General features: G+C 42.6%; 50 protein-coding genes, 12 tRNA genes and 1 pseudogene (2 of these 63 running past the window's edge). 19 read left to right on the plus strand and 44 right to left on the minus strand.

Features of this window, described 5'->3' with window-relative positions:
* A protein-coding gene (locus A7985_RS15735; protein WP_065791402.1) for a bifunctional acetate--CoA ligase family protein/GNAT family N-acetyltransferase crosses the window boundary here: on the plus strand, nt 1-2,263 show its 3' portion. 425 nt of this gene lie to the left of the window's left edge; the window shows 2,263 of its 2,688 coding nt (coding positions 426-2,688); its start codon lies off the left edge, out of view; it ends in the stop codon at nt 2,261-2,263.
* 19 nt (nt 2,264-2,282) lie between these two features.
* Nucleotides 2,283-3,230 carry an ion transporter gene (locus A7985_RS15740; protein WP_065791403.1) on the plus strand — a complete coding sequence of 316 codons (948 nt, stop codon included), beginning with the start codon at nt 2,283-2,285 and terminating at the stop codon, nt 3,228-3,230.
* On the opposite strand, the gene A7985_RS15745 is transcribed toward A7985_RS15740, so the two are convergent.
* The 3 genes from A7985_RS15745 to A7985_RS15755 are packed head-to-tail and all read right to left on the minus strand — an operon-like array spanning nt 3,227 to nt 8,312.
* Nucleotides 3,227-7,681: an EAL domain-containing protein gene (locus A7985_RS15745; RefSeq protein WP_081310603.1), complete on the minus strand. Its 4,455-nt coding sequence runs from the start codon at nt 7,679-7,681 to the stop codon at nt 3,227-3,229. The genes A7985_RS15740 and A7985_RS15745 overlap by 4 nt on opposite strands.
* Nucleotides 7,678-8,106, minus strand: coding sequence for a GNAT family N-acetyltransferase (locus A7985_RS15750; protein ID WP_065791404.1), 429 nt, complete (start codon nt 8,104-8,106; stop codon nt 7,678-7,680). The genes A7985_RS15745 and A7985_RS15750 overlap by 4 nt, the downstream gene beginning before the upstream one ends.
* Nucleotides 8,107-8,108: 2 nt before the next feature.
* The gene (locus A7985_RS15755; RefSeq protein ID WP_065791405.1) at nt 8,109-8,312 is read right to left on the minus strand and encodes a DUF3283 family protein; all 204 of its coding nucleotides are present in this window, start codon (nt 8,310-8,312) and stop codon (nt 8,109-8,111) included.
* 163 nt (nt 8,313-8,475) lie between these two features.
* On the opposite strand from A7985_RS15755, the gene A7985_RS15760 reads away from it, so the two are divergent.
* A complete protein-coding gene (locus A7985_RS15760) occupies nt 8,476-9,156 on the plus strand; it encodes a transporter substrate-binding domain-containing protein (protein WP_081310604.1) in 681 nt (226 codons plus the stop codon).
* Here A7985_RS15760 and A7985_RS15765 read toward each other — a convergent pair.
* Nucleotides 9,140-9,403 carry a DUF1289 domain-containing protein gene (locus tag A7985_RS15765; protein ID WP_065791407.1) on the minus strand — a complete coding sequence of 88 codons (264 nt, stop codon included), beginning with the start codon at nt 9,401-9,403 and terminating at the stop codon, nt 9,140-9,142. The two genes, A7985_RS15760 and A7985_RS15765, sit on opposite strands and share 17 nt — an antisense overlap.
* Nucleotides 9,404-10,268: 865 nt before the next feature.
* Here A7985_RS15765 and A7985_RS15770 point away from each other — a divergent pair.
* Both A7985_RS15770 and A7985_RS15775 read left to right on the plus strand, forming a co-directional pair.
* Nucleotides 10,269-10,586 carry a hypothetical protein gene (locus tag A7985_RS15770; RefSeq protein WP_063381980.1) on the plus strand — a complete coding sequence of 106 codons (318 nt, stop codon included), beginning with the start codon at nt 10,269-10,271 and terminating at the stop codon, nt 10,584-10,586.
* Nucleotides 10,587-10,620: 34 nt separating this feature from the next.
* Nucleotides 10,621-11,412, plus strand: coding sequence for a hypothetical protein (locus A7985_RS15775; RefSeq protein WP_065791408.1), 792 nt, complete (start codon nt 10,621-10,623; stop codon nt 11,410-11,412).
* A gap of 486 nt (nt 11,413-11,898) precedes the next feature.
* On the opposite strand, the gene A7985_RS15780 is transcribed toward A7985_RS15775, so the two are convergent.
* The 10 genes from A7985_RS15780 to A7985_RS15825 form a co-directional block, all read right to left on the minus strand.
* Nucleotides 11,899-11,974: transfer RNA gene (locus A7985_RS15780), tRNA-Thr, on the minus strand.
* Nucleotides 11,975-11,986: 12 nt separating this feature from the next.
* Nucleotides 11,987-12,062, minus strand: a tRNA-Phe gene (locus tag A7985_RS15785).
* A gap of 32 nt (nt 12,063-12,094) precedes the next feature.
* Nucleotides 12,095-12,170, minus strand: a tRNA-Thr gene (locus A7985_RS15790).
* A 12-nt stretch (nt 12,171-12,182) separates the two neighbouring features.
* Nucleotides 12,183-12,258: transfer RNA gene (locus A7985_RS15795), tRNA-Phe, on the minus strand.
* A gap of 165 nt (nt 12,259-12,423) precedes the next feature.
* A tRNA-Thr gene (locus A7985_RS15800) sits at nt 12,424-12,499 on the minus strand.
* Nucleotides 12,500-12,511: 12 nt separating this feature from the next.
* Nucleotides 12,512-12,587 (minus strand) — tRNA-Phe (locus A7985_RS15805).
* 106 nt (nt 12,588-12,693) lie between these two features.
* Nucleotides 12,694-12,769: transfer RNA gene (locus A7985_RS15810), tRNA-Thr, on the minus strand.
* An 11-nt stretch (nt 12,770-12,780) separates the two neighbouring features.
* Nucleotides 12,781-12,856 (minus strand) — tRNA-Phe (locus tag A7985_RS15815).
* Nucleotides 12,857-12,936: 80 nt separating this feature from the next.
* Nucleotides 12,937-13,012 (minus strand) — tRNA-Thr (locus A7985_RS15820).
* Nucleotides 13,013-13,023: 11 nt separating this feature from the next.
* Nucleotides 13,024-13,099, minus strand: a tRNA-Phe gene (locus A7985_RS15825).
* Nucleotides 13,100-13,355: 256 nt separating this feature from the next.
* Here A7985_RS15825 and A7985_RS15830 point away from each other — a divergent pair.
* Nucleotides 13,356-16,406: a hybrid sensor histidine kinase/response regulator gene (locus A7985_RS15830; RefSeq protein ID WP_065791409.1), complete on the plus strand. Its 3,051-nt coding sequence runs from the start codon at nt 13,356-13,358 to the stop codon at nt 16,404-16,406.
* Nucleotides 16,407-16,464: 58 nt separating this feature from the next.
* On the opposite strand, the gene A7985_RS15835 is transcribed toward A7985_RS15830, so the two are convergent.
* The 4 genes from A7985_RS15835 to A7985_RS15850 form a co-directional block, all read right to left on the minus strand.
* Nucleotides 16,465-16,644 (minus strand): hypothetical protein, encoded by a 180-nt coding sequence (locus tag A7985_RS15835; RefSeq protein ID WP_065791410.1) that lies wholly within the window; start codon nt 16,642-16,644, stop codon nt 16,465-16,467.
* A gap of 147 nt (nt 16,645-16,791) precedes the next feature.
* Nucleotides 16,792-17,922, minus strand: a complete 1,131-nt coding sequence (locus A7985_RS15840) for a sodium ion-translocating decarboxylase subunit beta (RefSeq protein WP_065791411.1) — start codon at nt 17,920-17,922, stop codon at nt 16,792-16,794.
* An 11-nt stretch (nt 17,923-17,933) separates the two neighbouring features.
* On the minus strand, nt 17,934-19,718 hold the full coding sequence (gene oadA, locus A7985_RS15845) for a sodium-extruding oxaloacetate decarboxylase subunit alpha (protein ID WP_065791412.1): 1,785 nt from the start codon (nt 19,716-19,718) through the stop codon (nt 17,934-17,936).
* A gap of 10 nt (nt 19,719-19,728) precedes the next feature.
* A complete protein-coding gene (locus A7985_RS15850; protein WP_065791413.1) occupies nt 19,729-19,974 on the minus strand; it encodes an OadG family protein in 246 nt (81 codons plus the stop codon).
* A 517-nt stretch (nt 19,975-20,491) separates the two neighbouring features.
* On the opposite strand from A7985_RS15850, the gene A7985_RS15855 reads away from it, so the two are divergent.
* Nucleotides 20,492-20,956 carry a YcxB family protein gene (locus tag A7985_RS15855; RefSeq protein ID WP_065791414.1) on the plus strand — a complete coding sequence of 155 codons (465 nt, stop codon included), beginning with the start codon at nt 20,492-20,494 and terminating at the stop codon, nt 20,954-20,956.
* A gap of 55 nt (nt 20,957-21,011) precedes the next feature.
* On the opposite strand, the gene csrA is transcribed toward A7985_RS15855, so the two are convergent.
* From csrA to A7985_RS15885, 6 genes are all read right to left on the minus strand, one after another.
* On the minus strand, nt 21,012-21,203 hold the full coding sequence (csrA, locus tag A7985_RS15860) for a carbon storage regulator CsrA (protein ID WP_063370778.1): 192 nt from the start codon (nt 21,201-21,203) through the stop codon (nt 21,012-21,014).
* 90 nt (nt 21,204-21,293) lie between these two features.
* Nucleotides 21,294-22,514 (minus strand): aspartate kinase, encoded by a 1,221-nt coding sequence (locus A7985_RS15865; RefSeq protein WP_065791415.1) that lies wholly within the window; start codon nt 22,512-22,514, stop codon nt 21,294-21,296.
* Between the two features lie 3 nt (nt 22,515-22,517).
* Nucleotides 22,518-25,121 carry an alanine--tRNA ligase gene (gene alaS, locus A7985_RS15870; RefSeq protein ID WP_065791416.1) on the minus strand — a complete coding sequence of 868 codons (2,604 nt, stop codon included), beginning with the start codon at nt 25,119-25,121 and terminating at the stop codon, nt 22,518-22,520.
* 58 nt (nt 25,122-25,179) lie between these two features.
* The gene (locus A7985_RS15875; RefSeq protein ID WP_065791417.1) at nt 25,180-25,641 is read right to left on the minus strand and encodes a regulatory protein RecX; all 462 of its coding nucleotides are present in this window, start codon (nt 25,639-25,641) and stop codon (nt 25,180-25,182) included.
* Entirely contained in the window at nt 25,641-26,468 is an 828-nt protein-coding gene (locus A7985_RS15880) for a BPSS1780 family membrane protein (protein WP_065791418.1), read from the minus strand. Before A7985_RS15880 ends, A7985_RS15875 begins: the two co-directional genes overlap by 1 nt.
* A gap of 180 nt (nt 26,469-26,648) precedes the next feature.
* Nucleotides 26,649-27,281 (minus strand): GTP cyclohydrolase II, encoded by a 633-nt coding sequence (locus A7985_RS15885; protein ID WP_065791419.1) that lies wholly within the window; start codon nt 27,279-27,281, stop codon nt 26,649-26,651.
* A gap of 174 nt (nt 27,282-27,455) precedes the next feature.
* Here A7985_RS15885 and A7985_RS15890 point away from each other — a divergent pair, with 174 nt between their 5' ends.
* The 3 genes from A7985_RS15890 (at nt 27,456) to A7985_RS15900 (ending at nt 30,656) form a co-directional block, all read left to right on the plus strand.
* Nucleotides 27,456-28,673, plus strand: coding sequence for a hypothetical protein (locus A7985_RS15890; RefSeq protein ID WP_065791420.1), 1,218 nt, complete (start codon nt 27,456-27,458; stop codon nt 28,671-28,673).
* Nucleotides 28,673-29,107, plus strand: a complete 435-nt coding sequence (locus A7985_RS15895; RefSeq protein WP_081310605.1) for a hypothetical protein — start codon at nt 28,673-28,675, stop codon at nt 29,105-29,107. The genes A7985_RS15890 and A7985_RS15895 overlap by 1 nt, the downstream gene beginning before the upstream one ends.
* A gap of 124 nt (nt 29,108-29,231) precedes the next feature.
* On the plus strand, nt 29,232-30,656 hold the full coding sequence (locus tag A7985_RS15900; protein WP_256096780.1) for a sensor domain-containing diguanylate cyclase: 1,425 nt from the start codon (nt 29,232-29,234) through the stop codon (nt 30,654-30,656).
* Here the strand turns inward: A7985_RS15900 and A7985_RS15905 are convergent.
* Nucleotides 30,653-31,159 (minus strand): DUF3087 domain-containing protein, encoded by a 507-nt coding sequence (locus A7985_RS15905; protein WP_065791422.1) that lies wholly within the window; start codon nt 31,157-31,159, stop codon nt 30,653-30,655. The two genes, A7985_RS15900 and A7985_RS15905, sit on opposite strands and share 4 nt — an antisense overlap.
* A gap of 117 nt (nt 31,160-31,276) precedes the next feature.
* Here A7985_RS15905 and A7985_RS15910 point away from each other — a divergent pair, with 117 nt between their 5' ends.
* The 3 genes from A7985_RS15910 to A7985_RS15920 all read left to right on the plus strand — a co-directional run bounded on the left by A7985_RS15910 (nt 31,277) and on the right by A7985_RS15920 (nt 33,101).
* A complete protein-coding gene (locus A7985_RS15910; RefSeq protein ID WP_256096781.1) occupies nt 31,277-31,927 on the plus strand; it encodes an energy transducer TonB in 651 nt (216 codons plus the stop codon).
* A 92-nt stretch (nt 31,928-32,019) separates the two neighbouring features.
* Nucleotides 32,020-32,571: a sigma-70 family RNA polymerase sigma factor gene (locus A7985_RS15915; RefSeq protein ID WP_065791564.1), complete on the plus strand. Its 552-nt coding sequence runs from the start codon at nt 32,020-32,022 to the stop codon at nt 32,569-32,571.
* A gap of 2 nt (nt 32,572-32,573) precedes the next feature.
* A complete protein-coding gene (locus A7985_RS15920; protein WP_065791423.1) occupies nt 32,574-33,101 on the plus strand; it encodes a hypothetical protein in 528 nt (175 codons plus the stop codon).
* 76 nt (nt 33,102-33,177) lie between these two features.
* On the opposite strand, the gene A7985_RS15925 is transcribed toward A7985_RS15920, so the two are convergent.
* The gene (locus tag A7985_RS15925; RefSeq protein ID WP_065791424.1) at nt 33,178-34,554 is read right to left on the minus strand and encodes a Na+/H+ antiporter NhaC family protein; all 1,377 of its coding nucleotides are present in this window, start codon (nt 34,552-34,554) and stop codon (nt 33,178-33,180) included.
* 300 nt (nt 34,555-34,854) lie between these two features.
* On the opposite strand from A7985_RS15925, the gene A7985_RS15930 reads away from it, so the two are divergent.
* A complete protein-coding gene (locus tag A7985_RS15930) occupies nt 34,855-35,703 on the plus strand; it encodes a MurR/RpiR family transcriptional regulator (protein WP_065791425.1) in 849 nt (282 codons plus the stop codon).
* Nucleotides 35,704-35,715: 12 nt separating this feature from the next.
* Here A7985_RS15930 and A7985_RS15935 read toward each other — a convergent pair whose 3' ends face one another.
* The 9 genes and pseudogenes from A7985_RS15935 to xerD all read right to left on the minus strand — a co-directional run bounded on the left by A7985_RS15935 (nt 35,716) and on the right by xerD (nt 44,839).
* Nucleotides 35,716-36,933 carry an exo-beta-N-acetylmuramidase NamZ family protein gene (locus A7985_RS15935; RefSeq protein WP_370671170.1) on the minus strand — a complete coding sequence of 406 codons (1,218 nt, stop codon included), beginning with the start codon at nt 36,931-36,933 and terminating at the stop codon, nt 35,716-35,718.
* A gap of 751 nt (nt 36,934-37,684) precedes the next feature.
* Nucleotides 37,685-37,760 (minus strand) — tRNA-Arg (locus A7985_RS15940).
* A 24-nt stretch (nt 37,761-37,784) separates the two neighbouring features.
* Nucleotides 37,785-37,877 (minus strand) — tRNA-Ser (locus tag A7985_RS15945).
* A gap of 120 nt (nt 37,878-37,997) precedes the next feature.
* Nucleotides 37,998-38,177: a hypothetical protein gene (locus A7985_RS15950; protein ID WP_065791426.1), complete on the minus strand. Its 180-nt coding sequence runs from the start codon at nt 38,175-38,177 to the stop codon at nt 37,998-38,000.
* A 249-nt stretch (nt 38,178-38,426) separates the two neighbouring features.
* Entirely contained in the window at nt 38,427-39,968 is a 1,542-nt protein-coding gene (gene lysS, locus A7985_RS15955; protein WP_065791427.1) for a lysine--tRNA ligase, read from the minus strand.
* A 27-nt stretch (nt 39,969-39,995) separates the two neighbouring features.
* A protein-coding gene (prfB, locus tag A7985_RS15960) for a peptide chain release factor 2 (RefSeq protein ID WP_141685386.1) occupies nt 39,996-41,094 on the minus strand; the annotation gives its coding sequence in 2 pieces (ribosomal slippage) (nt 39,996-41,018 and nt 41,020-41,094; 1,098 coding nt in all).
* 201 nt (nt 41,095-41,295) lie between these two features.
* Entirely contained in the window at nt 41,296-43,029 is a 1,734-nt protein-coding gene (gene recJ / locus A7985_RS15965) for a single-stranded-DNA-specific exonuclease RecJ (protein WP_065791428.1), read from the minus strand.
* Between the two features lie 130 nt (nt 43,030-43,159).
* Nucleotides 43,160-43,890 (minus strand): annotated as a pseudogene (dsbC, locus tag A7985_RS15970) (bifunctional protein-disulfide isomerase/oxidoreductase DsbC).
* Between the two features lie 64 nt (nt 43,891-43,954).
* Complete coding sequence (gene xerD, locus A7985_RS15975) at nt 43,955-44,839, minus strand: site-specific tyrosine recombinase XerD (RefSeq protein WP_065791566.1); 885 nt, start codon at nt 44,837-44,839, stop codon at nt 43,955-43,957.
* Nucleotides 44,840-44,958: 119 nt separating this feature from the next.
* Between xerD and fldB the strand changes: the two genes are divergently transcribed.
* Nucleotides 44,959-45,480 (plus strand): flavodoxin FldB, encoded by a 522-nt coding sequence (gene fldB / locus A7985_RS15980; protein ID WP_065791429.1) that lies wholly within the window; start codon nt 44,959-44,961, stop codon nt 45,478-45,480.
* Between the two features lie 64 nt (nt 45,481-45,544).
* Here the strand turns inward: fldB and A7985_RS15985 are convergent, their stop codons facing one another.
* Both A7985_RS15985 and A7985_RS15990 read right to left on the minus strand, forming a co-directional pair.
* Nucleotides 45,545-46,054 (minus strand): hypothetical protein, encoded by a 510-nt coding sequence (locus A7985_RS15985; RefSeq protein WP_256096782.1) that lies wholly within the window; start codon nt 46,052-46,054, stop codon nt 45,545-45,547.
* A 52-nt stretch (nt 46,055-46,106) separates the two neighbouring features.
* Nucleotides 46,107-46,805: a tRNA1(Val) (adenine(37)-N6)-methyltransferase gene (locus A7985_RS15990; protein WP_065791430.1), complete on the minus strand. Its 699-nt coding sequence runs from the start codon at nt 46,803-46,805 to the stop codon at nt 46,107-46,109.
* Between the two features lie 67 nt (nt 46,806-46,872).
* Here A7985_RS15990 and srmB point away from each other — a divergent pair, with 67 nt between their 5' ends.
* On the plus strand, nt 46,873-48,105 hold the full coding sequence (gene srmB, locus A7985_RS15995; RefSeq protein WP_065791431.1) for an ATP-dependent RNA helicase SrmB: 1,233 nt from the start codon (nt 46,873-46,875) through the stop codon (nt 48,103-48,105).
* Between the two features lie 542 nt (nt 48,106-48,647).
* Nucleotides 48,648-49,442, plus strand: coding sequence for a hypothetical protein (locus tag A7985_RS16000; RefSeq protein ID WP_065791432.1), 795 nt, complete (start codon nt 48,648-48,650; stop codon nt 49,440-49,442).
* On the opposite strand, the gene A7985_RS16005 is transcribed toward A7985_RS16000, so the two are convergent.
* Nucleotides 49,399-50,574: an MFS transporter gene (locus tag A7985_RS16005; RefSeq protein ID WP_065791433.1), complete on the minus strand. Its 1,176-nt coding sequence runs from the start codon at nt 50,572-50,574 to the stop codon at nt 49,399-49,401. The genes A7985_RS16000 and A7985_RS16005 overlap by 44 nt on opposite strands.
* Nucleotides 50,575-50,831: 257 nt before the next feature.
* Entirely contained in the window at nt 50,832-51,611 is a 780-nt protein-coding gene (gene yaaA / locus A7985_RS16010) for a peroxide stress protein YaaA (protein ID WP_065791434.1), read from the minus strand.
* Between the two features lie 289 nt (nt 51,612-51,900).
* On the opposite strand from yaaA, the gene tal reads away from it, so the two are divergent.
* Together tal and A7985_RS16020 are read left to right on the plus strand one after the other, a co-directional pair.
* Nucleotides 51,901-52,851: a transaldolase gene (tal, locus tag A7985_RS16015; protein WP_065791435.1), complete on the plus strand. Its 951-nt coding sequence runs from the start codon at nt 51,901-51,903 to the stop codon at nt 52,849-52,851.
* A gap of 463 nt (nt 52,852-53,314) precedes the next feature.
* Nucleotides 53,315-53,506 (plus strand): DUF3545 family protein, encoded by a 192-nt coding sequence (locus A7985_RS16020; RefSeq protein WP_063373173.1) that lies wholly within the window; start codon nt 53,315-53,317, stop codon nt 53,504-53,506.
* Between the two features lie 85 nt (nt 53,507-53,591).
* On the opposite strand, the gene ung is transcribed toward A7985_RS16020, so the two are convergent.
* The 5 genes in view from ung to cobU are tightly spaced (at most 9 nt apart) and all read right to left on the minus strand, a layout consistent with a single transcriptional unit that may run on beyond the window.
* The gene (gene ung, locus A7985_RS16025; protein WP_065791436.1) at nt 53,592-54,251 is read right to left on the minus strand and encodes a uracil-DNA glycosylase; all 660 of its coding nucleotides are present in this window, start codon (nt 54,249-54,251) and stop codon (nt 53,592-53,594) included.
* Entirely contained in the window at nt 54,248-55,102 is an 855-nt protein-coding gene (locus A7985_RS16030) for a cobalamin-binding protein (protein ID WP_065791437.1), read from the minus strand. Before A7985_RS16030 ends, ung begins: the two co-directional genes overlap by 4 nt.
* A complete protein-coding gene (gene cobO, locus A7985_RS26275; RefSeq protein ID WP_065791438.1) occupies nt 55,102-55,701 on the minus strand; it encodes a cob(I)yrinic acid a,c-diamide adenosyltransferase in 600 nt (199 codons plus the stop codon). The genes A7985_RS16030 and cobO overlap by 1 nt, the downstream gene beginning before the upstream one ends.
* Before the next feature lie 9 nt (nt 55,702-55,710).
* On the minus strand, nt 55,711-57,180 hold the full coding sequence (locus A7985_RS16040) for a cobyric acid synthase (RefSeq protein ID WP_065791439.1): 1,470 nt from the start codon (nt 57,178-57,180) through the stop codon (nt 55,711-55,713).
* Nucleotides 57,177-57,671, minus strand: partial view of a bifunctional adenosylcobinamide kinase/adenosylcobinamide-phosphate guanylyltransferase gene (cobU, locus tag A7985_RS16045; RefSeq protein WP_065791440.1) — the 3' portion only. It continues 48 nt past the right edge of the window; 495 of the gene's 543 nt are visible here — the last part of the coding sequence; the start codon falls outside the window, past its right edge; the stop codon is at nt 57,177-57,179. Before cobU ends, A7985_RS16040 begins: the two co-directional genes overlap by 4 nt.

Below are 57,671 nucleotides of genomic sequence, written 5' to 3' on the forward strand. Positions count from 1 at the left end.
CTCTCACACTGTAGCCAAACCCGGAAAACTCGCATTTGTTTCACAATCTGCCGCGGTGTGTTCAACAATCCTGGATTGGGCTCAAAATAAACATATTGGGTTTTCTCACTTTGTTTCCGTTGGCGATTGTGTTGACATTGACTTTGATGAGCTACTAGATTATCTGGCCAGAGATGCGAAAACCTCTGCAATATTGCTCTACATTGATAATATAAAAGATGTCAGGCGATTTATATCTGCCGCACGAGCTGCCGCTTTCAATAAGCCGGTTATCGCCATAAAAACTGGACGGACATTGGCTGGTGCACAAGCGGCGTACAACCACACTGGCGGTAAGACTTCCGACGATGCAGTCTATGATGCAATGTTCCAACGGGCAGGTATGTTACGCGTAAACGACTTACGTGAACTGTTTGCTGCAACCCAAACCTTAGCGCTGCATCCTAAGCTTCTAAAAGTTGAACACTTAACCATTCTAACTAATGGTGGTGGTCCTGGTATTATGGCGGTAGATACGCTTTTGATGCGCTCAGGTAAACTGGCAACGCTCAGTGAACACACGATTACAGCGCTCAATAAAATCGTGCCGCAATCTTCGCAAACAGACAACCCCGTTGATATTTTTGGCGATTCATCACCACAGCGATATCAACAAGCACTCGAAATTCTTTTAAAGGCTGATGAAGTAAAAAACTTGCTTATCATCCATACACCGTCTGCACTGGCACCGAGTAGCGCCTATGCCAAGATTATTGCTCAAACCTTAGAAAAAATTCCTAAGATGGCACGCCCTTTTGTCATGACCAATTTTATGGGGGAGGATGCTGCGCGCTCTGCTAGAGATATTTGCGTGCTAAGCCACATCCCCACTTACCGTACACCTGAAGGCGCGGTGAGTGCTTTCATGCATTTGATCACTTACAGAAGAAACCAAAAACACCTGACACAAACACCAGAATCAATCATTCAAGATGATTTAATTAATAGTGCAGCGGCCAAACAACACATATTGGAGTATTTAGACTCTGGGCACCGATATCTATCAACACATTCATCCCGTCAGATCTTATCATGCTATGGTATTGAGTGTATCGAGACAGAAGTCGCCCTAACACCCAGCGATGCAAGAGAACAAGCCGACAAAATCGGTTACCCGGTTGCCCTAAAACTCATAAGCCCGGCGATCCCATCCAAGTCCGAAGTCGGTGGTGTCGTTTTAAACTTAAATGATGGCAATGAGGTTGAGCAGACAGCATTTGCCATGTTACTGCGCATAAAAAAGACCTACCCAGAAGCTCAAATTGAAGGCTTTTCACTACAGAAAATGGCCTCAAGAGCTGGCACGCAAGAGCTCAGAATTGCCATTAAAACCGAGCCTGATGTTGGACCGGTGATCCTCTTGGGTGAAGCCGGAACCGGCTTAAACTTTTCTCAGGCAGCCGTTGCTCTGCCTCCTTTGAACATGAACCTAGCCAAGTACCTTATTGCAGCAGCGCATGATAAGGGCGTTTTAAAAGAACGTACCTTACCCGATAAAGTTGACAAATATCGCCTCTGTGCGCTACTCACTAGGGTGTCACAGATGATTGTTGAGCAGCCTGACATATGCGCCCTTGAGCTAAACCCTATCTTAGCTAGTTCAGGGCAGTTTCTGGTTTTAGACGCTCAGATCACGCTCTCTTCTTATACCCCTCTGGCTGGTAGAAAGCGCTTGGCCATCAAGCCTTATCCGAAAGAATTAGAACGCAGTATTACCCTCAAAAATGGTCATCAAGCAATGTTGAGACCCATCAAACCAGAAGATGAGCGCAGCCATCAAGAGTTTGATCAGTCTCTTAGCCAAGAGGACCGATATAGAAGATTTTTTGGCCAATTGCCTCAATTTACCCATGAGCAGTTAGCCAAAATGACGCAAATTGACTACGACCGAGAAATGGCTTTCATTGTCAGTGAACGTCATAAAAGTACTTATCGCACCTTAGGCGTATCGCGAGTTTTAATGGATCCGGACAACATTAGTGCTGAGTTTTCGGTCATTGTCCGCTCTGACAGCCAAGGGTTAGGACTTGGAAAATTGCTGATGAACGCAGCAATAGAGTATTGTAGAGACAAAGGCGTTGGGACAATTGAAGGGATCACATTACCAGAGAATTCGGGCATGATCAGTCTCGCAAAACACCTGGGCTTTAATGTAAGGCGAGACTTTGAAGAGGGCGCGACCATTATGACTCTGCCCTTACATGAAAATACTGAACATAAGTAACTAATGTGAATAGCGAACAATGAGTTTGACTCTAAGACAAAAAACCGCAGCTATTTTAGAAGGCAGTGGTCGATACAGAAAAGTGGCTCACGCCTTGGATATATTTCTAATTGCCCTGATCATATTCAATGTCATCGCCATTGTACTGGAATCAGTGCCAGCCTTGGCACAGCAATATCATCGATTGTTTTTTTATATTGAAGTCATTTCCGTCGGTATTTTTTGTATTGAATACTTGCTGCGGCTATGGTGCTGCGTCGACAAAGTAAACTATCGAGATAAAAACAAAAGCCACCTTGCCATTCGGTTAAGATATGTAAGATCCCCACTGGCGGTGATCGATCTAATTGCTATTTTACCCACCTTGTTGATGGTATTTTTTACCTTCGATCTACGCTTTTTACGTGTGGTCAGGCTGATGAGAATTTTCAAACTCACACGCTACTCACGTGCGATGCAGTTACTCCTCGCAGCATTTAAAGAAGAGGCGAGCTCTTTGATGGCCGCGTTTTTTATTATGTCATTGGTGCTGATAGTGGCCTCTTGTGGTATTTACCTTATTGAACATGACGTCCAGCCCGAAAAATTTGGTTCAATCCCTGCGGCAATGTGGTGGGCCATGGCAACACTTACCACGGTAGGCTATGGGGACGTTGTACCAATTACCCCTTTAGGTCGCTTCTTTGGTGGCGTAATCACTTTATTAAGTATGGGGATGGTGGCAATTCCAACAGGTTTACTTGCGTCTAGCTTTGCAGATCAATTACGTAAACGACGAGACGCATTCAATGAGGCAATTTTGCATGCGCTGGTGGATGGGAAACTCGAGGAGAGCGAAATTGAGCACTTAGAAGCACTGAGGATCCAACTCGGGCTTAGTGCCAGTGAGGCAAATCAAGCGATAAAGCTAATGACATCACAGCGCGCGCAAAATATGTATTGCCGCCACTGTGGTCAAAAGCTTTAATCACGAAACATTTCTTGCCAGGCGTTTTCCATTTGGTGTGCTATCAAATCACCGGGCAATGGTGGACTGAATAGGTAACCTTGAAAGCGCTCGCAGCCAAGCATTCTTAAAAATTTTAATTGCTCTGTGCTCTCAACGCCTTCAGCGATACAAAACTTACCTAAACTGTGTGCCAATGACAGGGTTGAATGGATAATGGTTTCATGATCTTTATCGACACCAATATCAGAGATAAAACTGCGATCTATCTTTAACGCATCCACTGGAAATTGCTTTAAATACGTCAATGAAGAGTACCCTGTTCCAAAATCGTCCATATATAAACGGCAGCCCAGAGCGCGCAATGCATTCATCGTATCTATTGCATGCTCTGCATCCGCCATCATTACCGACTCGGTGATTTCAAACACTAAACATCTGCCCGGAACATTGGATTTTGAAAGTGCTTGTCTGATCCTTGCTATTAGTTCATCGTACTCAAAGTCCAACGCTGAGAGATTAATCGACAAATACAGATCTGGCCAAGATAAATGCCAAACTTTCAGCTCGATAAGCGCGCGCTCTAAAGTTTGCAGTAATAACTTGGTAATTAGGCCAGTCTTTTCAGCCGCATTGGCAAACTCTTGAGCACTAAAAGCCGGATCTTCGGGCCATCGTAATAAAACTTCAAACCCCTCTATTTCCCCTTTTGTGCCATTGAGAATAGGTTGGTAATAGTTACAGAACAATTCATCATTGTAAGCAGTATTCAAACGACGTTCGATTTCAATGGTTCTTTTGGCCTGCTGATTAATATCATGGTGATAGAACTGATAACCGCTTACCAACGACTTTTTAGCATGGCTCAGCGCTATTTCCGCGGCTTGATTTAATTCAAAGGCATCGCTGGCATCATCTGGGTACAATGCAATCCCAACGTAAACCTGTAAATGAACACGCTGATCATGTACATCGACCCCTTCTTGAAAACGTTCCATCAAGCAATGGATATAGCGTGTCACAGCGTCCACATTGTCTAAGTGTTCCATCAAGATAAAGAAATCTCGCTCATGACCAATGGCCAAGCTGTCAACCTCTCTAAAGCAACACTGTAAGGTTTGTGCCACTCTTTGAATGACACTCGCGACAAACTCATTGCCAAAGGTGTCAGCTAATCGTTGTAGTCTACCGAACTTAATCGCCAATATCGCCATCGACTGTTCAGCATCTTTCGCTTGCTCTAAGGCATGCTGTACTCGATCCATAAATAGCACTTTGTTTGGTAGCTTTGTCAAAGAGTCATAATTTGCTAATTGATATAGCTCCTTTTCTGTGCGCTTTTGTTTGCTTATATCTGTAAGCACAATAATATAGTTTTGGCCAAGAGTGGCTGTCACTTTAACAAGTACATGCCTTACTTCGCCACTCGGTAACCTCAGTGCTTCTTCCGCACTGTGGTATTCACCTTCATTTAATTCGCTCATCGCACGGAGATAATGCATCCGAACATGACGCTCAAGACCCAAACTCACGCTGGTACTAGACGTCGGGTTGGCGGGGACTGTGAAAGCCTCTTGCAGGGCTTTATTACATGCCAGAATCCGAAAGCGCTTATCAAAAATCATAACCCAGTCGCGCGTTTGCTCGAACGCTTCACCAAATAAGGAAGCACGCTCTTCAAATACGCGCTCACGGGTTAGGTTGGTATACGTTCCTGCTACACGCATTGGCACGGCTTCACGCCACGCCATTACCTTGCCGTAGTCTTTGTACCAACGCCACTGCCCCACTCTGTTACGCAATCGATAGGTACAATCAATGTATCCTTTTGCCGTCGATACAAACTCTAGCCATTCAATTCTGAATAATGCACGATCTTGGGGGTGTATTAACTCCAAGTAATCATCCAGATTGATATAATCCGTTTTATACCCGAGCTCATTAACAAGTCGTGGTTGATAAACTAAATTCGAGCCCGACTGCCAGTCCCAAACCCCTGAGTTACTTCCTTCTAGGGCCATTTTTAGACGTGTTTCACTGTTGCGCGTCTCTTTGTGTGCAGCCATCAACAACTGTGCCACGCGGTTTTTACGATGCACCCACAATGCAAACAGCGCGCTTGCCAAAATTAAATAACAAGCCAATGCCATAGGGGAGCGCCAAAACGGGTATTTAACCCGTATGTTTAACTCTGCAGGCTGCGTGTAATCACCAGTTAGGGGATCTTTTGCCCATACTTTTAAGCGGTGATTGCCAGGATTCAGTTTTGGAAAAACGACACGATTGCTGTTGCGACTTAAAATACGTTGCTCCCCTGACAACTGATATTCATAGACAATGCGCTCTTGGGCTGTAAATGCCATCGCCGAAAAGGATACTTCTAAGCCAATATCGTCATGATCTAACTCAATGGATGAAAACGATTTGAGCCCAACAGGTTTCAAATCTCGAGACATTAAATCAACATTGGTGATGTTGACACGCGTTAACAGGGGCTTACTGGGACGATTGACTTCTGGGTCAAATATCGTGATCCCTTGAAGTGAACCATACGCGATTTTGCCATCTTGCAACTTAACAGAGGAGCCACTATTGAACTCATTGCTCATCAGGCCATCGTTAATCGTGAACCCTTGAAGGTGGAAATTATCCGGGTCTAAGCGCCATATACCTTGGTGCGAAGACATCCAGATCATGCCAGCTTCATCTTGCTGCATTTCGTATAATAAAAAGTTTGTTACAGACAACGAGTCTGCAGGTAAAGGCAGTTCTTTGTATCCATCAGCTGTTAACCGTACCAACCCATGTGTCGCAAAAGACAACCACAGCACATTATTTTTGTCGATTGTGTAGCTTAGTAGATCGACCGCGGATTGCTTATGAGCTTTAGGAACTTGGTAGATTTGGGTCAGTGTGTCTGAGCTGTGATCATAGCGAAATAATCGCCCTTCACTATAAAATATCGGTTGCTTAGGGTGGCTTGATAAAGGAGGAAAGAAACCATAACTTAAGAAAGGATCAAACTGTTCGAATTGCGCGCCTAGCGACTCTAGCCGCCCCTTTTCAATATCAAATAAGTAAAACCCTGAATTACCATCTACAAAATAAAGTAACCCAGGTTCAACTAAAGCTGCTCCTTTGACAAAACCGGCAAGCACTTCGGTGGCATTTTTATCTTGTGCGCTAGGCCGATAAATCTGCTCCGTTTGTGGCTCAAACACAAATAACCCGCGATTGCTAATCAGCCACAGTTTGTCTTTATACGGATACAGCGAAATAATTGAGTATTCAGGTAAAAAGCTCTCCCCCATATAGCCTTTCAAAAGCGGTTTAGCTTCCCGTGTTTTCGGGTCGTATCTCGTTAATCCATCTCGGGTTGCAGCCCAGATATACCCTTGAAATTCAACAAGCCCCCAAATGGTGCCGTGAGATAGCTCTCCAACGATAGATTCAGCTTGCACATTGTCAAAAATATGGTTTTCAGGTGGTAAATAAAAAGCACCATCGGTCCTAGTTGCAACCCAGATCCCACCATTTTGATCTTCATTTAAGTGGATCACACTACTGTCTGAAATGGAAAATCGGCTCTGTGACAGGCGCATATCAGGTGTGATTGTCTGTGACTTAGGATCGAACCGCATTAACCCCTTATCTGTGCCCAACAATAAGTAGTCCTGTTGCTCCAGCATATGCCAGATATTAAAGTCCTCAAGCAAAGTTCTATAACTTGGGGTCGCGGTAAAGTCCTTTTGTAACTCCGCAATATCCAATGCATATAGACCTAACACGGCACCTACTAACAGAGTACTGTCATCAAGCAAAAGTAACGACTTGGTATTGAGTTCAAATGGGTGCTCGGGGGAACTCAGATGCTGAAGCGGTTTAAGCTGTTTGCTGGGAATATGGTAGGCGAAAAGTTGTTCCGTTGTCGCTATGTAAAGTATATCGTCGTACTGTAAAAGAGATCTCACCAAACTGCGCTCGGTCATGCCTGGAATGGGGATAGCTTCTTTGATCTCACCGGTTTGCTTATTGAGAATCGATACATTTTGTGTGCGGCCTAACCAAAGCTCGTTATTATTCTTTTCAAGCATTTGGAATACGCTGTTATGAATGTAATCTTGTTCTGATGCGGGCGCTTTAATGTATTGTCGATAGGTGTCTTGCTCAGGATTATAACTAAAGAACCCGGCCCGACCTGAAGCTATCCATATCATCCCTTCTGAGTCTTGGTATATCCTATCGATTTGCATCTTATCCAAGTCACGATTAGGCCCCATCACCTCAAGGACTTGATAGCCGTCATATCGATTTAAGCCCCCTTCTGTAGATAGCCACAAATACCCTTTTTTATCAAATAATAAGGTATTTACATAACTCTGAGAGAGGCCTTCTGCGGGAGAGATACGCGCAACTTGTGCGGAAGTAATCGCACTGAATAAGCAAACAAAAAGAAAGACAAACTTAATCATGTGTGCACATTCCCTGAGAAACACATAGGCAAGATATCGCGCCCCTGTTTTAAATAATTTGCAAATTTCTTTTGCAGTGCAATGGGTAATAATTCAATAGCAACTGTCGTAAAATCTAGCTTTAAATAAAGCGGCAACACGTCTTGATAAGCAAAGGTATACACGCTCTGGTTTGTACTCTTAACCGCTTGGCTAATAAGCATTTTTGCCAACCCTTGACCACGATAATCCGCCTCAACAAACACCGTTGATAAAAACGCATCGTCATCAACATTTTGCACCCTGCATGCCGCAACTAGCTCTGTTTGTTTAATAACCCAAACTTGATCTTGTTTTGTCGCTCGGCCACGTACCCTGTGTTCCTGAAAAAACTTATTTACTAAAGGTGTTTGGATTGCAGGAAGGCAATAACAGCTAAAAGTCATAACTACACTAACATGAGCCCAAGGTATTGTTCAAACTTGGCTTTTAAGGTATCGCGCTCTGATTGCGGTCTACTATTTATCGCGTCATAGATAGCTTCGCGGGTATTCTTGCCACGCTTGATTTGATATGCCCAAAAGGAGGCTTCGTACTCTAATTGGATTTGGTATTTATCAGCTCGAGAAAGATTACACAGGTTGTAGGACATTGGACTGTACAATTATTGAAATTCTTGAAAACAGTGTATCATATATGAACTGGGCAGAGGCAGTACAGAATGACAAAGTTCTCGATGAAATCAACATTCCTTCGCATTGTAGAAAACGTCAATATCCAGAACAACAAGATAACACGTATGATAAGGAGACTATGTGCGGAATCTAACAATTTTATGTATGCTACTTCTATCCACCTGCGCAGTTGCTAACGCCAAAACACTTTACTTCAATCGACCTGCAGACACTGCACAAGCTCGTTATGTCATTGAGTTACTTAGCCTTGCTTATAAAGACATCGGACATAAACTAGAACTCATTGATTTTGATAGGCACAGTGCGTTAATTGCGGCAAATGAGGGCGAACTGGATGGTCAACTCGGCCGTATTGCTGGCGTAACAGATAGCTATGCCAACTTGATTTATGTAGATTACCCACTGTATTCCTTCAACCTACAATTGATAAGCCACTGCTTGTCCTGCACGTTCAACCAACTTAGTTCACTGGTTGTACAAAGTGGATATTTAGTCGCCTATCAGTACATGATGGACAATCAATACAAAGGGGAGTTAATTGAAGTTAAAAGTACAGCCGCCCAACTTAACTTACTTATGCAGGAAAAAGTACAAGGTGCGCTAATAGTCGACTTCCACCTTAGAGAACATTTGCCTTATATGGACATGGAAGCAGTAAAAATTGAAGACTTACTTACCATCGAGAGCTTTCACTACCTGCACAAAAAGCACTCAGCACTGATCCCCAAGCTTAAACAAACACTCAAAAAATTAGAGAGCAAGGGTGTTATCGCAGTTTTAAAAGCTAAGTATCGGATTTAAAAAGATCGTCCTGTTGACCCATTTCTGATTCAGGCACTATTTGTGCGTCGGCTTTTTGCTTAGCTAAAACACGCTTTTCTCGTCGTTGACATAGCTCAACCACCATGCGTTTTTGCTGCTCCGTCATCTTATTCCAGCAAAAACGCTCCTCTCTACTGCGAAAACAACCTTTGCAGTAGCCGCGATTATTGACTTCACAGACCCCTTTGCATGGACTTGGGATCGGAAAAATTTCGATTTGTTCCATACTTAAGAGCAACAAGAATTCCAACTATCAATAGATAAAGCCATTAAAGTCGATACTACATGACTAGAGATACTATTCAAATTTTAGTCGATATTTACGTAAACTTGGAGGTTTTGGCGTTAATAGGAGCGTGTACAGGACCAAGAAAGAAGCCTAACAGATAATATTCTTGAATACAGATATAGAAAATCGGTGGCGCCGACTATCCGAGTCAAACGGATGGCCTACTGATTACAAGCCAGTTGCTTTACCAACCATGAAGATAATGTTTATAGGTTTAATGTGATCCCTGATCAGGGTTGCACAATATGGTTGGAGCAAGCTATGCGCTTTTATCTTTGCTTTGCTGATGAAATAGGAGCAGCTACAACGCGCTTATCTAAATGCCAACCGACAATTCGTTTAGAGAGTAAGTCTCCAATAATATCGCTAAATATATACCACTTTCTCCCGTTCCTGATAGGTGATATCAGCAACCTACACTTGATTTTCTGTAGTTGGGTTAAACTTTTGATTCAATAAACTATCTGCCAAGCTATCGCGATAAAAAATGGCGTCAATGTTTGTCATGACGAGCAGTCAATTAAATGCTGCTTACATGCAATATGGGGAAAGCCTTCCGATGGGAAGCTTTTTCTCAAAAAATAGCATTATTTACGGATTAAAAATAATATCGTCCTAGTTACAAAGTGAGATTAATTTAGTTTTAGTATCTGATATTTCTCCATTCGGTTACTAAAAAATCCAATTATTTCAAATAATCACCTTAATATTTTGCTCTATTGTTTGCTTTTTCGTTAGACTAGTCAGGGAGCTTCTTATACAGGAAATTCCATTTTTCTGACCTAATCAATAAGGAATATGAATGAAAAAATCACTTTTAAGTTTAACTTTGAGCATCTTGCCATTAGCTGCTCAGGCGGGACAAGATGTGCTCTCAACTGAACTCACATTTGTTAGCCAGTTAGACAATAGTGCAACACAATTTGAGTTTAGTGTACCAAGACTCAATACCTGCGGCACAAATTTATATCTAGTAAAAAGCCCAACAACCACGGTAGCTAACCGTAAACAACAAATTGCTTTATTAGCATTTCGCTCTGAGGCAACTTTTGATTTTCATGATTCAGAAGTCTGTGAGAATGGGTACGCTGTTGTTAAATGGGTAAGAGCCAGAAAATAGCACCCAAGAAATTATTAAAATAAAGGAAATAAAAATGAAATTAATAAATGCCTCAGTCGCTTTAATATCCTCGGTCTTTTCTTGTATTACTGTTGCATCGACTCCGATTAAATTTAATGATAATTATTATGAATTTATTGAGGTAACGGCTCCTTATGCTGGTAACAACAATACTTGGCATACTGCTGAGCTAGAAGCTAGTCAACGAGTTTTCAAAGGTGTGAACGGTAGGCTTGCTATTGTGGACTCTCAAGCTGAGAATGACTTCCTATACGGATTAGTATCAGGCCAATATACTGGCTTTCAAGGCGCATGGCTTGGTGGCAAATACCCAGAAGGCTGGATAACAGGCAACACCTCTGCTTTTCATTATTTGGGATTTGGCGGAAGTGAGCCGAACAACTCAGGCTATGTGTACATGAATATAGGTGAAAGCAGCTGGGGAATTGGCAGTGGTCAGTGGGCTGATGATTCTGGCGTGCAAGGTGTACCCGTAGACAATGTTGATCCTGTTATTGGTTACTTTGTTGAATACGAGGGTGAATTTCTACCAACACCTACAAAACGAGCAGGTTTAGTCAGTTATGTTTATCAGCTTGATACATTACCGACAGAGTTTGACTTTAGTATTCCTGAATCCAACGGGTGTGGAAGCAGTATTTATCGCGTAAAGAGTAGTGATGTGGACATCGCCAATCGTAAGTTTGCAATTGTGATGCAAGCCTTTGAATACGGTAACACACTAGAATTCACAGATATCGATGAATGTGACTACAACCGAGCTATCGTTTCTGATGTAAAAGTTGTGAAATATAGTACTCAATAAACACATCTAGAGGGCTTGGGAGAGTACCTATAGCCCTTTCAATTCTTTAGGTTTGGGTCGCACTTACAAGCAAAAACATTCTTTTTTCGATAATACTCTGAATGAAATGTGATTTTCATCAGTTCAAACTTCTGCATACCCAGTATCTCCAGTACACTTTATTTCGCCTAGGCCAAAGTAAACAGGCAGATATGTTTATGGAATCCACATTTCAAATATAAGTTTGGTGACTCATATTTGAAACGCGGTTGTTTACTTTCTGACGTCTGCAAAATCGGCTCCGTCATTCGAAACGAAAATAGAATTTTAAAGAGAAATTGTGTTTTTGTAGGAAATGGGGATCTTAAGATCTAGTGGGAAGCTATGCAAAAGTGGTACTCAGAGGTGCAATGACGCCACCGGCATAAGGATATTCAATGCGATTCTAATCGGCTCTGTCGAATGAACTACATTGAAATGATAAGTAAGTTTTACTTTAAGAATAAATGGTGCCGACTATCCGAGTCGAACGGATGACCTACTGATTACAAGTCAGTTGCTCTACCAACTGAGCTAAGTCGGCGCACCAAAATGATGGTGCCCAGAGGCGGAATCGAACCACCGACACGAGGATTTTCAATCCTCTGCTCTACCGACTGAGCTATCTGGGCAATAATTAAATTTTACTTCTAAAGAATAAATATGGTGCCGACTATCCGAGTCGAACGGATGACCTACTGATTACAAGTCAGTTGCTCTACCAACTGAGCTAAGTCGGCGCACCAAAATAATGGTGCCCAGAGGCGGAATCGAACCACCGACACGAGGATTTTCAATCCTCTGCTCTACCGACTGAGCTATCTGGGCAATATTCTTTACGTTTTGAAATATCACAAAGGATTTTCAATACAATTTCCAAGCTGCTCTACCTGAACTATCTTGGAAAGATTCTTTATAGGTTTTGACATCTAAACTAAGGCTGCTAAAAGCGCAAATTTCAAAGTTGTGTCAGGATATATTTTTAGAAGTAAATGGTGCCGACTATCCGAGTCGAACGGATGACCTACTGATTACAAGTCAGTTGCTCTACCAACTGAGCTAAGTCGGCGCACCGAAATGATGGTGCCCAGAGGCGGAATCGAACCACCGACACGAGGATTTTCAATCCTCTGCTCTACCGACTGAGCTATCTGGGCAAAAATCTTTTAATAAAAAATCCTAACTAGGACTTTCTATGCAATATGAACCGCTTTATTTAGAAAGCGTTCAAAGCATTAATTATGATTACTTCTAAAGAATAAATGGTGCCGACTATCCGAGTCGAACGGATGACCTACTGATTACAAGTCAGTTGCTCTACCAACTGAGCTAAGTCGGCACACCAAATTATGGTGCCCAGAGGCGGAATCGAACCACCGACACGAGGATTTTCAATCCTCTGCTCTACCGACTGAGCTATCTGGGCAATACTATTTTTTTTGAAAGCATGAAGCTCTCAACTTTATTCAAATAGCCTATTTTAAAACAGCGATTCAAATAAATATATGGTGCCGACTATCCGAGTCGAACGGATGACCTACTGATTACAAGTCAGTTGCTCTACCAACTGAGCTAAGTCGGCGCACCGAAAAATGGTGCCCAGAGGCGGAATCGAACCACCGACACGAGGATTTTCAATCCTCTGCTCTACCGACTGAGCTATCTGGGCGTGCGGCGTATTAAACGAGTTTTACCCTTTCAAGTCAACTATTTTTTTGCAATATAATTTGTTTGCGCACAATTCATGCAAAACTAACAAAAATCAGCTAAAAAAGGATGAAAATCATACATGCGACTACGCCTGCCGTTAACCATAAACCATAATAAAGAAGTAAAAACGTAGAGAAATCATCCATTGTAGGTGGTAGGATTAACACTTATTTATATAAAACTCGATTTGAAAGTTATTTGCTCGGATTATTTCAATGGAAAATTCTTCACAAGCACAGATAAAAGGCTTTGTGCCACTGTTTGTTTTTGTAACTTTAATAATTGCCAGTGTATCTGCACTTGCAGCCTATTTATGGCCAAAACAAATACAGACCACAACTCATAGCCAGCCTGATCTCGTGCTTCAGGCTCAAGACCTAGCAGCACCACTCAGCAATACAATGATGAAACTTGGCTATAACTACGCCAAACAAATGCTGACGTCGGTTAAAGCGGGTAACCCAGACATCAATGCTTACTTATATGCAGACAGTGGCATGGGAAAACCTAGCCTTGTATTTCAAACTGATGAGTTTCCAGTCGCACCCGTAAAGCAACGCACCAAGCTCACGGTCAATGATCAGACTATCGTTCATCAGCCTTTGACCTTGGACGATATGCCAGTAGGTGAATTGATTTTGGTATATACAGAACCGCAAGTTGCTGCACCAGAAGACAACCCTTTGAGTTACTTACTCGCCCTAATCGCACTTATCCTTACAGTCGCATTCGCGCTTTTCTTAAAAAAGCAGGTTGTAGGAAAGCTAGCGAAAGAGTTGAAGCTGCTCAATTCAGAGCTTGAACATTTAGTTGCGCAAAAAGATTATGAGGTCCATATCACGGAAAACCTGAGCTTTGGTTTGTCGCAAACATCTATCGGCATCAATGCCTTGATCAATCAAATACGCGACATTATTAAAGGCAACCAAGCAGCACAAAACGAATTGAGACAGCTTCAAACCAGCTTAGAAACAGAAGTTCAAGCTCGGACACTGGCTTTAGAGAAGGCAACACTCAATGCTGAACGCGCGAGTGAAGCAAAAACCACTTTCTTGGCAACTATGAGTCACGAAATTAGAACGCCAATGAATGGGGTTATCGGCACCATCGACTTGTTACGTCAAACCGAATTGGATGGTGCGCAGCATCGTTTAACAACGATTATCCGAGATTCTGCTTTCTCGCTACTGGGTATCCTCGACGATATTCTCGACTTCTCTAAAATCGAGGCGGGTAAGTTACAAATAGATAGCAGTGCATTTTCGGTATCCGAAACCATTGAAGAAGTGGCGCGCGTTTTATCATCGGTTGCCAAGAAACGTAAACTCGATTTACAACTGGCCATTGCCCCGGACATTCCTAGCAACTTAGTTGGTGATGCTGTGCGTGTCCGCCAAGTGCTTTATAACCTTTGCAGCAACGCGATTAAATTTACTTCAACAGATGAAAGCAGGCAGGGTTTTGTAAAAATTTCTGTAGAAGTCGCACAAAACACTTCTGAGCATTACACATTAAGATTTAAAGTCACTGATAACGGTAAAGGTATGACTCAAGCACAGCTTAGAGAGATATTTAACCCGTTTATTCAAGCTGAAGGGTCAATTACCCGTGAATATGGTGGTACAGGCTTAGGGCTCTCTATTTGTAAGAGTTTGGTAGAATTAATGCTGGGCTCAATCAATGTGCAGTCTGATATAGGCATGGGCAGCGAGTTTGTTGTTGAATTACCATTTAGCATCACCGGCAAAGTCGAGTACGCCAATAAAGGCGTCTTAGAAGGCCGGAAAATCGTCACCTTTACCCATAATCCAAATCGCAGAGCGATTTTGGCACGTTACCTTTCATTTATGGGGGCAAACTCTGTTGTGGTGCTTGATGCCAGTGAAATGGGTGAGCATCAATATGAACAAGATGTTGTCTGGGTGCTCGATGGCCTTGATGGGATGGATAAAGTCAATCAACAACTGCGCGATTTACTTTATTCTCTGGAGCACAATAACCAACAGGTAATTGTGCTGAGTACCATGGACGAGTCCGCACTGAATCACGGTCATATATTCTACTTGAATGCTGCACCACTTTGTAAAACAAGCTTTATGACAGCGGTATTAGTCGCTGTTGGGTTACACAAGCCGAAACAGCTTAAACCTTCTCGCTCAATGAACAGTTATTTAAACACCGAAGATGCAAAGGCAGAGAACAAGCTTGTATTACTGGTTGAGGATAACGTCCTTAATCAACAAGTACTAACTGACCAACTGCATTTGCTCGGGTACGGTGTCGAAGTGGCAGAAAATGGTGAGGAAGGATTGAAAATGTGGCAAAAAGGCCACTATGCCGTTGTGCTCACAGATCTTCATATGCCAAAAATGTCAGGCTATGACATGGTAACTAAGATCCGTGATATCGCAGAACAAGCACCTGACATTAACGCCCAGCCTTATATTATTGCCATCACAGCGAATGCTTTGAAAGGTGAGCGAGACCGCTGCTTAGCATCAGGTATGAACGATTACATTACAAAGCCCGTTGAGCTGAATGTGCTAGAGGCAACCTTAGATAAATGGCAAGAAACGACTGGCACTAAAGTAGGTAAAAGTGCAGAACCACAACCGACTAGCTCAGTGCCAATTCAGCCAGAAGCGCACGTTGCCCCACAAGTTCACCTTGAGCCACACGCTGAAACGAGCATGTCGCCCGACTCCGTCTACTCAGAGGCACGCCAGATAACAGACAAGGCAATCTCTATTGAGTCGAATTATGATAATGATATCAATGAGCCAGAGACGTATGCCCCTCTCGCCTCTCAAGCAACACCGGAGATTGAGGTCCCAAGTTATGAGCCTCCGCTCCAAGAGCAGGTTGACACGCCAATTGTTGAAGAGGCGCCTGTAGAAGATACTCAGGCACCAGAGACGCCCATAAACATGGACCAACTCAACAAATATGTTAATGATGACGATGCCAAAAGGCTACGCTTTTTCAGAATGTATTTAGAGCAGAGCAGCGAACTGGCGAGAGACATTAATGGCGCCGTCATTTCGTCTAGCCAAAGCGAGATTATCGAGGCCTGCCATCAACTTAAGTCTATCTCAAGGACCATAGGTGCCGAGCAGGTTGCGTTACTTGCAGAAGGGTTTGAAACCCGTTGTAAAGAGGAAGAATTATCAAGTGATCAGCTTATACAGTTGCGGGACGAGTTGGAACAGGCTTATCAAAATGCCACTGAGTTCATCCAGCAATTTTTGCAGCAGTCGGCAAACTAAGCCTTAATACTCACAGCATAAGGCACCACCTTTGGTGTTGCCTTATGCAATTTCTGGTTTAGCCTTGCACCATTGAGTAAATCATATTTACCACTATACCCGCCATTGCCAATGGAATAATAAACTTACTGTACTTTTGCATCTTGTCGAGTCCAATTTTACTGTTGTACTTTTCAAGTAATGGGATCAAAACCACCAATGCAATTACTAAACTCACTAAAATAACAACGATATTCATAAAATCACTCAGGCCAAATTCAATCGTTCAAGTTATACCACGATGACGTTTGTTTGGCCCGTTATTTATACAACAGGTGAGATGAAGGAGCTAAAGCGAAAGAAAAACTGTGGAGCCGAAGCCCCACAAAAAGGTTGGAGAGTGTGGTTAACCGACCAAAGCGAGCAAGATACCTGCTGCAACTGCACTACCGAGAACGCCTGCAACATTAGGCCCCATAGCATGCATTAATAAAAAGTTATGTGGGTTTGATTCTAACCCTACCTTATTGACCACTCGCGCAGCCATAGGCACAGCGGATACACCTGCCGCCCCTACCAACGGGTTGATAGGATTAGATGAAACCCGGTTCATAATTTTTGCCATATAAACACCAGAAGCCGTACCGATACTAAATGCCAATGCGCCAAGTAGTAAAATCCCAAGCGTCTCTACAGTCAAAAACTGATCCGCAGCCAACTTCGAGCCCACTGCCAAGCCTAAAAAGATCGTCGTGATATTAATCAGCTCATTTTGAGCCGTATTACTTAACCTATCTACCACACCAGACTCACGCATTAGGTTGCCCAGACAAAACATGCCAACGAGTGGAGATGCTGCCGGTAAAAACAATAAGGTTAGAGCGAGGACCATCAGAGGAAATAGGACCTTTTCCTTTTTGGATACAGGCCTTAACTGCGGCATAGCGATACTTCTTTCGTCTTCAGAAGTCAGCAAACGCATAATAGGTGGCTGTATAATTGGCACCAAGGCCATATACGAATATGCAGCTACGGCAATCGCGCCCAGCAGCTCAGGAGAGAGCTTTGATGCAAGAAAAATTGCCGTTGGGCCATCTGCACCACCAATGATTGCAATAGCCGAAGCATCTTGCAGCGTAAATTCAAAGCCCGGTATAAAGTTAAGCAAAATCGCACCAAATAAAGTGGCAAAAATACCGAATTGGGCAGCAGCACCAAGCAGCAACATGCGAGGATTTGCGATCAAAGCACTAAAGTCAGTCAGTGCACCCACCCCCATAAATATGAGTAGCGGAAAAACACCACTGTCGATACCAATATAGTAAACGTAATACAGCAAGCCGCCGGGCTCAGCTAATGCGGCCACAGGAATATTTGTCAATATTGCGCCAAACCCAATGGGTACCAAAAGTAGCGGTTCAAAACCTTTCGCAATCGCCAGATACAATAGTCCACACCCAACCGCAATCATGGATAATGCCGGAAAAGTAAGGTTGGCAAGCCCTGTCGCTTGCCACAAGTTCAATAATCCATCCATTTTACATGCCCTTATGCCATCTCAATAATCGCGTCACCAGCGGAAACCGAATCGCCTTCCGACACTAAGATATCCGCAATTTTACCATTTGATGTGGCGCGAACTTCCGTTTCCATTTTCATCGCTTCCATGATCAACACGACATCCCCTTGTACGACATCGTCACCTGGTCTTGCATGTACTTTAAAAATATTACCCGCAAGCGGCGCATTTAAGGTCTCTCCTGAACTGACAGAAGCTGACTGTGGTATTAACTCACTATCTTTTACTGCAACCTCTTTTAACTCACCTCCTGCTGCGACAACAACGTCATAGACCTTGCCATCAACCCTCACACTATATCGCTCATTACCTTGTTTTACAGTTGATGTTGGTTTACTGGTGTTTGACTCTTGGCTCTGCGCAGTAACCAAGCTTGGCTTTGGTTCAAACGCATCTGGGTTGTTCCGATTTTTAAGGAACTTGAGTCCAATTTGCGGAAACAGCGCATAAGTCAAAACATCGTCAACAATGTCATCAGCCAGTTCGATATCATCTTGCTTAGCATGCGATAGTAGCTCTTGCTCTAAGCTATCAAGCTCGGGCTTTAATAAATCAGCAGGTCGACATGTAATTGCCTCAGCCCCATCTAAAACACGATTTTGCAGGTTTTCATCCACAGGCGCTGGCGTTGTTCCGTATTCGCCTTTGAGTACACCAGCGGTCTCTTTGGTGATCGTTTTATAACGTTCGCCCGTCAACACATTCAGGACCGCTTGCGTACCCACTATTTGGGAAGTTGGTGTTACTAGGGGGATAAAACCGAGATCTTTTCTCACATGAGGAATTTCGCTCAATACCTCATCAAGCTTGTCACCCGCACCTTGTTCTTTCAATTGATTTTCCATGTTCGTGAGCATGCCGCCAGGAACTTGCGCTGACAAAATACGCCCATCGACTCCCTTTAAGCTCCCTTCAAACGCCGCATACTTTTTGCGCACGTCTCTGAAGTAGGCTGCAATAGACTCCAATTGACCTAACTCAAGTCCCGTATCTCTCTCAGTTCCCTCGACAATAGCAACCAGCGTTTCGGTCGCACTGTGGCCATAAGTCATGCTCATTGAGGAGATTGCGGTGTCTAGCATATCGATACCGGCATCGACCGCTTTTTGATACGTCGCTGTACTTAACCCCGTGGTAGCATGACACTGCATAGCAATAGGTACAGACACGGTACGCTTTAGTTCTGAAATTAACACTTCAGCATCGTAAGGCTTTAGTAAACCAGCCATGTCTTTAATACAAATCGAGTGACAACCTAGCTCTTCAAGTTGCTTTGCTTGCGATAGCCATTTCTCGAGATTGTGTACTGGGCTGACGGTGTATGAAATCGTCCCTTGGGCATGTGCGCCTACTTTGATTGCAGCACGAATAGCCGTTTCAAGGTTTCTAACATCATTCATAGCATCAAAAATTCTAAACACATCGACGCCGTTTTGGTGCGCTCGGGCCACAAATTTTTCCACTACGTCATCGGCGTAGTGACGATAACCAAGTAAGTTTTGGCCTCGTAGTAACATTTGCTGCTTCGTATTCGGCATGGCTTCCTTTAACGCTCGAATACGGTGCCAAGGGTCTTCACCTAAATAGCGAATACATGCGTCAAAGGTAGCGCCTCCCCAAGATTCTACAGACCAATACCCAACCTTATCTAGCTCTTCAGCAATCGGCAACATGTCCTCTAGGCGCATTCTTGTGGCAAGTAAGGACTGATGGGCATCTCTTAGTACTAATTCTGTTAGTTTTAATTTTGACATAGTAGACCCCTTAATTATTTTGTCGGAATTGCGCTATTGCAGCGCTAATAGCTGCAACATGCTGTGCAGGAACGCCCGCAGTATCGCTGCGATGTGATTTAGCTTTTACTTTAGGTTGCTCAGGGCTTTGCTCTGATGCGCTGAATTTTGATAACCCTTTCACAGCAAGAATTAGAATTGATAAGAAGATAAACACACCAACCATGCCTGTTAACATGAGGTTGGCTGCCTGCATAAGCAATTCGCTGATCTCCATCGGTGCCCCCTTATTTGTTATTTATTTGTTTATGCATACCCATAAAAGGAAATAGATAGGCAACTTTTGTAAATATTTATTCAAACATCATATCAAAACTTTTATTCATGTAAAGACACTTGTAAATTGGTATTACCATTATTTATTTCTGTTTTAAATTCACACACTTAGTTTGAAATAGTGGCAAAACAATAGATTAAATGCACAATAAATATGAAAAATACTCAAGATATAGACAAAAAATGACCGAAAAAAGAAAGGGAAATTCAATACCTTTGTACTGAAATTACCCAATCTAAAATTGGTCATACCGAAAGAAAAGATTTACTTTGCGCAATTCTTTTACATGTAGATAAACTTCTATGAAAACGGCACCCTTACTCACCCAACACCAACTACCTAGCTCTAAATTCGGTACTGGCGCTTTGCTAATAATCACATCAGTGGCAGCTAAATAAGATTTAAACCGAGAAAATAACCACGTATAATTTAGATGTTATCAACTTGAGGATTACTCGTGTTTCAAAGTGAATTCACCTTAGATAAACGCTATTTTCAGGAATGCTTTGACGAATCTGTGAAAATAAGCCAACACCATAAGCCTAAATATGGACTTATCACGTTTCTTGTATCACTTGGTTTTGTTTCTCACTATCTGCTCAACCAAGCCTATCTAGGCAACTTTCTATTCTTGCTAGCTGTATTAGAAGGGGTGGCATTTTATTACAAACGCCCATGGTGGGTTGCGAGACAAATGTTAAGTAGAGCCAGCGGCTCCAAAGTCACCCTTATTATAGACGACGAGGGCATTAAAACTGAAAATCCTTACCGAGCCTTCTCGGTCAAATGGCAGGATATTCAAAAGGTGGTTAAAACAGAGCAAGGCCTTATAATTCAGCAACAGCGCCATAATCAGTACATATCAGGTGCTATTCTCAATGATGAGGTGTATGAATTTATATTTAGCAAGACAAAAAAATAGCCACTTAACAGCGGCTATTTTTTATATACCAAGCAATTAGGTACTTTATTATTAATTACATATTGCCTGAAGACGGACTAGATTTTTCCGCTTGAATTCGCATGTATATTTCTTCACGATGAACTGAAACATCTTTAGGTGCATTTACGCCAATACGCACCTGGTTTCCTTTAACACCAAGTACTGTTACTGTAACTTCATCACCGATCATCAGGGTTTCGCCTACACGGCGAGTTAGAATTAGCATTCTCTTGCTCCTGTTATTCCAAAATTTAAAAGATTCCGCGTCAAGTTCATTTTAATTAAAAGTTCATGTAAAAGTAAGCAAAATTATTGCTTAATCAACATTTTCTAAGCCAAATGCACCATGAAGTGCCCTTACAGCTAGCTCAAGATAGCGTTCTTCTACCAAAACTGAAATTTTTATTTCAGAAGTGGAAACTAAAAGCGCCTGAATATTCTCAGCAGCCAATGCCTGAAAAAACACGCCAGCGGTGCCCGAGTGAGATTTCATCCCAACACCCACTGCTGATATTTTTGCAACCTGCGCATTGCTCTCTATCTGAGTTGCCTGTAAATCATCACAATTTGTAGTCAGTACATCTAAAGCTTGTGAATATTCACTGCTGTGCACAGTTAAAGCATAGTCTATTTTACTCGCTTGATGGTTAATTTGGCTGATCATGTCAATTTCAATGTCATATTCAGCAAGTAACGTTAGGATTTTTGCCAAAGAAGAAGGCTTCTCAGGGACTTGACGAATAATGAGTAAAGATTCATCTTTCTGATAAGCAATACCTGACACAGTTTTACAGGTCACTTCCGGCTCCTCATAGCTTATTAATGTTCCAGAATCTGGGTTAAATGTGGATAATACACGCAACGGCATATTATAACGGCCTGCGGCCTCTACCGCACGGATCTGTAGTACTTTTGCACCTAGGCTAGCCAGTTCCAACATTTCTTCAAACGTCACTTGCGACATACGGCGAGCGCGGGGCTCGACACGGGGATCTGTGGTGTAAACACCGTCCACATCCGTATAAATTTGGCATTCATCGGCTGCTATCGCCGCTGCGATTTCAACCGCAGAGGTATCTGTTCCACCTCGACCTAACGTGGTTAAGTTCCCTTCAGAGTCTCGCCCTTGAAAGCCAGCAATTATCGCAATGCGGTTATGTTCAAGCTCTTGTTGAAGGCGCTCAACATCAATATTTTCGATGCGTGCCTTACCAAACATATTATCAGTTCGAATAGCGATTTGATCAGCCAACAAACTCACCGCAGAGTGACCGCGTTTGATAATCGCCATGGCAAGCAATGCGATGGATACTTGTTCACCCGTCGTTAAAAGTACATCAAGCTCTCGGGCACTGGGTCTATCATCTATTTGTTTCGCCAGCGAAACCAGTCGATTAGTCTCACCGGACATCGCTGACAGCACGACCACCACTTGGTGGCCTTGCTGCTTGGAGCGAATAACTAGATCAGCAACATCTTCTATCCGCTCAATAGAGCCGACAGAAGTGCCGCCAAATTTCTTAACGATTAAAGCCACTGTTTATTGCGTTTTCTCAGTCAACCAAGCTGGAACACTTTCTAAGGCTGCATTCAGGTTTTCTGGTTGAGAGCCACCAGCTTGCGCCATATCAGGGCGACCGCCACCTTTACCACCGACTTGTGCAGCCATGTGATTAACCAATTCACCGGCTTTTACAGAGCCCGTTAAATCTTTAGTGACACCTGCAATTAAACTGACTTTGTCGCCATTTGCCACACCTAATGCAATAACGCCAGAGCCCATTTTATTTTTAAGGTCATCAACCATACCACGTAAAGCTTTAGATTCAGTCCCGGCAACATTTGCGACAAGCAGTTTAATCCCATTAACTTCAATTGCAGATTCAAGTAACGATGATCCTGCCGCCGCAGCAAGTTTGTCATTTAATTGCGTAACTTGCTTTTCTAGACCTTTGGCTTTTTCAAGTAACGCAGCGACTTTTTCCAATGCACTCGCACTGTCGCCCTTTACTAGGGCAGCGATATCAGATAACGCCTTTTCTTGTTGCGCAACATACTGCACGGCGTCTTCACCTGTGACAGCCTCGATACGACGAACACCAGCAGCAATACCACCTTCAGAAACAATTTTTAAGAAGCCAATGTCGCCTGCACGCTTCACGTGAGTACCACCACATAGCTCGATTGAGTAATCGCCAATCGAGACAACGCGAACTTCATCGTCATACTTTTCGCCAAACAGGGCCATTGCGCCTTTTGCTTTCGCTTCATCAATGTCCATTAACTGTGTTTCAAGTGCAAAGTTTGCTCGAATTTCAGCATTTACCGCAGCTTCGATTTGGCCTAACTCTTCTTTCGTCACACCCTCAAAGTGAGAGAAATCGAAACGAAGACGGTCTGGCATAACCAAAGAGCCTTTTTGTGCCACATGCTCACCTAGAATTTGACGTAGTGCTTCATGCAAAATATGCGTAGCTGTGTGGTTTTTCTTAATGCGCTCGCGACGTTGGTCATCAATTTGCGCGTCTACCTTGTCATTAATACCAATTCGACCCGTCACATAGCCATGATGTGCAAATGCATTACCAAGTTTTTGTGTATCAGTAACAACAAATTCACCGCCAGTAACTACGAGAGTCCCCGTGTCACCAACTTGACCGCCCGATTCAGCATAAAATGGGGTGCGATCCAGAACAACAATACCTTTCTGTTGATCTGTCAACTCCGAGACACTCTCTCCTTCAGAGAATAACTCTACCACGGTTCCACTGTACTGAGTGGCATCGTAGCCTTTGAAGTCAGTAACTTTTTCTGACTTCAACTGTTCATTATAGTCCGCACCAAACTTACCCGCTTGTTGTGCCTGTTTACGCTGTGCTTCCATCGCATCTTGAAAGCCTCTCTCATCGATTGTCATGAAGCGTTCACGTGCAACATCAGCCGTTAAATCTGCAGGGAAGCCATATGTGTCATAAAGCTTAAATACCAGATCACCCGGGATCACATCACCTTCCAAGCCAGCCAGGTTTTCTTCTAGAATCGCCAAACCACGGTCTAGCGTTTTACCAAACTGTTCTTCTTCGATGCGAAGTACTTTTTCAATGATCGCCTGCTGCTTAACAAGTTCAGGGTATGCCTCTCCCATTTGCTCAGCCAGCGCTGCAACCAATTTATAGAAAAATGCGCCTTGTGCGCCAAGCTTATTACCATGTCTAACTGCACGACGGATAATACGGCGAAGAACATAACCACGCCCTTCATTTGAAGGCATGACACCATCAGCAATTAAAAACGCACATGAACGGATATGGTCTGCCACTACGCGCAGTGACTTATCTTCTAAATCTTGCGCATTCGTCACGGCAGCTGTTGCTTTGATAAGCGCTTGGAATAAATCGATTTCGTAGTTAGAGTGAACGCCCTGCATAATTGCAGAGATACGCTCAAGGCCCATACCCGTATCAACCGATTGATTTGGTAATGGTTCCATCGTGCCATCAGCATGACGGTTGTATTGCATGAAGACGAGGTTCCAAATCTCAATAAAGCGGTCACCGTCTTCTTCAGGACTTCCTGGAGGACCGCCCCAGATATGTTCACCATGATCGTAAAAAATCTCTGAACATGGGCCACATGGCCCAGTGTCGCCCATTGACCAAAAGTTGTCAGACGTATCGATACGAATGATACGATCAGCGGGTACACCCACTTGGTTCGCCCAAATATCGTAGGCTTCTTCATCGGTGTGATAAACCGTCACCAATAACTTTTCTTTTGGCAGATTTACAACGTCTGTTAGGAATGCCCAAGCAAACTTGATGGCATCTTGTTTAAAGTAGTCGCCAAAACTAAAGTTACCAAGCATTTCAAAAAAAGTGTGGTGTCTTGCAGTATAACCAACGTTTTCTAAATCATTGTGTTTACCGCCAGCTCGCACACAGCGCTGCGAACTTGCCGCTCGGTTATAAGGACGTTTCTCAGCCCCTAAAAATACGTCTTTAAACTGCACCATGCCGGCGTTGGTAAATAGTAACGTGGCATCATTGCCAGGGATCAAAGAACTTGATGGCACCACTTGGTGGTGTTGCTTTGCAAAGAAGTCTAAAAAACTTTGCCTTATCTGTGCGGTAGTCATTTGCTGCATGTGATCATTCACCCTTTATTGCTGCTTTGTGCCTCAGACGGTTAACGTGTTATGAAAACTAGTTTTCATTTTGCGCCTGAATAGCAAAATCTATTTGGTCATAGCTAAATCCACGGTACATCATATACCTGACACGCTTTGACTTTTCTTGATAATCTAATTTGTTATTTGCGCAGCCGTATTTCTTTTCATACGTTTGCTGCGCGATGTCGTACCAATCAACTTCTTTCTCTTCAATTAACTGAAGCAGATATGTACGTTCAACGCCTTTTTTAGTGGCTTCCATTAAAATGCGTTTTTCACCTAGTCCTTTTGCGAGCTGGCGATTTAAAAAGCTTTCGCAATGGCGAGCATCATCGACATATCCAAGTTCGCTCAACCATTCGATCAGCTCATCCGCATACTCAATACTGGCACCTTTAAGCAAGAGCTTGTCGCTCAGCATTTTACGAGAATATTCCTGCCTAGATAACAGCCAAATAGCGTAGTTTTTAAGTTTCTGCTTTTCTTTGTCTTCCATTAAGCGTCAAACCGACCAGTTTGCCCTACTTGCTCTTGCTCAGTTTTATGCTCGCCTTCACCAGAATTCTCGTCATCATTTCCTTGCGATGGTTCTTGTGTTGCAAAGATGGCCTGAAAAGATATGAAAAAGCCGATGTATACGATAGGCATAATGAAAATTAAAGGAATGAGAGACAAGGGCGCAGACGCAATAAACATCAGTGCAACAATACCACCGAATACGCTTAAAGGCGCCATGTTGTAATAAAACACCTTTAAGGACTGCTTCATCGCGGCCAAAATATTTGCTTGTTTTTTAAAGTATACAAGTGGCAGTGCGTAAGCGAAGGCCATCATAGCTAAGCTCTGTAAAACAATAAAAAGAGCAATATCTGAAAAGCTGATCGCCGCAGCTATTTCAGACATGACAGCATTCATGTCTTGTTCTGAGCTATGGTTCTGAAGTGCAGCTGTGACGGGTTCGAACAATAAAGTCATTGCCACCCCCAATAGCATTGCAACACCTAATTGATATAGGCCTAATCGAAACAGATTTAGGCGACGCCCTTTCGCTGAAAATGGCTGCAAGATGTCAGCAAGCATAATTGTCTTACCTGACTGCAAATTGACAACCGCATTGTAGAACCCGACGGTTAAAAATGGTCCAGAAAGTGCGCAAAGCACCTGTACTATGGGGTTAGGTAAAACAAAAGGAAACAACCCAACTACGACAAGAAAAATATACATCATCATAAAAGTCATAGGCTGAGTTTTAAAAATAACCCAACCGGCTTTTAGCCAATTGACACCAAATCCGGCTTTAAATGTTCTAAATTCTGCAGACATAAATGATTAACTTAGTTATAGATCGCATTGATTATACTGTTTCAGTGAAGCACATGAAAGGACGTTTGTAGGGCATAAGCTCTCGAAATGACTTTAATTCGGAAAATCCCTAAAAAATGAACGTAACACCGTTCATAGATTGCTTTGTTTGGAAGCTGACCAAACAAAGCAACTCTAACACTATTCTGATTTTGGTTTATTTATTTTTTCTATGTCTAGCATGTGAGACCCATGCTCAACTTTTGTCGCTAAATAATTGCGATTACCCGACTCCCCTGCTTTCACATGCGCCTGAGTTCCAACAACACTTTCAACACGAATACCTGCATTACGCAGAGCGTTTAGTTTACGCGGGTTGTTTGTCATAAGTTTTACATGATCTAAGCCAAGCGCTTTTAACATCAGAACTGCATCTGAAAAGTTTCGAAGGTCATCTTCAAAGCCCAGATGATTATTCGCCTCATAAGTATTCATGCCTTGGGATTGGAGAACATAGGCATCTATTTTATTATAAAGCCCAATACCTCGCCCCTCTTGACGCAGATATAATAACACTCCGCCATGTTGGTGCATTTCTTCTATACATTCATTTAGCTGCTCACCACAATCACATCTTGAAGAGTGAAACACATCGCCCGTCAAGCACTCAGAGTGCATTCGTATTAAAGGTATTTCTTGCTTTTTATCAGCGCCATTAAATACTAACGCAACATGCTCTTCGCCGTCTTTAAGCCCTTCAAAAGACACGATTTCTGCAGGAATATGACTACGCTGCCCTACATTCAGCTCAACTCTTGCTCTAACTTCAGCCACGACTTGAAAATACCCAGATTGAAAAATGTGATAGTATCACAAATAATTGTATATCTCTTTATATGGTGTCAGTTCGCCTCATTTACAAGTCATTTTATACAAAACTGGTAAATGTAGATAATGGCACTAACCTTTACAAACAAGACGAGGTTTATTTTATCTTATTGGATATTGATGCGCCTACTATTTCTCTTACTATTGTGTATATCCCTTGAAGGGGCTTGTGAAGAGCTCAAATTTGATGGTTTCGCCACCCTTGGCATAACACTTACGGACTCTGAAAATGCCGGGATCCGTCATCATATCACCCAGCCCAATGCAACTTATAAAGACGAAGTTGGGTTTAGTACCTCATCTATAGGGTTTCAAGTAGAGTGGCAAGCAACACCCAAGCTTCAATTTGTAGGTCAGGCACTTATTAAAGATCAAGAAGAGCAAAACATTGATAACGCCATACAAATGGCGTTTTTACGCTATTCACCATCCGCAAATTGGCAAATGCGGGCAGGAAGAACTGGGCTCGATTTATTCATGATGACAGAGCACCGAGACATTGGCTATACCTATACGTTCGACCACCCACCCACAGAGTTTTATGCCATCGTGCCACATCAAAATATCGATGGCGCAGACATCAAATATACCTACGCTCAAGAGCATGGCCTGTTCAGTGCAAAGCTGTTTGCGGGCCGTTCTACTGCGCCTATTGTCAGTGACGAGCGCTTTTTTTGGGATGTTGAAATTAAGTCTCTTTATGGTGTCGTGCTGCAATGGGAGTCTTTCGATTGGACGTTTAGAGCCAATCACACAATTACCAAAGCAGGAAACGAAAATGAACAACAGTTGCAATTACAAGCAGCATTGTCACAAGTGCCCGATGAAGTTTGGCCCAATAAAGCCAATTTGCTTGACTCCCTAAATATCATTGGCAAACGCTTTGACTACTCTGCAATCGGTGTAAGGTATGACAACAATCATTGGTTTTTTCAAAGTGAAGCCTCCTATATAGATTCAAACTCACAAGTACTTAACGAGCTTACGGCAGGCTATATTGGTGTAGGACGCTATTATAATAACCATACAATAATGGCAACATTTGCATCCGCTAAATCAAATAATAAAACGCCACAAAGGCCGCTTGTTTCGACCCCTCAACTCGATTTATTGTACAACACGCTAATAAGGCACACTAATTTCTACTTAATAGATCAAAATACATTATCTATTACACTACGCTCTGAATTATCAGAGTCACTTGCAGTGAAAATACAGCTTGAGCACACCAGTACAGCGAGCTTACCTTCAGCGTTCTACCTACATCGAGATTTAACTGACTCAAATCTCGATACAGACTTCAATACACTAGGCATCAGCCTAAATTGGGTGTTCTGATGAAAGCCTGTATCGTATCGCTGTGCTTTTTGCTTTTTGTGAGCACGAGAATCGAAGCCTCTGAGCCACAAGATATTGTTATTGTGGTTAACAAGAACAACCCCATTGAACAAGTCACCCATAGACAACTAATAGACATGTACATGGGTAAATACTTGGCGTTTCCAAACGGCCACATGGCCATCACGCTCGATTACCGTAAAGAGCACCCCCTTCGTAGCGCATTTTTCAAAGCGCTAACCGGGAGAAATATTTCTCAGATCAATGCCTATTGGTCGCGAGTAAAATTTAGTGGTAAAGCTTCTCCGCCCCAAGCATATCCGTCAACAGAAGCTATAATTGATAAAGTTATCACAACACCGAGTGCAATTGCTTACTTACCCGCAAGCGCAGTAACGGATGAGCTAAAAGTAGTGTATCGTTTTGTTCAGTAGACACAGTTTAATTTTCAGGTTGATGGTTTTACTAAGCCTATCAACATTCGCATTTTCCGTAGTATACGCAAAAATATACTACCATCATGTGTTTGATACCGAACTCAAACGCTTGGAAAGCACTGTGCGGCAAATAAGCCAAACTGTTTCTTCTACAGCGTCGATTGCCGCTTACTTGGAAGACAAAGACCTCGCCAATGAGGTAGTAAACGGTTTAGTGAGCAATGACATTATTCTCTCTGCGGCACTGATGAACAAGCAGACTGTGCTCGCCAAAAGCATCCTTTATAAGGATAAAGGAGCTTTGCCATTTTATTTACCTAACCCATTTATTTTGCATGAAAATATCGGGATTATCTATGTTGTTCCCAATACCCTGTACATAGAACAAAATGCGCGAGATAGCGCCTTTTCCTCTGTACAAACATTGTTAGTCGTCGTATTGCCAATGCTTATTTTGTTTGCTGTTTTGGCATTTTTCTTAATATCCCGCCCGCTGGGTAACCTGAGTAAACAGCTCGCCAGTGTTTTACCAGGTAGCGCACAAAGAATATATATAGACCCGCTAAATGATCAAAATGAAATAGGTAAAATTGGCAAAGATATCAATATAATGTTGGCCAATACAGAAACATTATTTGAGCAAGAACGCAGCCTAAGAGTCGAAGTTGAAAAACTGGAAAAGCGTTTTCGTCTAATGTTTGAACGCTCTTCCTCGCCTACTGTGCTTGTAAAAGAACAGGGTGAAGTTATTTTAGTTAACGATGCTGCTAAAGACCTTTTAGCTGGTATGGGGATCGACAGTGAAGAGCGCTTTCCAGAAAACCTGGGGCAGTTTTGTAAAACACCCGATATTCTCTACACTTTCACCGAAAACAGCATCAAGTTAAAACAGGTTGTGCAATCAGAATTTGAATTCACCAATCCTCTAACGCTCTCTTCAGTGTGGTTAAGCCTCATTATTCTCAATACCAAAAGTGATGGCCAGTGGTATTTCCAAGTTTTTTTAGCTGACATTACTGCCCGTAAAACCATGCTAAACCAGTTAAGTCATCGAGCTCAACGGGACAGTTTAACCAGTTTATATAACCGCTATGGTGCAGAGCTGTCGTTAATGGAGTGGATAGATTCAGAGACACCGTTTAGCCTGTTGCTCATTGATCTAGACAAATTTAAACCAGTCAATGATATTTATGGCCACAACGCAGGCGACGAAGTGCTGAAGCAAGTTGCGAAAAGGCTCGCACAGCTGGTGCCCAACACAGAGCTGGTCAGCCGCTGGGGCGGAGATGAGTTTGTCATTGCTGTCAAGGATGTAAACATTGTGAAAGTAAACCACCTAGCTCAACAAGTGCTTGACGAAATAAACACATTAATTGCCTATGAAAAAAATGGCCATCGAATTGAACTCAATATCAGCGCCAGTATCGGTATCGCTCACTACCCTATGCACGCTGACAGTTTGAAAGGTCTTGTTGAATGCGCAGACGTTGCAATGTACTCCATCAAAAAGACCTCCAAGAATAACTTTACAATTTACTCCACTTAAAAAGCCTCTAGTATTCGCTCGTTGTACTTCTCAATATCCAAAGTTACTTGGTACTGTTGTGCCAAAGCATCCAGTTCTGCCTGCCAAATGGCTAAGTCCTCCAGTGTGATAGTATTATCGTCCAAAGTCCAAAGCAGGCGAGAACCCGAATAACTATACTGCATCGCAAGCATGGCGTTAATGTCCCCTTGCTGCGCTGCTTTTTTTAACTTTGGCATTTTCCTCGTGATGCGATTTAGTGCTTGCTTTAACTCCCACACATAGACCACTTCAATCATAAAAGGGTGATGCCTTATACGCTTGAGTATCAGGAAGATACCTAAACAGGTAAGAATTACTCCCAGTAAGTTCCAATGAAAATGACTCCCATCTGCGTCTGGAAAGATTAGAATTAAAGATTGCGCTATGCCTAAACTGCCAGCGGTCAAAACGGCGATACAAAGGCCAATGACCCAATTTAAATGTTTTCGATACCGTCTCTTGTCTATGTCTTGTAGCTGCATCTATCGCTTCCTAACTCAATATTGGTGGTTATTCTAATTGCATAAAAATAAAAATTAAAAAAAATCACCCCTTTTTTTGACCTCGCGCGTTTTATCAGTAAAAAGGGGAGATAAATTATGACAATTACAATGACTACACAGCAAACCATAACGCCATATCATAAATTAAATAAGCTCGTACTGTCTTTTATTGGTGCCATCATAGTAACGTTTGGTTTATTTGCATTTATGCAGCAACTAATCAGTCAAGAAAGACAGCTTCTCGCTCAACCAAAACCCGATATCGATGTATTTATATCTCAAGATATCCAAGAAACACCTGTTGAAGTTCGTAAAAGCTTGCCGCCTAAGCCAAAACCATTGCCAAAAGCTCCGCCAAAACCAGTGACTCAACCGGCAAGCACACCAGGCGTAAGCGTAGACATCGGTTTAGATCATCAATTTAACAGTGCACCCATTACAATGAGTAATACGGTGCAAGTCTCAGATGCGCAGGCAACGCCTTTGGTAAGGGTTGACCCCAGTTACCCCGTTCATGCAGCAAGGGATGGAGTTGAAGGTTGGGTACAACTTACTTTTAGTATTTCACCCACAGGTCAAGTTATCGATGCTCAAGTGGTGAATGCAGAGCCTAAGCGCATATTTAATCGCGCAGCATTGAAGGCGCTAAAGCGTTGGAAATATCGCCCACAAATGGTTGATGGAAAAGCAACAGTACAAACGGGTCACTCAGTTATGTTAGAGTTTAAATTAGCCAAGGGGTCATAAATTCGACCACAAGCCGTTTGCCAAGGGGCTAAACGGCTTGCATACGCACAATGGAAAAGCCAATTACAATTAACAACAATCCAGGAGAGTGCATGCTACTAGCGATAAAAAGTTGGTTTATCCAACACAAAACAAATGCAGAAGACCCGTTGTACGAATTCAAAAAGTGTGGCGAAAATCGCTATTTGGAACAGGCAATCGATAACTTTAATCCTGATTTATATCATTACCTTTGCACACAAAGTACACCTGAAGTAGCAGAAGATATCTGTCAAAAAACTTGGCTAACCATTGTAGAAAAGCGGCACTATTATCAAACACACAATACCCCTAAAGCCTATGTGTTTAAGATCGCGCGCAATGCTTTAATTGATGAGCTACGAAAGCAAAGTAAGCTTGTTTTAGATGAAGATGTGACAGTCCAGCATCAAACTACGCCGGATAATGGCTTTTCAGAAGCAAGTTCCGAGCGACTGTATCAAGCAATTAAGCAGCTGCCTCATAATCAAAATGAAGCACTGAGCTTACAACTAGAAGGGTTTTCATTAAAGCAAATAGCACAGATAACGGAAACCAATGCTGAGACAGTGAAAACACGCTTACGATATGCAAAGCAGCAACTTAAAACGATTTTAGGAGAGTGACCATGAATGAGCTCGAGCAGGCATATTCCAATGCCAAACGCCAGCAAAGAATGTCGACAAAGCAGACTCGTCGCTTGAAAAGGATAACTAGACTCGCAAATCGTAAGCAAACGCGACAATTTTGGCTGAGAACGACGGGCTGGGCAACCTCTTGTTGTGCAATAGCTTTGATAGGCAGTTTGTCTTTGCAGAATACACTCAACGACTTTGAACTCTTTTTAACGAACGTCAAACCGACAGAGTTTAATACTGAGCAATATCAGTCCATTGAGACCCATAATTTAGTTGAAGGAGAATACCTAACCACCATTCAACAACAAAAACAGCAACTAGATAGCTCATTAGAAGGCGCAAAAGCCACCTTAAATCAAATACACCAATCTTATGGCAAACTCATCCACAGTGAAGAAGGGGCTTGGTTTATTGCAGATTGTAAAAACGAGACTTTGATTGAAGTGCGTAAAAGCGTATTAGATGAACTCGGCGCGCAAGATTACTCGATACGCAACAAAATCAAGGGCTTCTGCTAGCCCTTAGCAGAAATAACAAGGGCCAACTGTTAAAAATTGCAGCCCCTATCAAAGGCAAAAATTTATATGCATGTCCTTAGAGCATAACAAGGCTGGCAATAAAAAAGCCAGCCAATGCTAGCGCACCGCCTACTAAGGCGTAAGGTAGCTGTGTTTTTACATGCGTCAATAAATCACACCCAGAAGCCAATGCTGACACAGCACTGGTATCTGAGATAGGCGAGCAATGATCACCAAACACTCCCCCGCTTAAGATAGCCCCCATCACCAAAGAAGGGGGTAGCCCTAGACTTTGAATAAGTGGTACACCTATAGGGATCAATATCGCAAAAGTTCCCCAAGATGTACCCGTTGTAAATGACATGACAGCGCCAGTTAAGAATAATACTGGGACAATAAAATAGATAGGTAAGTACACGCCAACCAACTTCGCAACAAACACGCCAGTGCCTAATTCCTTTAAGCTCGCACCGAGCGTAAGAGATAGCAATACAATTGCAACTAAGGGGAGTAACTCTCCCATGCCTTTAAACCCGATATCAACCAGCTGGTGGTGAGTAAACTGCCTATCGCTCAGTAGTAACAAATACGCCACAGAACTCGCTAAAATTGTGGCATATAAGACAGATTTAGAACCACTGCCGTTAGCCAGTACGCCATCTCCTGTCCAGAACATAAAACCAATCATGCTAACAATCAGTGTCACCAGTGGCACCAGCATAAAACGCGCCTTCGATGCGCTAGGCCCTGTATTCAATTCAACTTCTTGTTTCGCTAACTCAGCTTCGGCCGTCTTCATTGGACCGTGTACTTTATCGAATAGAATTGTATATAACACGATCAACAAAGCGAAGATGGCGTAAAAGTTAAAAGCCACACTGCCCCATAAAATGCTAACCGCAGATTGCTCTAGTTCATAGTTACTCAATAGGCCCAATACATAAGCTCCCCAACCATTTAGCAAAATCAAAATACACACCGGCGCACTGGTGCTATCGATGATGTAGGCAAGCCGGGCTCGACTCATTTTAAACTTATCAAACAGCCCTCTAGATATGATCCCTGAAGTTAGCACACTCATGTTTGACTCGATAAAAACAGCCGTTCCGGTAAACATCGTCAATAAACCAACTTGCTTTTTATTTTTAGCCACACCAATGTTCATTAACTTTTGTACAGTTGCAGAGACACCGCCCGATTCGCGAATGTACGCCAACAGCGCCCCGATTACGATACTAAAGATTAAAATTCGACTGTTCCCAGCAGATGTAGCCACACTGATGATGCGTTCGATGCTATTGATAAATGTCGTAAGGAGACCTTGTTTTTCATCACCTAAAACCAGCAAAAGCTCAGATGAAACAAGGGCTAAGATTAAGGCCAAGATAACCTCTTTGCGCCAAAACACAACCGCGATGGCAATTAGAGGTGGCAGAATAGAATACCAAGACATAGCTTCCCTTTTATAATTTTTTGACTCAAAGTTATCGCAGTGATATCAATAGCAGGGCAAATACTACGACTCTTGGCTCGCTATTTTTTGCACGCAAAGTTTAAGCAACTCAGCTTAAGTTCTGGGACTAAAAAAACCAAGTTTTTCCTTAATCTAAATTCACAAATGCAACAAAAGTACCCTAACTGGTACCACATAAATCAAAAAACGCAATAATATTCCTAAACAATCTATCACATCGTTCCAATTGAACCTATAATATGGACAGTTTAAGTTAGTTATAGTTACCAGGTGATCCTCATGTCTACTTTTGTAAAAATAAAGGCCTTAAAGCCGACGCTCTCACAGAGCGAGGTTAAATTGGCAGACTTCACATTAAAGTCAGGTGCCAAAATTCGTGGTTTATCTTCAATTGAACTCGCCAAGTCAGCTGGTGTGAGCCAGTCAAGTGTCGTCAAATTCGCACAAAAACTTGGCTATAAAGGGTTCCCAGCGTTTAAATTAGCTGTGGTTGACGCGCTCAATGAGCAAACCCAAGAAGACACGCCTCTGTCTAATGAAATAGATCAAAATGATTCTATTGCGCATATTTCTGAAAAGTTAATTGCTAATCAACAAGCAACGCTTGTAGCAACCAGTAAATTAAATACGCCAGAGTTGTTTGAACAAGCCGTGCAATCTATTAAAGCAGCAAAGAAAGTGATGGTCTGTGCGATTGGCACAACTCATACAATGGCGCAAGACTTGACCTTAAAACTACAAAAACTAGGCGTATGTGCGGTCACGCATGTCGATGAGCTTAGCGCTGCAAGTTACATGGCGACCATGGGAAAAGATGACCTAGTCGTCTTTTTAAGTAACTCAGGGGTTGTCAAAAGCGTCGTTAAATTAGCTCAACAGGCTAAAAGCAATGAATGCCAAATACTGGCACTTACACGCTATGGCCACAGTGAACTCGCTAATTATGCTGATAACTGCCTTTATTGCATTCAAGAAACAGAGGCTATTAAACATTCTGCTGTATTGACACGTGCCTCTTTAGGCTACCTAGTCGACGTATTATTTATTGCCTTAGCACAATCAAATTTGCATTGGCAGCGCCGAGCTGATCGCTCCAATGAGTATATGGACGATATCCTGAACGTCTAGCCAGCAGCTGCCTTACCTGTTATAGAGCAGGTAGGGCATCCTCTTCTCTTTGAATGTCTTTAACTCTTTTTCCCATATTGCTTCCATTTGATGCACTTTCAAACCTTGCTCTACAGCGAGCCGCAAAATGTCTGTTCCAGCGAGCTTATCTAAAAAGTCTGGATGAAGGATAAATCGTTCATTGTTTAGTTCAAATTGTTCATAAGTAGATACAAACCAAGTTAGATCAAAGCCCCTGACTGCGCTATGCCTTAGATCTTTACCCCATACTTGCATCCCCTCTAATTTGGGGTAGCGTGCAGCACCAATAATGGAACGTGGAGAAAATTCAAAGTCACCAAGTTTCACCTTGTGATGTCCAAAAGTTTGAAAAGGGAAGTCCGTCCCTCTCCCTACAGAGACTGCCGTCGCCTCAAATAAACACAGCGAAGGGTATAGGTGAATTGCCCGTTGATTCGGTAAGTTAGGACTCGGAGCAATGGGCAAAGAGTACTCAATAGAAGCATCGTAGTTTGTTACTGAAATCACTTTTAAATCTAACCGCTGTTTTCCCAGTAACCACCCCTCTCCTTCGATCATCAGTGCCAGTTCACCTACCGTCATACCATGTAAAATGGGGATGGGGTGCATCCCAACAAAAGAACGAAATTCATTATCAAGTACCGGGCCTGCTACAAAGCGAATGTTAGGGTTTGGTCTGTCTAGGACAATGAATGCGATACCATTTTCTTTTGCTGCTTGCATCATGTTGTGCATTGTACTGATATAGGTATAAAACCGCACACCTACATCTTGGATATCAAAGAGTATTACATCGAGATCTTCAAGCGTCTCTTTTGAAGGGTGTTTCTGAGCACCATACAGAGATACTATGGGGAGTCCTGTTTTAGCATCAACACTATTATCAATATGAGCACCTGCATCTTGATCGCCTCGAAACCCGTGTTCGGGAGAAAATATACGAATGACCCTGACTTCGTGAGCAAGCAAAGTGTCAACTAAATGCGCACCATTGACCTGAGCGGATTGATTCACAACTAAACCGACTTGTTTATCTTTTAGCATTGGCAGGTACTTATCAAGTTGTGCCGCACCAACAGCAAGTGTATCGGACGCCTCCACCTTAAGTGTTATCAGTAACAAAACCCAGATAAATTGAACAAAATAGCGATTAAACACGGATATATCTCTTCGAATCAAATGCATGGAGAAATATGCCCGATCCTGCATCAAAAAAGAACCTTTTTTCTCTGTTACATGTTGTGCATACCTTATTTTCTTTACTGAATACGACAGTGCAACGGTTTTATTAGGTATATAGATTCTTTTGTCGGCATTTAACTCATGTTTTATTACGTGAGTGAAGTAAGTATCCATCTCAAAAGAGATGGCGGACGCGGGACGTGTTTGATGAAAGTGAACCTCCGACCGTCGAGCCCACAGCACAATGAGGTGGCTGTCCTATCTGCCCTACCCCTTAGAGTTTAAAATAAGCACTGAATTTTAGGCACAAAAAACCGACTTCCGTCGGCATTTAACTCATGTTTTACTACTTGAGTTAAGTAAATATCCATCTCAAAAGAGATGGCGGACGCGGGACGTGTTTGGTGAAAGTGAACCTCCGACCGTCGAGCCCACAGCACAATGACGTGGGTGCTCTATCTGCCCTATCCCTTAAGATTTAATATAAGCACTGAATTTTAAGCACAAAAAAACCGACTTCCGTCGGCATTTAGCTCATGTTTTATTACTTGAGTGAAGTAAGTATCCATCTCAAAAGAGATGGCGGACGCGGGACGTGTTTGGTAAAAAGTGAACCGCCGACCGTCGAGCCACAGCACAGTGACGTGGCTGCCCTATCTGCCCTATCCCTTAAGATTTAATATAAGCACTGAATTTTAGGCACAAAAAAACCGACTTCCGTCGGCATTTAACTCATGTTTTACTACTTGAGTGAAGTAAATATCCATCTCAAAAGAGATGGCGGACGCGGAGGATTCGAACCTCCGACCGCCTGGTTCGTAGCCAGGTACTCTATCCAGCTGAGCTACGCGTCCATATACAAAGAAACCATAAAATAATGGCGGAGAAGGAGGGATTCGAACCCTCGATAGGGCTACAAACCCTATACTCCCTTAGCAGGGGAGCGCCTTCAGCCACTCGGCCACCTCTCCGTCTTTGTGGGGCGTATAATATAGAACAGAAAAAATAAGTCAAACACTTTTCTTGTAAAACATGACTATATGGTGACAGATTGAGCACCCTGCCTTTTTTTCTTTCATTTTGCTTTAAAGCTAGTCATTTCTTGGAGTTGGCTGAGCAGAAAACTGACTTAACAGGCGCTTTTTACGGTCAAAGACTTCTTCTAAGTATGAGTCTAAGTATCCGAGCTTTTGAAAGTCAGCGATACATTGGCGGCAATATTCCCTTCTTGCAGCTTCATGTTTTATTTGTTTTTCATCTGATTCCGGCATAATTCTATGTTTTCTGACGTTTTATTATTTGTGATTCATCCTAAATGCCCCGTCAGTATAGAAATGAGTGACGATATTGCAAACCATGCCACTTAAAGATTTTCGTATTTATTAGGGAAACAGAAATGATAACGCGCTGTTTTAGAATAAAAACGCAAAAATTATTGAGAAAATTAAAATTATTTTTGAGAGATATCTCACACAGATAAAAGAAAAGCGCCTTAGGGCGCTTTTCTTATCAATCATTATTTAATCCGCTTGCGGACGCATATGCGGGAATAAAATAACATCTTTAATTGTAGGCGAGTCTGTAAACAACATTACCAGACGGTCGATACCAATACCTTCACCTGCTGTTGGCGGTAAACCATATTCAAGCGCTTGAATATAATCAGCATCGTAATGCATTGCTTCATCATCACCTGCATCTTTTTCTTCAACCTGACGTGCAAAACGTTCCGCCTGATCTTGTGCGTCATTCAGCTCAGAAAAACCATTCGCTAACTCACGACCACCTACGAAGAATTCGAAACGGTCTGTGATGAACGGGTTTTCATCGTTACGACGTGCAAGTGGAGATACTTCCCACGGGTACTCAGTGATGAATGTCGGTTGAATTAATTTGTGCTCAGCTGTTTCTTCGAAGATCTCACATAAGAACTTACCTGCACCCCAAACACACTTTTCAGGGATCTTAACGTGTACTTTCTTCGCGTAAGCCACTAGCTCGTCGAAGTGGTTTTCAGGATCTTTAAAGATGTGCGCGATTTCTTCAGCATCCGGGCCATACTTGATGATGGCATCAGCCATAGATAGACGCTCGAACTGCTTACCGAAGTCATATTCGATGGTTTCAGTAACTTCACCTTCAGCATCTTTAACTGTATTGATAACTGTTGTTGTGCCTAGCACGTCTTGTGCAACAGTACGTAACATGTCTTCAGTTAAGTTCATTAGGTCTTTGTAATCTGCGTACGCTTGATAGAATTCAATCATTGTGAATTCAGGGTTATGGCGTGTCGAAAGGCCTTCGTTACGGAAGTTGCGGTTAATTTCAAATACACGATCGAAACCACCTACCACCAAACGCTTAAGATAAAGTTCAGGTGCAATACGCAAGTACATATCAATGTCTAACGCATTATGGTGTGTCACAAATGGACGTGCCGTTGCACCGCCAGGAATAACCTGAAGCATTGGTGTTTCAACTTCCATAAAGTCACGCTCTGCAAGGAAGCGACGAATACCTTCTATCACTTTCGAGCGAATGCGGAATGTTTCACGCGTATCCATGTTTGTGATCAAGTCAACATAACGCTGACGATACTTTGCTTCTTGGTCTGTTAAACCATGGAACTTTTCTGGAAGTGGACGCAGTGATTTAGTCAATAGTTCGTACTGAACCATATCTACGTATAAGTCGCCTTTACCAGACTTATGAAGAGGGCCTGAAACACCGATAATATCGCCGATATCTAATTGACCATACTGCTCTTTCAATGCCTTCTGTACATCTTTAGATGCATAAGCTTGAATACGGCCTTTCATATCTTGTAGTACAAGGAAAGGACCACGTTTCGCTAAAATACGGCCGGCCACTGAAACCTGATGATCTAATTCAACAAGCTCTTCTTTCGATTTATCACCAAACTTAGCCTGTAGATCAGCCGTATAGTCTTCACGGCGGAAGGTGTTCGGATGGCCATTGGCATCACAATTCTCACGAATTGCATCCAATTTAGCACGACGCTCAGCAATGAGTTTATTTTCGTCTTGGATTTGATCTGTCATTTTTTAGCTCTTAGTTTAGCTTGTTGATTAAAGGCCTGATTTCAGGCTAGCTTCGATAAATTTGTCTAAATCACCGTCAAGTACCGCTTGTGTATTGCGGTTCTCGACGCCGGTTCTTAAGTCTTTTATTCTTGAATCATCAAGAACGTATGAACGGATTTGACTACCCCAGCCAATATCCGATTTTGCATCTTCTTGCGACTGTTTTTCAGCGTTTTGTTTTTTCATTTCAAGTTCAAACAATTTTGCTTTTAACTGCTTCATTGCTTGCGCTTTGTTTTTATGCTGTGAACGGTCATTCTGACACTGCACAACAGTATTCGTTGGTAAGTGGGTAATACGTACCGCAGACTCTGTACGGTTAACGTGCTGACCACCCGCACCCGAAGCGCGGTATACATCGATACGTAAATCAGCAGGATTGATATCGATTTCAATATTTTCGTCAATTTCAGGGTAAATAAATGCAGATGCAAACGAAGTATGACGACGACCTGTTGAATCAAATGGGCTCTTGCGTACTAAACGATGCACGCCAGTTTCTGTACGTAACCAACCATAGGCATATTCACCAGAAACACGTACTGTGGCGCCTTTGATACCTGCCACATCACCGTCTGTCGCTTCTACGATTTCAACTTTAAAGCCTTTTGCCTCAGCCCAGCGTAAGTACATACGTAGTAGCATGTTACACCAGTCTTGTGCTTCTGTACCGCCCGAACCAGACTGCAAGTCGATGTAGGCATCGTTGGCATCCTGTTCACCTGAGAACATGCGGCGGAACTCTAGTTTCTCCAGCTGTGCAACTAAGCCTTCAACTTCTTGCTGTGCTTCAACAAACGTGTCTTCATCTTCAGCTTCAACGGCTAATTCAACTAACCCCTCAGCATCATCGGCACCAGCAACTAAGTTGTCGATTGTTTCAACAATCACTTCAAGTGACGACTTTTCACGCCCTAAAGCTTGCGCTTTTTCTGGCTCATTCCATACTGCTGGATCTTCAAGTTCGGCATTGACTTCCTCTAAACGCTCTTGTTTTAGAGCATAGTCAAAGGTACCCCCTAAGAAGCTCAGTACGTTCGCGAATTTCCTTGATTTGATTAATCACAGGATTCACTTCAAACATCTGCATTACTCCAATTTACATCTTTGGCCGTTAGCCTGTACTTTTACATAAAGTCGAAGAACATGTACAGGCGGTCTAAACGGCTAATACTAACAAAAATTGCCACTATATATTAGCCCCAAAGTGATAAATTTAAGGGTTTATTCACCAATATTTAAGCAAGCGGATTAAAAACATGATTTATCTCTCTAAAAAGAGACTTTAAACGCTTTTAACAGCTTGGATTTCACGAACAATTAACTGCAGTGTAAACTTACCGCGAAACTCATTGATATCTAACTGATACGCCATATCAGCAAATTGAGCACTGGTATTGGGCCAGGCACGCACATCGACATTAAAAGCAATTGCATCCACCAGCTTTCCCGTTTGATGTTTTAAAACCAGCTTAAGGTGTTTTTCACCAACAAGTCGCTGCTGAACAATTTCAAACCGTTCACTAAATACAGGTTCTGGAAATTGCTGACCCCATGGTCCTGCACCTTGCAATTCGTTTGCAAAATCCATATTGAAACACTCGGGTGGTAACGCACCATCTGTCAACAATACGCTTTGCTTTAATTCATCACTCAGTAGAGCTTCGACTTTGGCTTCAAAGGCCGCTTTAAATTGTGTAAAGTTTGATTCTTGAATACTCAACCCCGCTGCCATTGCGTGACCGCCAAATTTCAAAATTAATTCAGGATTGTCGGTATTGATGTGCTCAAGTAAATCTCGCATATGAATGCCTTCGATAGAGCGGCATGATCCTTTTAATTGGCCATCATCCCCCTGAGCAAATATAACAGCAGGCCTGTGGTACTTTTCTTTTAAACGGCCAGCGAGAATACCAATCACGCCTTGATGCCAGTCATCTTGATACAAGCAAACTGCATTGGGCACCTCTTGCGTCTTATTATTTAAACGCTCAAGCACCGCCTGCGCTTCTTGCTGCATGCCTTGCTCAATTTCTCTACGCTCATGATTCAAACTATCTAATTCATTGGCGATTCGTTTGGCTTGAAAGTCATCTTTAGCAAGTAAACAAGCTATCCCTAAGCTCATATCATCGAGACGCCCTGCTGCGTTTAGTCGAGGAGCCAAAGAAAACCCAAAATCACTTGCACTCAAGCGGTTCATGTTGCGGTTCGATACCTCAATCAAAGCACGAATACCGGGACGTGTGCGACCACTTTTGATACGCGCGAGACCTTGATATACCAAAGTTCGGTTGTTCGAGTCTAACGCGACAACATCAGCCACCGTACCCAGTGCGACAATATCCAGCAAAGATGCTAAGTTGGGCTCCGGACGCCCCGCTTTTTCAAAATAGGTTGCTTCCCTTAAATAATTGCGCAGCGCTACCAACAAATAAAATGCGACGCCTACTCCGGCAATTGACTTTGAGGGAAACTGACAATCATGCTGATTGGGGTTAATGATTGCATCGGCATTCGGTAACTGTTCACCTTGTAAATGGTGATCGGTTACAATTACTTTGATTCCTGCTTGTTTCACAATCTCGATACCCGCAATACACGAAATACCATTGTCCACGGTGATCACCAAATCTGGCCTAAGTTGCACAATTTGCTCTGCAAGTGCTGGGCTCAAACCATAACCTAAACTGAACCTGTCTGGCACAAGGTAATCAACCGATGCAAACCCAAACTGTGGTAACCCCTCCATTAAAACGGCGGTGCTGGTTGCCCCATCAGCATCAAAATCCCCCACAATGAGAATGCGCTGCTGCGCGGTAAGGGCCGTATGCAAAATGTCACACGCCTTAATAATGTCTTTAAATAACTTAAAATCCAGTAAGGTTGCGGCGCTATTGTTTAATTCATCTGATGAACGTACACCGCGAGCTGCATATAACTGTTTAATGACTGGGTGAAGGTTCTCTGGGAGATGGCTGTCGTCGATACGCGCTCTTGGCTGGATTTTTGTTTGCATACGTCTTTCTAAGTTCTTGAAGTTGTTGTTTGGATTCTTTTTAGGTAATCGTAAATATCGCACCTACCTAACAGGCACAAAAAAAGGCCCTACGGCCTTTCTTTCGCAATGTGCTTATTATACGCGATGCTTAAGACTTTGCATTTCTTTCTAATGCACCCGCAAGCTCAGCTGCTGGTTGATAACCAGGGATGATGCTGCCATCTTCTAGAATGATTGCAGGTGTACCAGAGATACCAAATTTTTGGCCTAATTGATAATGTTCAGCAACTGGTGCACTACAGTCTTTAACATCATCAACCGGATTGCCCGCTTTTGCTTCTGTTAACGCAGTCGCTGCATCTTTTGCACACCATACATTCATCAGGTCTTCATAACCTTGGCTTTGTAGGCCACCACGAGGGAATGCCATGTATTTAACTGTAATGCCCGCGTTAAGGTAGTCATCTAGTTCACGGTGTAGTTTACGGCAATAACCACAAGTGATATCAGTAAAGATAGTGACTTGATGTTTCTCATTCTCTGCTTTGTAGACAATCATAGAGTCTTGATAGTCTTTCAAACCTTCTTTACGAACGCCACTCAAAGCGTCTTCAGTCAGGTTTTTTCTATTTGGCACATCGATCAGTGCACCTTGCATCAAGTAGCGACCATCAGGGCTAGAATAAAAAACACCGCGATCAGTAATCACCGTTTTTAGGCCTGGAATTGGGCTATCTGTGATGTCATTCACAGAAAGACCTAAATTTGCAACGACTGTTGGATTGGGTTAATAGCTAATGTGCTCTCAGTTTTTGTCGCTTCCGTTGCATAAGCTGAAGCGCTGACCGCCAATGCGGCTGCTAAAAATAACTTTTTCATCTTTGTTCTCGTAATTTCGTTCTTAAACTAACCAATAAGACCGGAAAACTTCAAATAAATTCCGTTAAGCTCTTGGATGGTGTTGCTGATGCAACGATTTTAACCGTTCGCTCGCAACATGTGTATAAATTTGTGTCGTTGACAAGTCACTGTGACCCAACATCATTTGTACAACTCGTAAGTCCGCTCCATGATTCAGCAAGTGTGTTGCAAATGCATGACGTAATGTGTGTGGCGATAACGGAGACTTAACGTCAGCCAACATAGCATAGAGTTTGATTCTATGCCAAAAAGTTTGTCGCGTCATACCAATGCCACGCTTAGAAACAAACACAAAATCATTGGCATGCTTAACCATTTGAGGCCGGCCTACTTTCAAAAACTGTTCAACCCAATGCAACGATTCTTCCCCCATTGGAACCATTCTTTCTTTACCCCCTTTACCGCGTACTAAGACTACAGCTTGGCGTAAGTTAATCTGTTCCATACGTAATCCAACGAGTTCAGTTACCCGCAGGCCCGTTGCATAGAGCAATTCCAGCATCGCTTTGTCTCTAAGCCCCATTGCATCTTCTATATCAGGAGCTGACAATAAGGCTTCAACTTCTTGCTCTGTTAAAGTTTTGGGTAAAGACTGGACTGTTTTTGGCTGCGCAATATTCGTCATCGGGCTTTCGGCCATTTTTTTCTGGTTAACCCAATACAAATAAAATCTTTTTAACGCACTCACAGAACGCGCCGTACTACGCGGTTTTAAGCCGAGATCGACTCGATGAGCAAGATAAGCTTCAATGTCTGCCGCTGTTACCGCAAATAAATGCTTATCTTCAAGTTGCTCACTCACAAATTGTGAGAACTTTTCCAAGTCATTCTTATATGCCGCAATCGTGTTGTCACTGAGACCTTGTTCAAGAAAAAGCATATCTAAGAATGCTTCAATTGGGTCCATCAGCTCATCTTCTGTATTTGATAATGTTTCTTGTTCGTTCACGGGCTGCCTGTATCAATTAATTAAGCCTTAAGGTAGACTGCCCCCATATAATAACAGCCATTCAAGTGAAGAAAACAATGCAAATCGGGTTATTTTATGGTTCAACAACCTGTTATACAGAAATGGCCGCTGAAAAAATTCAAGAAATTATAGGTAAAGACGTCGTATCGCTACACAATATAAAAGATGAGCCATTAAAAGGCGCAGAGCAATTCGACTTTGTGATTTTTGGTATTTCCACGTGGGACTTTGGTGAACTTCAAGAAGACTGGGAATCTCATTGGGACGATATCGATGGTGTTAATCTGCAAGGTAAAACCATCGCACTATTTGGCATGGGAGATCAACAAGGCTACGGTCAATGGTTTCAAGATGCGCTGGGTATGCTACACGATAAAATCGCCCCTCAAGGTGTTAATTTTATTGGTTTGTGGCCAAACTCAGATGACTATGAGTTTGAAGCATCTAAAGCACTGACAGAAGACGGCACGCAGTTTGTCGGTCTCGCACTCGATGAAGATAGCCAATACGACAAAAGCGATGAACGTATCGCAACTTGGATTGAGCAAGTTATGACGGAATACGCCAATACGCTTTAAACAGGCTCACCTGCGGGCGGTTTCAGCCCGCACTTTACTGGCTACCTTATTACACACGATAATTTTATAGCCAAGATATTGTTCTGATCCAAACCGACATAGCAGGAAACCCCTGCTGCGGACAAGTCATTTGATAAGCTCCGAGTAGCGGATGCCCTATCCCACCACCGTGTTCAAAAGCTTCAATTAAGCTCTCACTGCTCCCCCTAAAACCAGCTTCATGGAAAACAACTTGTAAAGGAAAACCTAGATGGATAGCCGCTGCTACAGACCATGCGGTTGCAGCCATTTCTTCTCCCATCATTTGTTGTTTGGGACGCTGATGCCGCAAGCCCGTTTTGTATATATTGCCATCCAAAAAGCAACGCTCAGTAGGCTCACACACAGCGTAATGGCCAGCCTCATGTAATATGTCACCTGGGAACTGAACCTTTTCTACATCTATATGCAGCACCCCTTTATTATGCTTAAGGCCCGGCAAAAATGTGTCATCATCGAGCGGTATAAGCTGATAGGGCAAATCGATCTCGCTGAGAAACTCAAGTATTCGGTTAATTTGCGCTAAATTTGCCACGCCACGCTCCTTTCCAAGCTATTGAATGCCATTACATTAGCATGTTTCAAGGCTACATTTTCAGGTAAAATGCCTTACATAAAGAAGTATACTCTTCTGTATACTGTCCATGTATATTATAGATACATAAGGTCTCCCTATGTGTATCACAAGGATTGGTGGACATTTCAAACATCAAACGAGAAACACCTTTATTAGGTGTTGTTTTTACTTCACACACCCTCGCTAAATGCAGATTGTTTTGCTCTGCAAGCCAGATAAACGCGCTTCCCTCTTCATAAGGTAAAATAACCGCCAATCGAGCATTCGGTTTTGCGACACGTAAAAATGCGCTTATCAACTCTTCAAAACTCAAACTGTCTGTGTGGCGCGCTACATTGCGACGGGCATCTTCCCCCTTAAGGCTTGATTGAAAATAAGGCGGGTTACTGATCACCAAATCAAACTGCTGAGTCGATTCAAACTGCTGTACAGCCAGCTGTACCAATTCAATTTCTGGCCATGGCGAGGCGCTGAAATTTTCTTTTGCGTCTAGCGCGGCCAGCTCATCTATTTCGATAGCGTGAACTTGTAATTCTGGTGCCCGTTGCTTGGCCATTAAACTCAACAACCCTGTACCCGTACCGATATCTAGTAAATTCTGCGCGTTTACCAGTGATATCCACGCCCCAAACATAATTCCATCGGTTGAAACCTTCATCGCAGCACGGTTTTGGTCAATTTTAAACTGTTTAAATGCAAAGCTTGCCATATTGAACCTTTTAGAAAGCGTCAAGCACACGTATAATTCCGCTATTGTCCTTTATTTGTGATGCATTATGCAATTTTCTGAATTCGATCTGGATGGCAAGTTACTTTCTGCCATAAAAAAAATTGGTTATACAACCGCAACTAGCATTCAACAACTCTCAATACCTGAAGCGCTTTTAGGCAGAGATATTCTCGCCTCAGCGCCTACTGGCACAGGTAAAACAGCCGCTTTCTTGATCCCTGCAATTCAGTATTTGCTCGACTTCCCTAGAAAAGACCCAGGTTTTGCACGTGTACTGATAATGACGCCTACCCGTGAACTTGCTTATCAAGTACATGAGCAATGTCAGGCGCTAGCCGAAAACACGCATTTACGCATTGGTGTGGTGACCGGTGGTATCAACTATGGTAGTCACAAAGAAATTTTTGAAAAAAATAACGATATATTAATCGCGACGCCTGGGCGATTAATGGAGTATTTAGAAACTGAAAACTTCCATGCTGATAATGTAGAGCTGTTGGTCTTAGATGAAGCGGACCGCATGCTAGATATGGGTTTCAAAAAAGAGATGCTGCGCATTTGTGATGAAGCCAAAAATCGTCGCCAAGGTTTCTTATTCTCAGCCACGTTAGAAGGAGATAGCGTTGAACTATTTGCAGAACGCATGCTCAACGACCCTGCTTTGCTTGAAGCTGAGCCTTCGCGTAAAGAAAAAGGCAAAATTCACCAATGGGTTCACCTTGCGGATGATTACAAGCATAAACTCGCAATACTGACCAATTTGTTACAAAGTGAAGACGTCGAAAAGGCCATCGTCTTCGTGAAAACTCGCGAGCGCCTAGAGCAATTAATCGGTGAGCTGTATGCCAATGAAATAAAAACGACTTGGCTACGTGGTGAAATGCCACAAGATAAGCGCATGGCTGCCATGGCAAGCTTCCATAGTGGTCGTACAAATATCCTTGTTGCTACTGACGTCGCCGCTCGAGGTATTGACGTGCCAGATATCACCCATGTCATCAATTTCGATATGCCACGAACTGCCGACATTTATGTGCACCGTATTGGTCGAACAGGCCGTGCAGGGAAAAAAGGAACGGCTATTTCATTAGTCGAAGCCCACGATGTTGAAATTTTAGGTAAGGTTGAACGCTATACGGATCAAAAGCTAAAACGTAGAACGCTTGAAGGGCTCGCGCCAAAGCACAAGGAAGCAAAGCCGCCGAAAAAGAAAAAGGACGCGGCAAAAATCAAGGCAAAGAAGAAAGCAGCAAAGACAAAAACCAAAAAGAAAAAATAATTAAAAGCCCCGGTAGGGGCTTTTTTATGTAACAACTATTATGTAGTCAATGTAATGTATAAATTAATTCCGGATATGGGCATAAGATAAAGTTGGGAAGCCTGAAACACATGTAGAACTGTCATCAGGGATCCAAATTGATACTTTCTTTTTCGTAGCTTGAGCAGCTAAAAATATAGAAAGAATAGCATCCGCATTCTTTATCTTTGTTGAGTCCCAACGTATTGAGTCCAACCCCTTATTTGGACAATTATTTGAACTGGGAATTGTTGATGTATTATTTATCTTTGGAATATAGATATAGCAAATACTATTATCAACATGACACCCAACATGAGTAATTAATGTATCAATTTGCTTTGCGTATGTAACAGTAGAAGCTAGTAGAGCTATTGAAAACAGCAATATTTTAAACAATTTATACATATCCTGACTAATTTATAAAAACATTAAGATATCAAAAAAAAGCCATATGGATCAACATACAATTAACAACCATATTTAATATAGTTAAAGTTAGTAAATATACGAAGGGCAAGCTTGTGGAAGAGTATCAGAAAGTAATGTTGGAAAAATATTTAGCAGAGCTGCGCTTACTTGTTGATCCTCACCTCATTGCAAAGTATCCCAGCTTTGCAGAAAAACCCTACCCACTTGGTCGCTGCAAAGAAATCCGCAATGCAATATTAGAGTTATTACTAGAGCGTCTCGCTATACCGATAATACCTAAACCATTACAAGTATTAGAAAGAAAAATAAGATTAGGGCATACGTTAAAACCAGTTTGGGGCTCTTTAAGAGATGAATATTTCCAAAATGCCATTTTAATTGACGACTGGTATATAGATGCAGCTAACGACACTGTAAACCCAAATAAACCTAGAGTTGAAATATTAAAGCTCCAGCAAAGTGGGTTTAGCGCGATTACTAGCTTTGAACAATTTTGTCTTATCGCTAGAAAATACTGGCAGGTGTCTATCTATAAAAATGACGTTTACCCCGCAATTGCCCCTTTTTTACCATTATTGTGTGTCAATGAAAAAGGCGCTTGTTGGCTCGGTGCTGCAAACGATGACATGATAGCACTAGCAAGATGTTCACAATTTACCTTGAGTGAGCGGATCTTAACAAAACTATCAAGTACACCAAGTGCCATAAAACAACAATGGTACGCACATTACGCCAATCTCAATAACCCACTACTGGAGCAGCACTCGCTGGATCCCGTTGAGTTTTGCCAGCGATACCGAAATGAGCAAAAAGATCAAGATTTATCTTTTCGGGATGATGTCGTTAAATCTTACTTACGCTTAGCGCAGGGGGTGAGTAGCTTTTAAACCACAAAGAGGCGCCCAGAGCAACGCACACAATTGGCACTGACCATATGTTAAGCGGTTGCCACCCAATCTCGCTCTCTAACCAACCAGCAAATAATGACGACACCACAACCATACTAAATACAAAAAACTCGTTTGCTGCCTGTGTTTTTGCTCGCTCATGGGGTTCATAAGTTTGGCTCACCAAGGCCGTCGCACTGATAAACATAAAGTTCCACCCAACACCCAGCAAAAACAGTGCCGTCATAAAGTGCCAGTGAGTCACACCAAGTAAATTTATGACGGCACATGCCAACATAAACAAACAACCTGCCACTGTCATATTTACGGCACTGTAGCGTTCCACTAATTTCCCCGTAAAAAACGACGGTAAAAACATGCCAAGTACATGCCATTCAATCACCAGAGCTGACTCTGCTAAATCAAATCCATGACGATGCATTGCTAACGGGGTTGCAGTCATCAACAGATTCATCACCGAATAACTGATCATGCCGATAAGCGCGGCAATGACAAATTGTGGCTGTGAAATGATTTCTTTTATTGGCCGCGGAGCCAAACAGCTTTGCTTTTCAGTAACTTCGTTAAATGCCACCATTTGCAGTAGGCATAAAGCAATCAAATATACACAAGTTAATGCTAAAAATGAGTTGGCATAGTTAAGTGCGGGAAAGTGGTGATTCACCCAAACTGCTAGATTTGGCCCTAAAATCGCGGCGATGACGCCACTTGCCATTATCATCGAAATCGCTCGCGCAGGTTTGTCACTGGCTTCAATTGCAGCAAAGCGATATAGCGTCGCAAAGCCGATACCAACACCAATCAAAAACGTCGCGACACAAAATAAGTAAAAATGACTTTGAGATAGGGAAATAAACCCAATAACCGCGCCAAGCGTACCTATGACATTACCAATACTAAACCCAAGCTTTCGACCAGTTTTTGCCATAACGAGTGAAGCTGGTACCGTTGTCAATAACAACCCAAGCATCTGCATTGCGATTGGCAAAGTAGTCAAGGTGGCTGAGGGGCTGAGCATTTGGCCCACCAGTGCGCTGATGGTCACCAGCAGAATATTGCCCGTTGTCATTAAGCCCTGACAGCAGGACAACAAAAAAACGTTTTTATTCAATTTAACTGTCCCTGCTTTTTAGAAAGGGTAATAAACTCAATACGTATTATGCTTTGGCTTCACAGTACACATAGTCAATTCATCGTGGCAGCGCATTAAGCACTGCCTGATAAGTGGATCTCCTTGAGGGTGATCTTCTCTACACATACCGGTGCAATTTTGCTGTGTCTGTTGGCAAGAAAGCGTTCCTTTGGGCGACACATACGAAAAATGGCTACAGCCTTGTAGCAGCAATAATAGCGCTAGTATGCGTATTTTCACGACTGTTCTTCTCTTAAAAATACCGGTTCATTGGCTTTAATTGTTGCTTCTTCGCTAAAGTAATAGCCAGCAACATCAAAGGCTTTAAGTGATTCTAGGTCCTGTACTTTATTTTCCATAATGTAACGCGCCATCATGCCACGCGCTTTTTTCGCGTAAAAGCTGATCACTTTGTACTGGCCATTTTTACAATCTTTAAATACCGGCGTAATGATATCTGCTTTCAATGCCTTTTTATCTACCGCTTTAAAATATTCATTCGACGCGAGATTAATTAATGCACTTGCGCCACTTTCGGCCAATGCTTCATTCAGCTTTTCTGCAATCACACTGCCCCAAAACTCATATAAATTCTTACCACGAGAATTGGCCAGTTTGGTGCCCATTTCTAGACGATAGGCTTGCATAAGGTCGAGTGGCTTAAGCACACCATATAATCCCGATAATATGCGTAGGTGTTGCTGAGTATAATCAATAGTTTCTTCTGATAAGGTTTCAGCTTCCAATCCCGCATACACATCCCCATTAAAAGCAAAAACAGCTTGCTTGGCATTGTCTGCTGTAAAAGGTTGAGACCACTGTGCAAATCTGGCTGCATTTAACCCAGCTAACTTATCGCTGATTTTCATTAAACTGCCGATTTCTTGTGGACTTAAATCACGACAGACTGAAATTAATGCTTCGGAATGCGTCAATAACTCAGGGAAGGTGTGACGCTCTGTTGGTGCACTAGAGTCGTAATCGAGATTTTTTGCTGGTGAAATAACCGTGATCATTGATAGCCTATTGACTTAGATATTTATTAATGTCAATTTCAACACTATCCACAGTGAATCGCAAGCGTAAAACCTTCTGCTCATAGTGTTCCGTTAAGCCGCAAGGTAACAGACAACATCACTACTGTGGAAAACATAACACGCCTTACTATAACAATGACCAAAATTGGCTAGGACATCTCTGCTTGTCTCGTTGCAAGCGGACATTTGACCTATAAAAGCTGATCACGGTATTGCAACATAGGGTGTGTAATTTATTTATAGCTGCAAAATTAGGAATGAGGACAGCATGACTTCAGCATTAGATAGGCTAAAACAGCATTCATCGATTGTCGCCGATACTGGCGACATCGAAGCGATCCGTAAACATCAACCGGAAGACGCAACGACTAACCCGTCACTTTTATTAAAAGCAGCTCAAACGCCTGCCTATCAGCCGTTTCTAAAACAGGCTTTAGATTACGCTAAATCACAAGAGCAAGACGAGCACAAGCAAGTTGAACTAGCATGTGATTACTTCTCGGTATTAATTGGTAAAGAAATTGCCAACATCGTACCTGGTTATATTTCAACTGAGGTTGATGCACGTTTGTCTTTCGATACACAGGCGACGATTGCTAAAGCACAGCAATTGCTTGCATTGTATGCAGAACAAGGCGTAAGCAAAGATAAAATCTTAATCAAAATCGCCTCAACTTGGGAAGGCATCAAAGCGGCTGAAGAATTAGAGAAGCAAGGTGTAAAATGTAACCTAACACTGCTTTTCAGTCAGGCTCAAGCACGTGCATGTGCTGATGCAAATGTATTCTTAATTTCACCATTTGTTGGCCGTATCTTAGATTGGCACGTCGCACATGGTGTAGATAAGCCGACTGATCCACTGGACGATCCTGGCGTACAATCAGTTCGTACAATCTACGATTTCTACAAGCAACATGGTTACAAAACCGTTGTTATGGGCGCAAGCTTCCGTAATACCGGTGAAATTGTCGCACTGACAGGATGTGACAAGCTAACGATTAGCCCAGCATTGCTTGAAGAGCTTGGCGAATTACCAGCGAGTGAGGATTACCTTTTAGAAAACAACTACGAAGTTGCTCAGAAACCAGCACCTTTAACTGAAAGTGAATTCCGTTGGTTACATAACCAAGATGCGATGGCAACAGAAAAGCTGGCTGAAGGTATTCGCGCATTTGCACACGCTCAAGAAATTCTAGAGTCAGAAGTTAAGTCTCTTTAACAACTTTGACCCACACAGAGCCGACAGTGATTTCACTTAGGCTCTGTGTTACGTTCACCACATTAATCAAATTTCATCCAACTTTTTCATATTCATTTACAAAGTATATTTATCGACTTGCCTGCGGTGCATTTTAGATATGATTCGGTGTAGCCATCCACCACGCCTTCGCTTTCATCCCTTTAACAGAAACATATATAAATCAATAAAGTATATCTTTAATTTGACTTATTCCTGCTACTTTAATGCACTATTTTAGGCGCGAGTAGTCACATCATTCAATCTACAAAACTCTCCCACACTGTCATCAAAGTGTCACTTTGTTTTCACTTTAAATACATATTAGTGTTTTATTTTTCTACTGTCTGTGATATACCAGCATTACTCGAAGTGTGTTTTTCATGCAAGTTGGGGTAATGCTAAAGCACATGTTTTGAGGTTAGTACATCAATAGGAGATATTCATGGATAGCCTAGACGATATGATTGAAATAGTAGAAAGTCCTGAACCAAAGAAAAGAGCCTCTTCGAAGGGGAAAAAAAGAAAATGGCGTGAAATTGAAGCGCTCAAAGACAGACAGCGCCTTCGAAAGGAACTAGAAGAACTGGATATATTTGCAGACAGTGTCGACCTAGACGAACTCGATTTTATATAACAAAAAGGCTCTTTTAGAGCCTTTTTGTTTATCTGCAATGCATTACTGATTTGGTATATGCCATACCATTTCAGTAATATCCTATTTAGACTTGCCAATTAATCGGGCGTTTTCCCATTGATTGCAGTAGGTCATTGGCTTGTGAAAAATGCTTACAACCAAAAAAGCCACGATGTGCAGAAAGTGGTGATGGGTGAGGTGCACGCAACACATGGTGTCGTTTACTGTCTATTGCTTTACCTTTCTTTTGAGCATGCGAGCCCCAAAGTAAAAAGACAATGCCTTCACAATGTGTATTGATTTTATCTATCACTACGTCAGTAAAGTGCTCCCAACCTAAATGCTTGTGAGAGTGTGCTTGACCTTGCTCAACGGTCAAAACTGTATTTAGCAACAACACCCCCTGCTCCGCCCAAGGCAAAAGGTAGCCGTGATTGGGAATTTCGAACCCTGGAATATCTTGTGCTAGCTCTTTATACATATTCGCTAGGGAAGGAGGCGGCTTTATACCCGGCAAAACAGAAAAGCACAACCCATGGGCTTGATTGGGTCCATGATATGGATCTTGGCCTAAAATCACGACTTTAACCTGATCTAGTTCAGTGGCTTTGAATGCTTCAAAGACCTTGTCTTCAGGAGGATAAACCGTCACACCTTGGGTGCGGCGCTGTGCGACATAATTCATCGTATCTTGAAAGTATATTTGTTGCTTTTCAGCTCCTAAAAGATCTCGCCATGTTGTCATTGCCGTTTTCCATAATAAGTTCTTGAAGCGTGGAGTTTATCACACATATCCCTTACTCCAATCAGCATTCTTGTGCTAAAGCGGTGTAATAGGTCAGCGTCAACCTCAATATATTGCTGATGCTTCACAGCAGGTATTTCTTGCCATAGTTGCCAATCAACTTTTGGCGGTTGTTTTTCCGCTCTTTCATTGGGTATGACAATAGCCTGAGGATGTTTAGCAATGACATTTTCTAGACTTATCTGCGGGTATTCAGTGGTTGCGTCCGCAAAAACATTTCTTACGCCACAAATAGTGAGGGTTTGATGTATCCAAGTTTTACCATTGATCGTCATCAAAGGGGAAGGCCAAAGCTGATAGAAAACATCCAGAGCTTCTTTACGTTGATAAGTATCGACTAGTTGCTGGTATTCACTTAAGAACTTTTCTGCTTGTAATTTCGCTTGTACTTCTCGACCCGTTAACTCACCCAACTTCATCAACTCCTTTGGTACTTGATGAATATCTTTGGATGTACTGTACGCGACCGGAATGCCTAACGCTTTTAGTTTCTCTATATCCGCTTCTTTATTGCCATTTTTCCATACAACCACAAGATCTGGACGCAGTGCAAGTACCTTTTCAAGCTGGATCCCATGAAAGCCCCCTATCCTTGGTATTTTCTTTGCGGCTTCTGGGTAGTCGGCATGCTCAACCGTGCCAACAATCCGCTCCCCCGCACCTATGGCATATAAATTCTCGACAATATGAGGCGCTAAAGCAATGATCCGTTTTGGTAGTTGCTGCGGCTGTGCATTCACCAATGAACTCACCAAAAGCAATACGCTCGCTAAGATCCTTTTTATCAGCATTAGAAGTCAAACCCTTTCTGCGCTTTAATTCCTGCTTCAAATGCATGCTTGACATTTCTAACTTCACTCACCGTATCTGCAAGCTCTGTCAAGCTTCGATGCGCGCCTCGCCCTGTAATGATCACAGATTGCATTTTAGGCCTGTTTTGAAGCGCTTCAAGCACTTCATCTAAATCTAAATAATCGTAACTGACCATATACGTCAATTCATCTAGCAGCACTAAATCAAGGCTTTCATCTTTTAACCACGCCTTTGCCTGTTGCCAAGTTGCTTGCGCTGCCTGAGTGTCGGTTTCTCGGTTTTGCGTCTCCCAAGTGAATCCTGTTTTCATGACCGCAAAAGGGACTCCGGCTTTTTCGAGCAAGTTGCGCTCGCCGCATGCCCAATTCCCTTTAATAAATTGCACCACCGCTGCCTGCATGCCGTGACCAACACAGCGAGCAACGGTGCCAAAACCAGAAGTAGATTTGCCTTTCCCATTGCCAGTGATTACCTGTAGGATCCCTTGTTCTATATTCGCTTCAGCGACTTTTTGATCCACTTGTTCCTTTACTTTTTGCTGTCTTGCTTTGTGTTTTTCTTGATTTTTTTCTGTCATGCTTAGCTCCTATACGTCGAGTGCAAAAATCTTTTCTATATCTAGGTGTTGTTCACAAATATCTGCTAGCTTATCGAGCTGCGCTTCTCTATGTGCGTCTAAATCAAAACCTTCGTCAGTAAACTTACCGTGACTCGCCCAACTTAAAATAGCAGAACATGTATTTGGATCATCAAATAGCCCATGTAAGTATGTGCCCGCCAACAAATTATCATCCGAAATAAACCCATCATAATTCGTACCCAGTGGGTGTTTGGAAAATTCAAGAAAAGGTTTATCCAATGCGGGCCCAGTACTGATACCACAGTGTATCTCGTAGCCACGTATCCCAATCTGCTCATTGTTTAATAAACACGTCCCGAACACATTTGTAAGCTGCTTAGTGTCGCTAAGTTCTGTGGTAAAAGAAGCTAAGTTTAACGCAGTCACCTGTGCTGTTGTCGACTCAACATGAAGTGGATCAAAAATCGTTTGTCCTAACATTTGAAACCCACCACAAATACCCAAAACCTTACCCTGATACCTTAGGTGGCGGACAATTTCTTTATCCCATCCCTCAGATCGCAAAAAGCGCAAGTCGTTAATTACATTCTTGCTACCTGGTATGATTATCAGATCAACTCCCCCAATCTTTTCGCCATGCCTAACGTATTTAAGATCAACTTTAGGGTTGAGCCGTAAGCTGTCGAAATCGGTGTGATTACTAATGTGTGGCAGCAATAAAACAGCGACCCTCAGACAGGCATTTTCCGTACGGTTAGTGATGGTAACCGCATCTTCCGCATCGAGTGTCAGGTCATGTAAATAGGGCAGAACGCCAAAGACTGGTTTACCGGTATAGTCTTCTAACCAATCTAAACCCGACTGCAATAAGCCAATATCTCCACGAAAACGATTAATAACAAACCCCTTTACCAAAGCCTGTTCTTCTTCACTAAGCAGCGCGAGTGTACCAACTAAATGTGCAAATACCCCCCCTTTATCAATATCAGCAATAATGATCACAGGGCAAGATACCTTGCAAGCAAACCCCATATTCGCAATGTCGTTTGCTCTTAGGTTTATTTCAGCAGGGCTGCCCGCACCTTCAACAATACAATACTCAAATTGCGCTGCTAAGCGCTCATGAGATTCAATAACCGCGTCCATCGCAACTGCTTTATAATCGTGGTATTTCCCGGCTTCCATGTTACTCAGCGCCTTACCATGCACGATTACTTGAGCACCAGTATCTGTATTGGGCTTTAATAGAATGGGATTGAAATCCACACTTAAGGGAACGTTCGCAGCCACAGCTTGCAGAGCCTGAGCGCGACCTATTTCCCCCCCGCATGGTGTTACTGCACTGTTGAGTGCCATATTCTGCGGTTTAAATGGCGCAACTTTAATACCTTTACGCGCTGCGACACGGCATAGCCCAGCCACAAGCGTGCTTTTGCCCGCATCTGAAGTAGTGCCCTGCACCATCATTGTTTTCATTTTATTTCGCTTTTCAAATTAAGCGGCAAGCCTGCCATTACAAAGTCGACACGATCCGCAATTGTTGCAATATCTTGGTTTAGCCAGCCAGATTCATCTACAAAACGCCTGCTTAACTCACCCATAGGCACAATGCCATGACCCACTTCATTACTAACCAATATCACACTGCCTTGAGTTGTTTTTAATGCTTTCAGTAATTTAAATTTGTTGTTATTAAATTCACGTTCACTGACTTCACACAACCCATATGTTAACCATAGCGTGAGGCAGTCTATGAGCACACATTGCTTAGGTGTAATCTGCGCAATGATGTCAGCAATCTCCCAAGGGAGTTCTTGAACTTGCCACACAGGTGATCTCGTGGCTTTATGATGCGCAATGCGAACCGCCATTTCATTATCTTTACTTTGCGCAGTCGCAATATAGATCAGTTCTTCCACGTGACCTTCTGATAGCCAACGTTCGGCCCGACACTCTGCTAACGAACT

This window comes from Pseudoalteromonas luteoviolacea (assembly GCF_001696455.1).
Taxonomy (GTDB): domain Bacteria; phylum Pseudomonadota; class Gammaproteobacteria; order Enterobacterales; family Alteromonadaceae; genus Pseudoalteromonas; species Pseudoalteromonas luteoviolacea_C.

Bases quoted from the DNA above. Each gene is read 5' to 3' on its own strand.
- A7985_RS15925 (WP_065791424.1), bottom strand. From the start codon at position 34,554: ATGTCTTGGTATTCTATTCTGCCACCTCTAATTGCCATCGCGGTTGTG.
- csrA (WP_063370778.1), bottom strand. From the start codon at position 21,203: ATGCTAATTCTAACTCGCCGTGTAGGCGAAACCCTGATGATCGGTGAT.
- cobO (WP_065791438.1), bottom strand. From the start codon at position 55,701: ATGACAGAAAAAAATCAAGAAAAACACAAAGCAAGACAGCAAAAAGTA.
- A7985_RS15765 (WP_065791407.1), bottom strand. From the start codon at position 9,403: ATGGAACAAATCGAAATTTTTCCGATCCCAAGTCCATGCAAAGGGGTC.
- yaaA (WP_065791434.1), bottom strand. From the start codon at position 51,611: ATGATCACGGTTATTTCACCAGCAAAAAATCTCGATTACGACTCTAGT.
- tal (WP_065791435.1), top strand. From the start codon at position 51,901: ATGACTTCAGCATTAGATAGGCTAAAACAGCATTCATCGATTGTCGCC.
- A7985_RS15775 (WP_065791408.1), top strand. From the start codon at position 10,621: ATGAAATTAATAAATGCCTCAGTCGCTTTAATATCCTCGGTCTTTTCT.
- A7985_RS15895 (WP_081310605.1), top strand. From the start codon at position 28,673: ATGAAAGCCTGTATCGTATCGCTGTGCTTTTTGCTTTTTGTGAGCACG.
- A7985_RS16020 (WP_063373173.1), top strand. From the start codon at position 53,315: ATGGATAGCCTAGACGATATGATTGAAATAGTAGAAAGTCCTGAACCA.
- A7985_RS16030 (WP_065791437.1), bottom strand. From the start codon at position 55,102: ATGCTGATAAAAAGGATCTTAGCGAGCGTATTGCTTTTGGTGAGTTCA.
- fldB (WP_065791429.1), top strand. From the start codon at position 44,959: ATGCAAATCGGGTTATTTTATGGTTCAACAACCTGTTATACAGAAATG.
- A7985_RS15930 (WP_065791425.1), top strand. From the start codon at position 34,855: ATGTCTACTTTTGTAAAAATAAAGGCCTTAAAGCCGACGCTCTCACAG.
- A7985_RS15745 (WP_081310603.1), bottom strand. From the start codon at position 7,681: ATGATTAAGTTTGTCTTTCTTTTTGTTTGCTTATTCAGTGCGATTACT.
- A7985_RS15910 (WP_256096781.1), top strand. From the start codon at position 31,277: ATGACAATTACAATGACTACACAGCAAACCATAACGCCATATCATAAA.
- A7985_RS15880 (WP_065791418.1), bottom strand. From the start codon at position 26,468: ATGTCTGCAGAATTTAGAACATTTAAAGCCGGATTTGGTGTCAATTGG.
- A7985_RS15750 (WP_065791404.1), bottom strand. From the start codon at position 8,106: ATGACTTTTAGCTGTTATTGCCTTCCTGCAATCCAAACACCTTTAGTA.
- A7985_RS15740 (WP_065791403.1), top strand. From the start codon at position 2,283: ATGAGTTTGACTCTAAGACAAAAAACCGCAGCTATTTTAGAAGGCAGT.
- A7985_RS15875 (WP_065791417.1), bottom strand. From the start codon at position 25,641: ATGGAAGACAAAGAAAAGCAGAAACTTAAAAACTACGCTATTTGGCTG.
- A7985_RS15950 (WP_065791426.1), bottom strand. From the start codon at position 38,177: ATGCCGGAATCAGATGAAAAACAAATAAAACATGAAGCTGCAAGAAGG.
- xerD (WP_065791566.1), bottom strand. From the start codon at position 44,839: ATGGACCCAATTGAAGCATTCTTAGATATGCTTTTTCTTGAACAAGGT.
- A7985_RS15915 (WP_065791564.1), top strand. From the start codon at position 32,020: ATGCTACTAGCGATAAAAAGTTGGTTTATCCAACACAAAACAAATGCA.
- A7985_RS15990 (WP_065791430.1), bottom strand. From the start codon at position 46,805: ATGGCAAGCTTTGCATTTAAACAGTTTAAAATTGACCAAAACCGTGCT.
- A7985_RS15835 (WP_065791410.1), bottom strand. From the start codon at position 16,644: ATGAATATCGTTGTTATTTTAGTGAGTTTAGTAATTGCATTGGTGGTT.
- A7985_RS16040 (WP_065791439.1), bottom strand. From the start codon at position 57,180: ATGAAAACAATGATGGTGCAGGGCACTACTTCAGATGCGGGCAAAAGC.
- A7985_RS15830 (WP_065791409.1), top strand. From the start codon at position 13,356: ATGGAAAATTCTTCACAAGCACAGATAAAAGGCTTTGTGCCACTGTTT.
- srmB (WP_065791431.1), top strand. From the start codon at position 46,873: ATGCAATTTTCTGAATTCGATCTGGATGGCAAGTTACTTTCTGCCATA.
- A7985_RS15890 (WP_065791420.1), top strand. From the start codon at position 27,456: ATGCGCCTACTATTTCTCTTACTATTGTGTATATCCCTTGAAGGGGCT.
- lysS (WP_065791427.1), bottom strand. From the start codon at position 39,968: ATGACAGATCAAATCCAAGACGAAAATAAACTCATTGCTGAGCGTCGT.
- A7985_RS15905 (WP_065791422.1), bottom strand. From the start codon at position 31,159: ATGCAGCTACAAGACATAGACAAGAGACGGTATCGAAAACATTTAAAT.
- A7985_RS15755 (WP_065791405.1), bottom strand. From the start codon at position 8,312: ATGTCCTACAACCTGTGTAATCTTTCTCGAGCTGATAAATACCAAATC.
- ung (WP_065791436.1), bottom strand. From the start codon at position 54,251: ATGACAACATGGCGAGATCTTTTAGGAGCTGAAAAGCAACAAATATAC.
- recJ (WP_065791428.1), bottom strand. From the start codon at position 43,029: ATGCAAACAAAAATCCAGCCAAGAGCGCGTATCGACGACAGCCATCTC.
- A7985_RS15935 (WP_370671170.1), bottom strand. From the start codon at position 36,933: ATGCAGGATCGGGCATATTTCTCCATGCATTTGATTCGAAGAGATATA.
- A7985_RS15850 (WP_065791413.1), bottom strand. From the start codon at position 19,974: ATGGAGATCAGCGAATTGCTTATGCAGGCAGCCAACCTCATGTTAACA.
- A7985_RS15840 (WP_065791411.1), bottom strand. From the start codon at position 17,922: ATGGATGGATTATTGAACTTGTGGCAAGCGACAGGGCTTGCCAACCTT.
- alaS (WP_065791416.1), bottom strand. From the start codon at position 25,121: ATGCAGCAAATGACTACCGCACAGATAAGGCAAAGTTTTTTAGACTTC.
- A7985_RS15770 (WP_063381980.1), top strand. From the start codon at position 10,269: ATGAAAAAATCACTTTTAAGTTTAACTTTGAGCATCTTGCCATTAGCT.
- A7985_RS15920 (WP_065791423.1), top strand. From the start codon at position 32,574: ATGAATGAGCTCGAGCAGGCATATTCCAATGCCAAACGCCAGCAAAGA.
- oadA (WP_065791412.1), bottom strand. From the start codon at position 19,718: ATGTCAAAATTAAAACTAACAGAATTAGTACTAAGAGATGCCCATCAG.